The sequence below is a fragment of the Sphingobium sufflavum genome, assembly GCF_021403115.1.
In the GTDB taxonomy this organism is placed as follows: Bacteria; Pseudomonadota; Alphaproteobacteria; order Sphingomonadales; family Sphingomonadaceae; genus Sphingobium; species Sphingobium sufflavum.
Genome location: NZ_JAJSSH010000001.1, coordinates 501,401 through 557,276, shown reverse-complemented (window position 1 = coordinate 557,276; position 55,876 = coordinate 501,401). Strand labels below are relative to the sequence as shown.

The 55,876-nt window shown below is 67.3% G+C and carries 54 protein-coding genes and 1 riboswitch (2 of these 55 cut by a window edge); of the genes, 28 read left to right on the top strand and 26 right to left on the bottom strand.

From position 1 onward, the window contains the following. From LWE61_RS02790 to LWE61_RS02730, 13 genes are all read right to left on the bottom strand, one after another. Nucleotides 1–707 carry the 5' portion of an ABC transporter permease gene (locus LWE61_RS02790; protein WP_234148477.1) on the bottom strand. Its footprint begins 502 nt before the window's first position, so 707 of the gene's 1,209 nt are visible here — the first part of the coding sequence; its start codon is at nt 705–707; the stop codon falls past the left edge of the window. Beyond that, nucleotides 707–1,423, bottom strand: a complete 717-nt coding sequence (locus LWE61_RS02785) for an ABC transporter ATP-binding protein (protein WP_234148476.1) — start codon at nt 1,421–1,423, stop codon at nt 707–709. The genes LWE61_RS02790 and LWE61_RS02785 overlap by 1 nt, the downstream gene beginning before the upstream one ends. A 1-nt stretch (nt 1,424) precedes the next feature. Further along, the gene (locus tag LWE61_RS02780) at nt 1,425–2,822 is read right to left on the bottom strand and encodes an efflux RND transporter periplasmic adaptor subunit (RefSeq protein ID WP_234148475.1); all 1,398 of its coding nucleotides are present in this window, start codon (nt 2,820–2,822) and stop codon (nt 1,425–1,427) included. A gap of 1 nt (nt 2,823) precedes the next feature. Next, nucleotides 2,824–4,284, bottom strand: a complete 1,461-nt coding sequence (locus tag LWE61_RS02775; RefSeq protein WP_234148474.1) for an efflux transporter outer membrane subunit — start codon at nt 4,282–4,284, stop codon at nt 2,824–2,826. 369 nt (nt 4,285–4,653) lie between these two features. Further along, nucleotides 4,654–5,166 (bottom strand): bifunctional adenosylcobinamide kinase/adenosylcobinamide-phosphate guanylyltransferase, encoded by a 513-nt coding sequence (gene cobU, locus LWE61_RS02770; protein WP_234148473.1) that lies wholly within the window; start codon nt 5,164–5,166, stop codon nt 4,654–4,656. Next, complete coding sequence (locus tag LWE61_RS02765; RefSeq protein WP_234148472.1) at nt 5,163–6,632, bottom strand: cobyric acid synthase; 1,470 nt, start codon at nt 6,630–6,632, stop codon at nt 5,163–5,165. The genes cobU and LWE61_RS02765 overlap by 4 nt, the downstream gene beginning before the upstream one ends. After that, complete coding sequence (gene cbiB / locus LWE61_RS02760) at nt 6,620–7,549, bottom strand: adenosylcobinamide-phosphate synthase CbiB (protein ID WP_234148471.1); 930 nt, start codon at nt 7,547–7,549, stop codon at nt 6,620–6,622. Before cbiB ends, LWE61_RS02765 begins: the two co-directional genes overlap by 13 nt. Beyond that, nucleotides 7,542–8,522, bottom strand: a complete 981-nt coding sequence (locus LWE61_RS02755) for an aminotransferase class I/II-fold pyridoxal phosphate-dependent enzyme (protein WP_234148470.1) — start codon at nt 8,520–8,522, stop codon at nt 7,542–7,544. The genes cbiB and LWE61_RS02755 overlap by 8 nt, the downstream gene beginning before the upstream one ends. Next, on the bottom strand, nt 8,519–9,253 hold the full coding sequence (locus LWE61_RS02750) for an adenosylcobinamide-GDP ribazoletransferase (protein ID WP_234148469.1): 735 nt from the start codon (nt 9,251–9,253) through the stop codon (nt 8,519–8,521). The genes LWE61_RS02755 and LWE61_RS02750 overlap by 4 nt, the downstream gene beginning before the upstream one ends. Continuing rightward, the gene (locus tag LWE61_RS02745; RefSeq protein WP_234148468.1) at nt 9,250–9,819 is read right to left on the bottom strand and encodes a histidine phosphatase family protein; all 570 of its coding nucleotides are present in this window, start codon (nt 9,817–9,819) and stop codon (nt 9,250–9,252) included. Before LWE61_RS02745 ends, LWE61_RS02750 begins: the two co-directional genes overlap by 4 nt. Continuing rightward, nucleotides 9,819–10,838: a nicotinate-nucleotide--dimethylbenzimidazole phosphoribosyltransferase gene (gene cobT / locus LWE61_RS02740; protein ID WP_234148467.1), complete on the bottom strand. Its 1,020-nt coding sequence runs from the start codon at nt 10,836–10,838 to the stop codon at nt 9,819–9,821. Before cobT ends, LWE61_RS02745 begins: the two co-directional genes overlap by 1 nt. Before the next feature lie 115 nt (nt 10,839–10,953). Then, nucleotides 10,954–11,159, bottom strand: a riboswitch (cobalamin riboswitch). A 95-nt stretch (nt 11,160–11,254) separates the two neighbouring features. Beyond that, nucleotides 11,255–11,722, bottom strand: a complete 468-nt coding sequence (locus LWE61_RS02735; RefSeq protein ID WP_234148466.1) for a YbaN family protein — start codon at nt 11,720–11,722, stop codon at nt 11,255–11,257. A 222-nt stretch (nt 11,723–11,944) separates the two neighbouring features. Next, the gene (locus LWE61_RS02730) at nt 11,945–12,235 is read right to left on the bottom strand and encodes a hypothetical protein (protein WP_234148465.1); all 291 of its coding nucleotides are present in this window, start codon (nt 12,233–12,235) and stop codon (nt 11,945–11,947) included. 227 nt (nt 12,236–12,462) lie between these two features. On the opposite strand from LWE61_RS02730, the gene LWE61_RS02725 reads away from it, so the two are divergent. Together LWE61_RS02725 and LWE61_RS02720 are read left to right on the top strand one after the other, a co-directional pair. Further along, entirely contained in the window at nt 12,463–12,669 is a 207-nt protein-coding gene (locus tag LWE61_RS02725; protein WP_234148464.1) for a DUF5818 domain-containing protein, read from the top strand. Nucleotides 12,670–12,843: 174 nt separating this feature from the next. After that, nucleotides 12,844–14,400, top strand: coding sequence for an AMP-binding protein (locus tag LWE61_RS02720; protein ID WP_234148463.1), 1,557 nt, complete (start codon nt 12,844–12,846; stop codon nt 14,398–14,400). Between the two features lie 81 nt (nt 14,401–14,481). On the opposite strand, the gene LWE61_RS02715 is transcribed toward LWE61_RS02720, so the two are convergent. Both LWE61_RS02715 and LWE61_RS02710 read right to left on the bottom strand, forming a co-directional pair. Then, nucleotides 14,482–14,925 (bottom strand): DUF2501 domain-containing protein, encoded by a 444-nt coding sequence (locus LWE61_RS02715; protein WP_234148462.1) that lies wholly within the window; start codon nt 14,923–14,925, stop codon nt 14,482–14,484. A 107-nt stretch (nt 14,926–15,032) separates the two neighbouring features. After that, on the bottom strand, nt 15,033–16,142 hold the full coding sequence (locus LWE61_RS02710) for a helix-turn-helix transcriptional regulator (RefSeq protein WP_234148461.1): 1,110 nt from the start codon (nt 16,140–16,142) through the stop codon (nt 15,033–15,035). Nucleotides 16,143–16,248: 106 nt separating this feature from the next. On the opposite strand from LWE61_RS02710, the gene LWE61_RS02705 reads away from it, so the two are divergent. From LWE61_RS02705 to LWE61_RS02685, 5 genes are all read left to right on the top strand, one after another. Beyond that, nucleotides 16,249–17,400, top strand: coding sequence for an LLM class flavin-dependent oxidoreductase (locus tag LWE61_RS02705; protein WP_234148460.1), 1,152 nt, complete (start codon nt 16,249–16,251; stop codon nt 17,398–17,400). A 2-nt stretch (nt 17,401–17,402) separates the two neighbouring features. Further along, nucleotides 17,403–18,572: a sulfotransferase family protein gene (locus LWE61_RS02700; RefSeq protein WP_234148459.1), complete on the top strand. Its 1,170-nt coding sequence runs from the start codon at nt 17,403–17,405 to the stop codon at nt 18,570–18,572. Then, nucleotides 18,569–19,396, top strand: a complete 828-nt coding sequence (locus LWE61_RS02695) for a sugar phosphate isomerase/epimerase family protein (RefSeq protein WP_234148458.1) — start codon at nt 18,569–18,571, stop codon at nt 19,394–19,396. Before LWE61_RS02700 ends, LWE61_RS02695 begins: the two co-directional genes overlap by 4 nt. A 10-nt stretch (nt 19,397–19,406) precedes the next feature. Then, a complete protein-coding gene (locus tag LWE61_RS02690; RefSeq protein WP_234148457.1) occupies nt 19,407–20,630 on the top strand; it encodes a DUF1214 domain-containing protein in 1,224 nt (407 codons plus the stop codon). 95 nt (nt 20,631–20,725) lie between these two features. After that, nucleotides 20,726–21,646, top strand: a complete 921-nt coding sequence (locus LWE61_RS02685; protein ID WP_234148456.1) for a TIGR03619 family F420-dependent LLM class oxidoreductase — start codon at nt 20,726–20,728, stop codon at nt 21,644–21,646. A gap of 158 nt (nt 21,647–21,804) precedes the next feature. On the opposite strand, the gene LWE61_RS02680 is transcribed toward LWE61_RS02685, so the two are convergent. The 3 genes from LWE61_RS02680 to cofH all read right to left on the bottom strand — a co-directional run bounded on the left by LWE61_RS02680 (nt 21,805) and on the right by cofH (nt 26,200). Beyond that, entirely contained in the window at nt 21,805–22,944 is a 1,140-nt protein-coding gene (locus LWE61_RS02680) for a GGDEF domain-containing protein (protein ID WP_234148455.1), read from the bottom strand. Between the two features lie 140 nt (nt 22,945–23,084). Next, nucleotides 23,085–23,765, bottom strand: coding sequence for an NADPH-dependent F420 reductase (npdG, locus tag LWE61_RS02675; RefSeq protein WP_234148454.1), 681 nt, complete (start codon nt 23,763–23,765; stop codon nt 23,085–23,087). Next, on the bottom strand, nt 23,762–26,200 hold the full coding sequence (gene cofH / locus LWE61_RS02670; protein ID WP_234148453.1) for a 5-amino-6-(D-ribitylamino)uracil--L-tyrosine 4-hydroxyphenyl transferase CofH: 2,439 nt from the start codon (nt 26,198–26,200) through the stop codon (nt 23,762–23,764). The genes npdG and cofH overlap by 4 nt, the downstream gene beginning before the upstream one ends. Before the next feature lie 71 nt (nt 26,201–26,271). On the opposite strand from cofH, the gene cofE reads away from it, so the two are divergent. From cofE to LWE61_RS02645, 5 genes are all read left to right on the top strand, one after another. Then, a complete protein-coding gene (gene cofE, locus LWE61_RS02665; RefSeq protein WP_234148452.1) occupies nt 26,272–27,027 on the top strand; it encodes a coenzyme F420-0:L-glutamate ligase in 756 nt (251 codons plus the stop codon). Next, entirely contained in the window at nt 27,024–27,944 is a 921-nt protein-coding gene (cofD, locus tag LWE61_RS02660) for a 2-phospho-L-lactate transferase (protein WP_234148451.1), read from the top strand. The genes cofE and cofD overlap by 4 nt, the downstream gene beginning before the upstream one ends. Next, a complete protein-coding gene (gene cofC / locus LWE61_RS02655) occupies nt 27,944–28,540 on the top strand; it encodes a 2-phospho-L-lactate guanylyltransferase (protein WP_234148450.1) in 597 nt (198 codons plus the stop codon). The genes cofD and cofC overlap by 1 nt, the downstream gene beginning before the upstream one ends. Before the next feature lie 168 nt (nt 28,541–28,708). Continuing rightward, nucleotides 28,709–29,575, top strand: a complete 867-nt coding sequence (locus LWE61_RS02650; protein ID WP_234148449.1) for an SDR family NAD(P)-dependent oxidoreductase — start codon at nt 28,709–28,711, stop codon at nt 29,573–29,575. Between the two features lie 48 nt (nt 29,576–29,623). Further along, nucleotides 29,624–30,541 (top strand): TIGR03619 family F420-dependent LLM class oxidoreductase, encoded by a 918-nt coding sequence (locus LWE61_RS02645; protein ID WP_234148448.1) that lies wholly within the window; start codon nt 29,624–29,626, stop codon nt 30,539–30,541. Between the two features lie 84 nt (nt 30,542–30,625). On the opposite strand, the gene LWE61_RS02640 is transcribed toward LWE61_RS02645, so the two are convergent. The 3 genes from LWE61_RS02640 to LWE61_RS02630 form a co-directional block, all read right to left on the bottom strand. After that, on the bottom strand, nt 30,626–31,684 hold the full coding sequence (locus LWE61_RS02640) for a hypothetical protein (protein ID WP_234148447.1): 1,059 nt from the start codon (nt 31,682–31,684) through the stop codon (nt 30,626–30,628). Nucleotides 31,685–31,959: 275 nt separating this feature from the next. Further along, a complete protein-coding gene (locus LWE61_RS02635) occupies nt 31,960–32,349 on the bottom strand; it encodes a DUF2147 domain-containing protein (RefSeq protein ID WP_234148446.1) in 390 nt (129 codons plus the stop codon). 231 nt (nt 32,350–32,580) lie between these two features. After that, the gene (locus LWE61_RS02630; protein ID WP_234148445.1) at nt 32,581–33,210 is read right to left on the bottom strand and encodes a TetR/AcrR family transcriptional regulator; all 630 of its coding nucleotides are present in this window, start codon (nt 33,208–33,210) and stop codon (nt 32,581–32,583) included. 135 nt (nt 33,211–33,345) lie between these two features. On the opposite strand from LWE61_RS02630, the gene LWE61_RS02625 reads away from it, so the two are divergent. From LWE61_RS02625 to LWE61_RS02605, 5 genes are all read left to right on the top strand, one after another. After that, entirely contained in the window at nt 33,346–34,530 is a 1,185-nt protein-coding gene (locus LWE61_RS02625; RefSeq protein WP_234148444.1) for an acetyl-CoA C-acyltransferase, read from the top strand. A gap of 109 nt (nt 34,531–34,639) precedes the next feature. After that, on the top strand, nt 34,640–35,401 hold the full coding sequence (locus tag LWE61_RS02620; protein ID WP_234148443.1) for a 3-hydroxyacyl-CoA dehydrogenase: 762 nt from the start codon (nt 34,640–34,642) through the stop codon (nt 35,399–35,401). Between the two features lie 101 nt (nt 35,402–35,502). Further along, entirely contained in the window at nt 35,503–36,663 is a 1,161-nt protein-coding gene (locus tag LWE61_RS02615; protein WP_234148442.1) for an acetyl-CoA C-acetyltransferase, read from the top strand. Between the two features lie 23 nt (nt 36,664–36,686). Then, complete coding sequence (locus tag LWE61_RS02610; protein ID WP_234148441.1) at nt 36,687–37,466, top strand: enoyl-CoA hydratase; 780 nt, start codon at nt 36,687–36,689, stop codon at nt 37,464–37,466. A gap of 83 nt (nt 37,467–37,549) precedes the next feature. Next, on the top strand, nt 37,550–38,527 hold the full coding sequence (locus LWE61_RS02605; RefSeq protein WP_234148440.1) for an NAD(P)H-dependent flavin oxidoreductase: 978 nt from the start codon (nt 37,550–37,552) through the stop codon (nt 38,525–38,527). Between the two features lie 149 nt (nt 38,528–38,676). On the opposite strand, the gene LWE61_RS02600 is transcribed toward LWE61_RS02605, so the two are convergent. Then, complete coding sequence (locus tag LWE61_RS02600) at nt 38,677–39,471, bottom strand: SDR family NAD(P)-dependent oxidoreductase (protein WP_234148439.1); 795 nt, start codon at nt 39,469–39,471, stop codon at nt 38,677–38,679. A gap of 45 nt (nt 39,472–39,516) precedes the next feature. Further along, on the bottom strand, nt 39,517–40,269 hold the full coding sequence (locus LWE61_RS02595) for an SDR family oxidoreductase (protein ID WP_234148438.1): 753 nt from the start codon (nt 40,267–40,269) through the stop codon (nt 39,517–39,519). A gap of 375 nt (nt 40,270–40,644) precedes the next feature. Between LWE61_RS02595 and LWE61_RS02590 the strand changes: the two genes are divergently transcribed. After that, complete coding sequence (locus LWE61_RS02590; protein WP_234148437.1) at nt 40,645–42,189, top strand: TetR family transcriptional regulator; 1,545 nt, start codon at nt 40,645–40,647, stop codon at nt 42,187–42,189. A 104-nt stretch (nt 42,190–42,293) separates the two neighbouring features. After that, on the top strand, nt 42,294–43,499 hold the full coding sequence (locus LWE61_RS02585; protein ID WP_234148436.1) for a CaiB/BaiF CoA transferase family protein: 1,206 nt from the start codon (nt 42,294–42,296) through the stop codon (nt 43,497–43,499). A gap of 57 nt (nt 43,500–43,556) precedes the next feature. On the opposite strand, the gene LWE61_RS02580 is transcribed toward LWE61_RS02585, so the two are convergent. After that, on the bottom strand, nt 43,557–43,880 hold the full coding sequence (locus LWE61_RS02580; protein WP_234148435.1) for a DUF4286 family protein: 324 nt from the start codon (nt 43,878–43,880) through the stop codon (nt 43,557–43,559). 188 nt (nt 43,881–44,068) lie between these two features. Here LWE61_RS02580 and LWE61_RS02575 point away from each other — a divergent pair, with 188 nt between their 5' ends. The 4 genes from LWE61_RS02575 to LWE61_RS02560 all read left to right on the top strand — a co-directional run bounded on the left by LWE61_RS02575 (nt 44,069) and on the right by LWE61_RS02560 (nt 48,678). After that, nucleotides 44,069–44,938, top strand: a complete 870-nt coding sequence (locus LWE61_RS02575) for an IclR family transcriptional regulator (protein ID WP_234148434.1) — start codon at nt 44,069–44,071, stop codon at nt 44,936–44,938. A gap of 600 nt (nt 44,939–45,538) precedes the next feature. Beyond that, nucleotides 45,539–47,008, top strand: a complete 1,470-nt coding sequence (locus tag LWE61_RS02570) for an aldehyde dehydrogenase family protein (protein WP_234148433.1) — start codon at nt 45,539–45,541, stop codon at nt 47,006–47,008. 18 nt (nt 47,009–47,026) lie between these two features. Beyond that, a complete protein-coding gene (locus tag LWE61_RS02565; protein ID WP_234148432.1) occupies nt 47,027–47,842 on the top strand; it encodes an SDR family NAD(P)-dependent oxidoreductase in 816 nt (271 codons plus the stop codon). A gap of 5 nt (nt 47,843–47,847) precedes the next feature. Next, entirely contained in the window at nt 47,848–48,678 is an 831-nt protein-coding gene (locus tag LWE61_RS02560) for an SDR family NAD(P)-dependent oxidoreductase (protein ID WP_234148431.1), read from the top strand. A 446-nt stretch (nt 48,679–49,124) separates the two neighbouring features. Here LWE61_RS02560 and LWE61_RS02555 read toward each other — a convergent pair whose 3' ends face one another. After that, nucleotides 49,125–50,186 (bottom strand): aminoglycoside phosphotransferase family protein, encoded by a 1,062-nt coding sequence (locus LWE61_RS02555; protein WP_234148430.1) that lies wholly within the window; start codon nt 50,184–50,186, stop codon nt 49,125–49,127. A 247-nt stretch (nt 50,187–50,433) separates the two neighbouring features. Here LWE61_RS02555 and LWE61_RS02550 point away from each other — a divergent pair, with 247 nt between their 5' ends. From LWE61_RS02550 to LWE61_RS02535, 4 genes are all read left to right on the top strand, one after another. After that, nucleotides 50,434–50,589 (top strand): hypothetical protein, encoded by a 156-nt coding sequence (locus LWE61_RS02550; protein WP_234148429.1) that lies wholly within the window; start codon nt 50,434–50,436, stop codon nt 50,587–50,589. Beyond that, entirely contained in the window at nt 50,586–51,617 is a 1,032-nt protein-coding gene (locus LWE61_RS02545) for an NADP-dependent oxidoreductase (protein ID WP_234148428.1), read from the top strand. The genes LWE61_RS02550 and LWE61_RS02545 overlap by 4 nt, the downstream gene beginning before the upstream one ends. 5 nt (nt 51,618–51,622) lie before the next feature. Further along, nucleotides 51,623–52,420: a tyrosine-protein phosphatase gene (locus LWE61_RS02540; RefSeq protein WP_234148427.1), complete on the top strand. Its 798-nt coding sequence runs from the start codon at nt 51,623–51,625 to the stop codon at nt 52,418–52,420. A 344-nt stretch (nt 52,421–52,764) separates the two neighbouring features. After that, the gene (locus LWE61_RS02535; RefSeq protein WP_234148426.1) at nt 52,765–53,757 is read left to right on the top strand and encodes an AraC family transcriptional regulator; all 993 of its coding nucleotides are present in this window, start codon (nt 52,765–52,767) and stop codon (nt 53,755–53,757) included. A gap of 474 nt (nt 53,758–54,231) precedes the next feature. On the opposite strand, the gene LWE61_RS02530 is transcribed toward LWE61_RS02535, so the two are convergent. Then, a complete protein-coding gene (locus LWE61_RS02530; protein WP_234148425.1) occupies nt 54,232–55,065 on the bottom strand; it encodes a sugar phosphate isomerase/epimerase family protein in 834 nt (277 codons plus the stop codon). 502 nt (nt 55,066–55,567) lie between these two features. Between LWE61_RS02530 and LWE61_RS02525 the strand changes: the two genes are divergently transcribed. Next, nucleotides 55,568–55,876, top strand: the beginning of a protein-coding gene (locus LWE61_RS02525; protein WP_234148424.1) for a helix-turn-helix domain-containing protein. 666 nt of this gene lie beyond the right edge of the window; 309 of the gene's 975 nt are visible here — the first part of the coding sequence; it begins with the start codon at nt 55,568–55,570; its stop codon lies beyond the right edge, outside the window.

The window sequence follows — 55,876 nt, the reverse complement described above, 5'->3', positions numbered from 1 at the left end:
TGCACCTGCGACGTGGCATAGGCCTGATCCACGCCGACCAGCATCAGCCGTATGTCGGTGGAGCCGGTGAAGCGCCGCTGCACGGTCTTGATCGGCATGATGACCACATCGTCCTGATCGCCGCCGAACCCGGCCTGCCCGCGCGTGGACAGGGTGCCGATCACGTCGCAACTGACATTGCCGATGCGGAACCGCTTGCCCACCGCCTCGCCCCCGCGAAACAGGTTGGTCTGCACAGTGGAGCCGATGATGCACACCGCCTTGCCCGCCGCCTCCTCCATCGGGGTGAAGCCGCGGCCGGCGGTCAATGGCCAGGGCTGCACCTGGAAATAGGCGCTGGTGGTGCCGTTGATCGTGGTGGACCAGTTCGCGCCTTCATAGATGGCGGTGGCGGTCGATTGGGCCTGCGGGGCGACGGCGGTAACGCCGGCCACCTGCGTCCTGACCGCGCTCACATCCTGCGGCTCGAAATCGGGCGGGCGCGATCCGCCGCCGCCGCGACCAAAGCCCTGACCGGGACGGACTTGCAGGATATTGGTGCCCAGCGCGGAAATCTGCGTCTGCACGGCGGCGGTCGTCGCCTTGCCCAGCGTGACCATCGTCACCACCGCCGCAACGCCGATGACGATGCCGAGGATGGTGAGGAAGGACCGCAGCAGGTGCCGCCGGATGGAGCGTATCGCGAGGAGGAAGATGGTGCCGAACATCAGACCGGCGCTCCCGCGCGATGGCCGCTGTCGATCCGGTCGACCAGCCCGTCCTTGAAATGGACGATGGTGCGCGCGAAGGCCGCCATCTCCGGCTCATGCGTGACCATCAGGACGGTGATGCCAGCGTCGCGGTTCAGGCTGGTGAGCAATTCCATGATCTCCACCGACCGTTCACTGTCGAGGTTGCCGGTCGGCTCATCCGCCAGCAGCACGTCCGGGCTGGTGACGATGGCGCGGGCGATGGCCACGCGCTGTTGCTGTCCGCCGGACAGTTCGGCGGGGGTATGGTCCCACCAGTCCTTCAGGCCGACCTTGTCGAGCGCGGCCAGCGCCGCCTCCCGCCGGTCCGCCTTCGCATCGCCGCGATAGAGGAGCGGCAGTTCGACATTCTCCAGCGCGCTGGTGCGCGACAGGAGGTTGAACCCCTGGAACACGAAGCCGAGATATTTACGGCGCAGCAGCGCCCGCTGGTCGCGGTCCAGCGCTTCCACCGCATGGCCCCGGAACAGGAATGTCCCGTCCGATGGCACGTCAAGGCAGCCGAGGATGTTCATCGTCGTGGACTTGCCGGACCCCGACGGCCCCATAACGGCGACGAAATCACCCGCGCCAATGTCGAGGTCGACGCCCTTCAGCGCGTTGAAGGCGGTGGGGCCGGACCCATAAACCTTCGTCACGCCGCGCAGAGAGATGATGGGGCCGCCGTCCGCCATGTCAGTTGCCGCCGCTGCGCCGCTGGCCGCCGCCGCCACTCCCCGCGCCACTCCCCGCGCCGGGCTTGCCACCCGCGGTCCCGGCGGCGGCGAGCTGCCCGGTGATGACCTTCATCCCCGGCTTCAGATCGCCGGACACGACCTCCGTCTGCGATCCGTCGCTGTCGCCGGTCACAATCTTCACCGGCGCGGGCTTGCCGTCCTCGCCCAGCACATAAACGGTCTGCTGTGCGCCGCGCTCCATCGTCACGCTGCGCTTGCTGCCCCCGCCACGCCGGGGCGGGCCAAAGCTGAGCGCGCTGGTGATGCCGCCGCCCGCCGCCGCGCCCGCCCCGCTTTGCGGCGTGAAACGCAGCGCGGCATTGGGGACCAGCAGCACATTCTTCTTGTCCGATGTCACGATGTCCGCCGTCGCGGTCATGCCGGGGCGCAGGTCCAGCGCCTTGTTGTCCACCGACAGGTCGGCGGCGTAGGACACCACCTGCCCCGTGGTGGAACTGGTCGTGGTGGTGGAGGAGGAACTGCTCGCCGCCGAGACGGAGAGATTCGACCCCACGTCGACGCGGGTGATGCGCGCGGGGAAAGTCTTGCCGGGGAAGGCGTCCACGGTGAAGCTCGCCGCCTGCCCGTCCTTCACCGATCCCACGTCCGCCTCGTCGATGGCGACCTCCAGCTTCATGCGGGTCAGATCTTCGGCGATCACGAACAGGGTGGGCGTGTTGAACGACGCCGCGACCGTCTGGCCGGGGTCCACCTGCCGGGCCAGCACGACGCCGGACACGGGCGAGAGAATCTGGGCACGGGCGCGCTGCACCTTCGTCTGCGACAGGGCGGCCTGGCTGGCGGCGACGCTGGCCTGTGCGGAACGGAGCGTGGCGATGGCGCGCTGCGCATTGGCGCGGCCGGCCTGCAATTCGGTGCGCGACGGAACGCGGCCGTCGGAGAGGCGATAAACCTCCTCCAGCCGGGCGAGTTGCGCCTGCGCCTCCGCAACGGTGGCCTGCGCCTGGCCGACGCTGGCGCGGTTCGCGTTCACCTGCGCCTCATTCTGGCGGATCTGGCCGTCGAGCTGCTCCGTGTCGATCTGGGCCAACACCTGCCCCTTCTCCACCCGGTCGTTGACGTCCACCGAAACGGTGACGACGAGGCCGGAGATTTGCGAGCCGACCGTCACCTGATTGGTCGGGGCCAGCTTGCCCGTGGCGGAGACGGTGGTGACGAGATGGTCGCGCGTGACCTCCACCGTCGCAAAGCCCGGATCTTCGGGGCTGGCGAAGCAGCGGGCGAGGAGCGCGATCAGCACCAGCAGCACGACACCCATGCCGCCCCATTTGGCATAGCGGCGCCAGCCGGGCGTCTCCTTCACGCCGAGGAAGTCGTTGAGGTTTTCGTCTGCCATGTCAGTTCTGCCCGGATGGGAATGTGCGGGAGGGTGCGGTCAGGGGGCTGGCCAGAGGCTCGGCGGGCGTGGCGCTGGCATCCCAGCCGCCGCCCAATGCCCCATAGAGCGCGATCAGCGCCGTCGCCTTGTCACTGCGCGCCTGCACCAGTCCGTTGCGCGCGGAGACGAGCGAGGCCTCCTGCGTGTTCAGCGTGGTGAAGTCGGTCAGGCCGGTGCGATACTGACTGCGCGCGAGGATGGCGCTGTTGGTCGCCGCGTCGAAGGCGATCAGGAACTGCCGTTCGCGCGCCTGCGCCGTCTGGAAGGCGACCAGTGCATTCTCAATATCCTCCATCGCGGTCAGCACGGTGGACTTATACGCCGCGAACGCCGCGTCGCTGCCCGCGCGGGCCGAGCGGACCTGTGCGTTCAGCCGCCCGCCGTTGAAGATCGCCTGTGTCACGCCCGCGAACAGGCTGCCGGTGATGGTGTCGAAGATAGTGCCGATCCGCGTTGCGCCCGCGTCCAGACTGCCGCCGATCGACAGGGCAGGGAAAAGCTGGGCCTTGGCCACTCCGATCTGCGCCGTCGCGGCGGCCAGATTGCGTTCGGCGCTGCGCACGTCGGGCCGCTGGCGCAGGATATTCGCGGGGATGCCCGTCGCCACGCTGTCCGGCCCGGTCGGGATGGGGCGCACGGCGGCCAGCAATGGCTTGAGCGCGCCCGGCGCCTGCCCGGTCAGCACCGCGATGCGGCTGACGGCGGCATTATATAGCTGTTCGATCTGCGGGATGTTGGCGGCGGTCTGCGCCCGCGTGGCCCGCGCCTGCTCACTGTCGAGCGAGGAGACGAGACCCGCCTGCACCCGGAAACCCGCAATCTCCAGATTATCGTCCTGTATCGACAGGCTGTCGCGGGCATTGGTCAGTTGCGCCTGATAGGCGCGCGCCAGCACATAGTTGCGCGCGACTTCCCCCTGCACCGACAACAGGGTCGTGGCATAATCGAAACCGGCGCCCTCATATTGAGCGCGGCTGCTCTCCACGCCCCGGCGGATGCCGCCGAACAGGTCGACCTGATAGCTGGCGTCGAGACCGGCGGAGAAGCTGTCGCGGCCCGTGCCGCCGCCCTCGACCGGCTCCGTCCGTGTATAGCCGCCCGACCCGCCCAGCGTGGGGAGGAGCGAAGATCGGCTGACGACCAGCGCCTCGCGCGCCTGCCGCAGCCGGGCGATCGCCTGTGCGATGTCGAGGTTGGCGGTGGCCGCCTGCTCCACCAGTTGCCCCAGCACCGGGTCGTCGAACCGGCTCCACCAGCGGGTCAGATCCCCGGCGTCGGGTGCCGGGACGGGACCGGCGTTGACGGACCATTCGCCCGGCACCCCCAGTTCTCCCGCTGTCTTTGGACGATAATCGGGGCCGACGCTGCATGCGGACAGCAGCGCAGTACCGAGCAACAGGAGAGGGAGGCGGGACGTCATGCAGCGAACCATGTCCGCACCGGACCGCATAGGCCAGCCGCAAAGTGTCGCAACATGTAAAAATTGCGAAAAGGTCGGGTTGCGGGACGCGATCGTTCTTCACCCTGGACCCGATCGGCAATTATCCCTGAGGAACATGTACCCCCCTCCCGTTCGTCCTGAGCTTGTCGACCCGAAGGGCAGACGAAGCCCAACAACCGTCCTGATCCCTTCGCTGTGGCTTCCAGAGTGAAGGTCAGCCCTTCGACATTCAGGCGAGACGCACCTCGATTGACCAGGGCGAACCGTGTCTTCCATCCTACAGGCTCAAGCGCCCGCTCAAGGCCGGGGGGACGGATCGCAACCTACGCCTCACGGCCAGCCCCGCCCCTATTTCAACCGCAGCGGTAATCCTGCGGCGATGAACATCACCTCCTGCGCCACCGCCGCGACCCGCTGGTTCATGCGGCCCGCCACGTCGCGGAAGGCGCGCGCCAGTGCATTGTCGGGGACGATGCCCAGACCCACCTCATTGGCGACCAGGATGATATGCCCGTCGAAGCCGCGTACCGCGTCGCACAGCGCGTCGGTCGCCGCTGCCGCATCCCTCTCCGCCAGCATAAGGTTGGTCGCCCACAGGGTCAGGCAATCGACCAGCAGCACATGGCCGCCGTCCGACCGCGCCCGGATCGCCTCCGGCAGGTCCAGCGATGCCTCCACCGTGGACCAGATGCTGCCGCGATCCGCCCGGTGGTGCGCGATCCGCTCCTCCATCTCCGCATCCCACGCCTGCGCCGTGGCGATATAGACATGAGCGCCGACCTCCGCCTCCGCCCGCTCCTGTGCAAAGCGGCTCTTGCCGGAGCGGGCGCCGCCCAGGACGAACAGGCTGGATCGGTTCATGGGGCAGGGTCTTTCCGTTCACGGGCGATGGCGAGGAGGCCGTCGATGTCGAGATGCCGTTCCAGTTCCGCCGCAATCTCGTCCAGCGCGGCGTCGACATCCGCCGCATGATCGCGCCCGCCGCCCTCTACCCCGATGCGGGCGAGGAGCGCGGTGCGAAAGCCGGTGTCGTTCAATAGGCCATGGACATAACTGCCCATGACGATGCCGTCGGCGCTGATCGCCCCGTCCCGGCGGCCGTCATCGAAGGTGGCGAGCGGCCGATCCGTCCCCGGCCCGTCCGTCTCGCCCATATGCATTTCATAGCCGCTGAACCCGGCGTCCAGCGCCCGCCCGCGCACCTGCCGCAGCGCCTTGACCGGCGAGAGGCGCGTGTCGATGGCGAGCAGGCCCAGTCCGTCGATACGGGCGGGTGGTCCCTCCAGCCCCAGCGGGTCGGCGATGGTCCGGCCCAGCATCTGGTATCCCCCGCACAGGCCCAGTATCGCCCCGCCGCGCCGGTGATGCGCCAGAATATCCACGTCCCAGCCCTCGGCCCGCAGGGCCGTCATATCCGCAATCGTCGCCTTGGATCCCGGCAGCACGACCAGCGCCGCCTCCGCCGGGATGGGCGACCCCGGCGGCACCATGACCAGCGCCACCCCCGGCTCCAGCTTCAGCGGGTCGAGATCGTCGAAGTTGGAGATGCGCGGCAGGATCGGGCAGGCGACCAGCAGGCGGCCATCGGCGCGCGGCCCCGCCTTTTCCAGCGCCACCGCATCCTCGCTGGGCAGGCGGACGGTGGGGCGCAGCCAGGGCACGACGCCGAATCCGCGCCAGCCCGACCGGTCTTCGATCATGCGATAGCCATCCTCGAACAAGGCCGGATCGCCGCGAAACTTGTTGATGATGAAGCCATGGATCATCGCCGCATCCGCCGCGTCGATCACCGCGCGCGTGCCGACGATGGCCGCGATCACCCCGCCCCGGTCGATGTCGCCGATCAGCACGACCGGCACGTCGGCGGCGCAGGCAAAACCCATGTTGGCGATGTCGCCGGATCGCAGGTTGATCTCGGCGGGCGATCCCGCCCCCTCCACCACCACGATGTCGCACTGCGCCTCCAGCCGGCGGAAACTCTCCAGCACGTCCTGGATCAGCGCGCCGCGCCCCTCGCGATAATTGCCGGACCCCAGCGTGCCGCGCACCTTGCCATGGACGATCAACTGGGAGGTGCGGTCGGCCTGCGGCTTCAGCAGCACAGGGTTCATGTCGGTGTGCGGCGGCACCCGCGCGGCGACCGCCTGCAACGCCTGCGCCCGGCCGATCTCCCCGCCATCGCTGGTGACGGCGGCGTTGTTGGACATGTTCTGCGGCTTGAACGGGCGCACGGTCAGGCCCCGGTTGGCCAGCGCCCGGCACAGGCCCGCGACCAGCACCGACTTGCCGACGTCCGACCCGGTGCCCTGAAACATTATCGCAGCCATGCGGCAACCCCTGCGATGAACCAGAGGCCGAGGCAAGCCGCGACATAGATGGCCAGCGCCCGGCCGATGTCGGCCGCTGTCGCATCCTCCCGCCCGTCGCCGATCCACGGCTTGGGATGCAAAACGCCATCATAGGCGACCGGCCCGGCCAGCCGCACGCCCAGCGCGCCCGCCATCGCCGCCTCCGGCCAGCCCGCATTGGGGGAGGCATGATGGCCCGCATCGCGCCACATGGTCCGCCAGCCACCCCGCCCCGCGAGGCAGATCAGCGCCCCGGCAAGGCGGGCCGGGATGAGGTTGAGCAGGTCGTCCGTCCGCGCCGCCGCCCAGCCAAAGGCGCGCCACCGCTCCTCATAATGGCCGATCAGGCTGTCCGCCGTGTTGATCGCCTTATACGCCCACACGCCCGGCAGGCCGAGCAGCATCAGCCAGAAGGCGGGCGCGACGATCCCGTCGCAAAAGCTTTCCGCCAGACTCTCGATCGCCGCGCGCGCCACGCCCGCCTCGTCCAGCGCGGCGGTGTCGCGGCCCACGATCATGCCGACCGCCCGGCGCGCACCGGGCAGGTCGTCCGCCCGGACGACCTGCCACACATGGTCGAACAGGCTGCGCTGCGCCAGCGCGGGAAAGGCCAGCAGCGCGACCGCCAGCCAGCCCCAGCCGCCCAGCCAGTGCAGCAGCGCCGCCTGCACCAGCCACCCGCCGCCACCCGCCATCGCCAGCAGGATCAGAACGGTGACGACGCCCAGCGCCCGCCGCGCCCCCTCGCCATAAGTGGGTCGGTTCCACCGCGCCTCACACGCGCCGATGATGCGCGCAAAGCCGCCCACCGGATGCCCCACCCGCCGATAGAGCGCCCCCGGCCAGCCGACCGCCGCATCCAGCACCAGCGCGACCAGCGCCACCGGTTCAGCCATCGGCCAGTGCATGTTCCAGCCGCGCGAATTCCTCCGCACCGCCCGGCAGGCCCAGCCGCAGCCAGTGGGTTTGCTGCTCGAACGGGCGGGTCAGGATCGCGTGGCGGCCCAGCCGCTCGAACAGGGCGGCGGCGTCCGGCGTCTCGATCAGGCGGAACAGCGGGCACTCGCCCAGCGGCGCATGGCCCACCCGGCGCAGCAATATGTCGAGGGCCAGCGCCTTGGCATGGAGCCGCTCGCGCGCCTGTGCGATCCAGCGGCTGTCGCGATAGGCCGCCGTGCCGATGGCGATGGCCGCCGCTGACACCGGCCATGCGCCCAGCGCCTTGCGAAATCGCTCGATGACCGTGCGCGGCCCCAGCACGAAGCCCAGCCGCACCCCCGCCAACCCGAAGAATTTGCCGAAGGACCGGAAAATCAGCAGCGGCCTGTCATCGGCCACCAGCCCCGTCACGCTAACCGACGGATCGGGATCGGCAAACGCCTCGTCCACCACCAGCCAGTCCTGCGCCTCGCGCCGCGCCATGATCGCCTGCAACCGCTCACGCGGCAGGATGTCGCCATCGGGGTTATTGGGATTGGCGAGGATCACGGTGCCGCGATCCGTCCCCACCCATCCCGCGCGCGCCACCGGCGCCGACCCGCCGAACATCTCGCCATGGGTGCGATAGGAGGGGCCGAGGTGCCACGCCGGGCCGGGCAGGATCGTGCCGGCGAGGCGCAGGCCGACCTCCGATCCCGGCAGCGCGCAGACATGGGCTGCGTCGATGCCGAAATGCGCCGCCGCCGCCGCTTCCAGCGCGGCCAGTGCGGCCTGTCCGGGCAATCTCTGCCAATCCACCGCCAGATCGTCCGGCACGGGCCATGCGTCGGGGTTGATGCCGGTCGACATGTCGATCCACGTCCCGCCATCATCGCCAAAGCGTGCCCGTGCCGCCTCGATCCCGCCGCCATGCCATGTAAAGCGGCTCATGCCATGCCCCCTGTGTCCCATCCCGCCATAATCAGGGCGGCCAGCAGGAGGCCGGTTTCGATCAGTTCGATCCCCGCGCCATGCCCGTCGCCGGAAATACCACCGAGCGTCCGCGACAGCCAGACATTCCACAGGACGACCAGCGGGACGACGGCAAGGATCGCGGGCACGAACCCCGCCGCCGCCAGCAGAGCCAGCGCCCAGAGCAGGAGCGTGCCTTTGCCCACCGCATCGCGAAAGCGCGCGCCCAGCCCATCGTGCAGCGACGGCAGGCCGCGCGTCCACACCAGCGGCCCGATCCGCGCCGCAAAGGGGATCAGGACCAGAGGAATATAGACATGTCGTTCCGCCAGCCCGTGCAGCAGCACCAGCTTGGCGATCAGTTGCAGGGTGATCGCGACCACGCCGAAACTGCCAATATGGGGGTCGGCCAGCACGGCGAGCAGCCTCTCCCGCCCCTTGTGCACCGCGCCCGCCGCATCCATCACATCGCCCAGCCCGTCGAGGTGCAACGCCCCCGTCACCCACACCCATGCGCCCAGCGCCGCCAGCGCCGCGACCCACGGATCGACCAGCGCGCCCAGCCACAGCGCCCCCGCCACGATGCCGCCCACCACCAGCCCCACGGCGGGGAACCAGCGGATCGACGTGGCGAACTGCGCGTCCGACACCGGGAACCGGGGCGTCGGCAGGCGGGTCAGGAACTGGAGCGCGATCAGCAGGCCCTTCATGACCGCAGCCCCCTGATCTGCGCGGCCCCGCCCTCGCCCGGCCACACGCGCAGGGACAGCAGCGCCGCATAGGGCAGGTCGAACGCCCAGAGCTGGCGCTGTGCAAAGCCGCACAGATGCGCCAGCGCCGCCCGCATCGCCCCGCCATGGGTCACGACCAGCACCGTGCGCGCGGGCAGTTCGGCCACAGCCGCGCCGACGCGCTCGACCAGCGCCGACCATGGCTCGCCACCCGGCGGGGCATGGGCGTCGGGATCGTCGTAGAAACGACCGAGACTGTCGCGGTCGATACTCTCCGTCGCCAGCCCGTCCCACGCGCCGAAATCCAGTTCCCGCCAGCGCGGATCACAGGTCAGCGGCACCCCATGCGCCGCCGCCAGCATATGGGCCGGGGCTTCCGACCGGGCAAGGCCGCTATGCACCACGGCCTCCACCGCCAGCCCTTCGGCCCGCGCCATACAGGCGGCAAGGCCAGCCTCGCTGGGGACGCCATCGGTCCGCCCCATCAACAGGCCGGGCGTCACGAGCGCACCATGGCGCAACAGGTGGAGGTCGAATCCCGCCATCAGCCGCCGGACACGCCCGCTTCGGCAAAGGTCGCCATGCCGCCATGCGCGGCCAGCGCCGACCGCAGCACCATGGCCGCCACCGCCGCCCCGCTGCCCTCGCCCAGCCGCATGTCGAGGCGCAGCATCGGCTCCAGCCCCAGATGGCCCAGCAACCGCTCATGCCCCGGCTCAGCAGAGCAATGGCCCGCGATGCAATGGTCCGTAATAGCTGGTGCCTCCGCCGCCAGCGGCGCGATGGCGGCGCCGGTGATGAACCCGTCGAGCAGCACCGGCACCCGCAATTGCCGCGCGCGCAGCACCGCGCCGGCAATCGCCGCAATCTCCCGCCCGCCGACCCGGCGCAGCGCCTCGAACGCGCTAATCGCGGCGGGACCATGCCGGACGATCCCGCGCGTGACCACGTCCACCTTGCGCGTGATCCCGGCGGCATCGACGCCCGTGCCCGGCCCGACCCAGCCCGCGGCGTCCCCGCCAAAGCTGATCGCGGCCAGCGCGGCGGCGGCGGTCGTGTTGCCGATCCCCATCTCGCCCACGACCAGCAGGTCGAGGCCCGGCTCCACCGCCGCCGCGCCGCTGTTCAAGGCGGCAAGACAGTCCGCCTCGCTCATCGCGGGCTGCGCGGTAAAATCGGCGGTCGGCGTGTCGAGGTCGAGCGGCACCACGACCAGCTCCAGCCCGGCCACGCCCGCCAACTGGTTGATCGCCGCGCCCCCTGCGGCGAAATTCGCCACCATCTGCGCGGTCACGGCGGCGGGAAAGGCGCTGACGCCATGCGCGACCACACCATGATTGCCCGCAAAGATCGCCACCCGCCCCCGGTCGAGCGCGGGCCGCTCCCGCCCCTGCCATCCCGCCAGAAAGATCGCGATATCCTCCAACCGTCCCAGCGATCCGGGCGGCTTGGTTAACTGTCCCTGACGGGCGCGCGCCGCCTGCGTCGCCGCCGCATCGGGCGCGGACAGGCTGGCCAGCGCCGCACCGACGGCGGCGACAGACGGAAAGGCGGTGCCGCTCATGCGATCGGGTCGGCGGGGCAAAGGGGACGAACGGCAGGCATCGGGCAGCACCCCCTGAACGGGACTTGTCGCCACGCGGGTTGACCCCCGTCCACCCGGCACACCCTGTCCGCGCGAAAGACGACGGCGACGGGCAGGTCTCCTGGCTCACGGGTCGCCGCCGTTTCGCGCTGCCTTCTCAGGACTGTCGTCCCAATGGCTGGCCCTCGAAAGAACCGTGGCGCAATGGCTCGCCGCTTACAGTTGCAGGGGCAGCCGGGGTATCGCACCCCATTCCCTTTTGATCCCCGGCAAAGGGGAACCTGTCGCACGCCGGGCTGTAGTGGCCCCGCCCGGCAGCGTCAATGAAGGGCGGGAGACAATTGGGGCCGGAACTGGCGGGGTCAGAACCGGCGGCGACTATCGGAGACGGCGGCTCACTCGCCCCGCGCGTCGGCTGCCGCACGGGGCAGAGGCGTCGCCGCACCAGGCCGGGGCCGTGTGACGATATAGAGCGCGCACGCCGCCATCCCCGCCGCCACACCGATGGCCAGCAGCGGCCCCGGATGCGCGCGCCACGCAAAGATCGCAAAGCCCAGCGCAATGCCGGTGCAGGCCATGACCTTCGCACGCGGCCCGATCGCCCCCTCCGCCCGCCACGCCACCAGCGTCGGCCCGAACCGTTTATGGGTCAGCAGCCATGCCTCCAGCCGGGGCGACGACCGCGCAAAGCAGCCCGCCGCCAATATCAGGAAGATGGTGGTCGGCATCAGCGGCAGGATCGCGCCGATGATCCCCAGCCCGACACACACAAGGCCCAGCACCAGCCACGCCGTCCGCCCCAGATGGCCCAGCAGCCCGCCACGCCCCGGCACGGGGTGCGGGTCGTCAGGCGACGCAGGCATGGGGCATGGGAATCGGCATGATGAAGGCATCCCACCGCATTATTGCGAGTGATTTGCAGATAGGCGCTGGAGGGAGACGGGGCAAGGGGCGAGAAGAAGCGATGGAATTGGATCGAAGGCGGCACTCCCGTCCCCTTAGCCTATACTTTCGGGGCCGTGCTTCCAACGTCATTGCGAGTGTAGCGAAGCAATGACAAATTTGGGCGGTTAGCGGACTGTCAGCTATTGGCGTCGACGGGGCCATATATGGTTGAGGCGCATTGCTTGAGTAACCGCTCCGAAAGTCGCAAATGAGAGCAGCATGGCTCCCGACACAAATTGCCCCATATCGAGAAAACCGAGAATTAAAGAGGCGACAAGGCCGTAAGCGCCGACGGCAGAAAGGCGCCAATCTAGCCCTTTCACAAACAACCCATATTTTGTTACCCGTCTGTTCGATCCAAACCCTAATTCCTTGTTTGATTTCATTCCCGTACCAAACATCCAATGCACAATGAAAATCTGTGAAATCATAAAAATCGTGCCAGAATCTATGTAGAAAACTACACCATACATCCAAAAATTGACCAAATTTTGAATGTTCTGCCCTTTTATTCTCCATTAATACTATAAATTCGAATGCATTAGAACGATTAATGCTTAGATGACATTCAATGTCCACAATTAGTCGGTAGCAGACCTTCCCCAGCCTCATCCCGCCCCGGCTTCCCTTTCCCGCCCCGTCGTCCTACCCTCCCGCCATGTCCACCGGTCATCCCGTCACCGCCACCGGCCTGCTTGTGCGCGAGGGGGGCGGCTTTGCGTTGCAGCGGGACGGGGGAGGGCGGGTGCGCCTGGACCTGTTGCGCACGCCCGTCGATCATGTGGAGAAAAGGGTGCGGGTGACGGGGGTGCAGGTGGCGGACGATCTGGTCGAGGTCGAAACCATCCTCCCCATCGACCGTTGATCACAAGGGGCCGTCGCCCCGCCGCGTCGCTCCCGTCCGTTCAGCGCCGGTCCCTCCGGGGTCGTCAGGCTGACCGGCCGGATGCCCGCCGACAGGCCCCGGTTCATCTTCTGTGGCCGGTTGTAACGCCCGGACCATCCGCATACATCGCTCCGAAACTCTGGGGAGAGGCCCATGATCGACGACCAGTTGCACCGCCCGCTGTTCAATGCGGAAGTGCTCGCCAACGCCCTCAACAATGGTGGCGACCGGCCCCTGCTCCACCTCAAGGACGGACCGGTGCAGAGCGTCGACGAGGTGCGCGACGCGACCAGCCAGTTCGTGCAGGCGTTCGCCGCCATCGGCGTCGGGCGGGGGTCGCGGGTCGCGATGCTCTCCCCCAACCGGCCGGAATGTCTGCACGTCACCCATGCGATCCAGTTGCTGGCGGGCATCTATGTGCCGCTGCACCCGCTGAGCGGGCTGGCCGACCACCTTAACAGCATCACCGATGCGGAGGTCGGCATCCTGATCTTCGACGCGGAGAAATTCTCCGCCCGCGCGGCGGAGATTGCGGAGGCGGTGCCGGGCATCCACCTGCTGGCCTTCGGATCCAGCCCGCTGGCCGACGACCTGTTCCTGCTGGCCGCCGCCTGCCATCCGCAACGGCTGGTGCCCCCGGTGGTGGAGGGGCATGACATCACCCGGCTGGGCTATTCGGGTGGCACGACGGGCCAGCCCAAGGCGATCCCCTCGACCCAGCGCAGCGGCTTCGTCACCGGGCAGATCATGCAGGCGGAATGGGAGTGGCCCGCCCCGCCGCGCATCCTGACCTGCGCCCCGCTGACCCATGCGGGAGGCGCGATGTTCATGCCCGCCCTGCTGCGCGGCGGCACGCTGATGGTGCAGAATGGCTTTGATCCGGTGAAGGTCATGCAGACCATCGAGGAGGAGCGGATCAACTGCATGTTGATGGTCCCGACCATGATCTATGCGCTGCTCGACTGCCCCCGGCTGGGCGAGTATGACCTTTCCAGCCTTGAGACGATCTTCTATGGCGCGTCGGCCATCTCGCCCCCGCGCCTGAAGGAGGCGATCGAGCGCATCGGCCCGGTCTTCGCCCAATTCTATGGACAGGCGGAGGCGCCGATGTGCATCACCTATTTCCGCAAGGCCGACCATGACCCGGACAATCTCCAGCGGCTGGCCAGTTGCGGCAAGCCCAGCCCCTGGGTGCGCGTGGCACTGATGGATGCGACGATGAACCCCGTCCCCGATGGCGAGCCGGGCGAGATCTGCGTGCAAGGGCCGCTGGTCATGGATGGCTATCGCGACCCGGTGCTGAACGTGGAGGCGCTGTTCGGCGGCTGGCTGCACACCGGCGATGTGGCAGTGCGCGACCCGGACGGATTCCTGCGCATCGTCGACCGGACCAAGGACATGATCGTGTCCGGCGGCTTCAACATCTACCCGCGTGAGATCGAAGACATCATCGCGGAGCATCCCGCCGTCAGCCAGGTCGCGGTGATCGGCGTCCCCCATGACAAATGGGGCGAGGCGGTGAAGGCGATCATCGTGCTGAAACCCGGCGCGACCGTGAGCGAGGAGGATCTGTGCGCCCCCGTCGCGGCCCGCAAGGGCAGTTTCCAGGCGCCCAAGTCCATCGCCTTTGTCGACGGCATCCCGCAGACTCCGGTGGGCAAGCCGGACAAGAAGGCGTTGCGGGCCGCCCATGCGGCGGCGGCAGGGTAGGACGTGATGATTTTTCCTTGAATCGTCATTGCGAGCGGAGCGAAGCAATGACGAGGTTGGTCACTCCAACGTCTTCACGCCCTAAAGCAGGGTCTTCGCGTGCCGGAGAACGAGATCGCACACCTTCGTGGTGGCCTGCGCCTTGAGATTGCCCAAGGGCAGGCTGTTGCCCTCCATCTGGAGCAGGCCCTTCCGCCCGGCGACATAGCCCGGTTCCGCTTTCGCCCCGGTGCGGCCGGTCAACTGGCCGATCACGGACGCCGCGCCGGTGCCGCTGCCCAGAAACTTGTTCTTCAGGCAATAGCCCAACACGCCCGCCGCATTGGGCGCGGCCACCGAGACGACATTGGGCAGCAACAGGCCCAGCAGGCCACCCGTTTGTCCGCCGCCCAGCCCGCCGCCACCGAGTCCGCCAGAACCAAGTCCGCCACCGCCCAGATCGGGCAGTTGCAATTGTGCCGGCGCGGCGCTGCCGACGGCCAGCAGCAGGGGCGCGAACCAGAGCGGGGCAATCTTCACGGCCATTCTCCCATCGTTCCCACCTTTATGCCCTATCGCCGCCGGATGCAGAAGATGGCCGCTGACGCGGGGACAGGATTTTACAAGCCGGATGCGCGCCCCGGCCAACCCGGTCAGGCGATCGCGAGCACGCTGCGATGGATGAAGCGTATCAGGTCCGCCTGCCCGCGCGCGCCGGTCTTGGCATAGATGCGCTTGCTGTAGGTGCGGGCGGATTCGACGGTAACGCCGATTTCCCTCGCCGCGTCGGCGATGGACATGCCCCGGCTGAGCGCCAGCGCCAGCCGCGCCTCGCTGGGGATCAGGTCGAACAACTGGCAGAGCTGGTCGCAGCGGTCCGCCGACGACCAGTTGTCGGCATGGACATAGGCGACCAGCACCGGCGCGGGCCGCGTGGTGCCCGTGCGCGCGTTGGCGGAGACGAGCAGCATGTCCAGCCACGGTTCCCGGTTCAGCACGATGGCGCGCGGGCGGCCATGGGGATCGGCGGCCAGCGCCCGGATCGCGCCCGCAATATCGTCCGCCACGGTGCGGGACCGGGCCGTCAGCCGCCCGGTGCGGCTGCGCGTCAACAGGCCCGCGCTGGCCAGCATCCGCTCCGCCTGCGCGTCCGCATCCAGGATGATCCCCTCCGCGTCGAGGGTCAGCCAGCCGAAATTCATCCGCGCAATCGCTTCATGCGCCACCCGCGCCGCCGTCCGTTCCCGCTCGATGCTGACATAGCTGTGCAGCGCGGCGGTGAGGAAGGGCGCGATGGCGGCCAGCACCGCGTCATCCTCCGCCCGGAAGTCGCCGTCCCGCCGCGACGCGGTGATCCACGCGCTGACTCCGCCCGGCTCCTCCACGCGCAACGTCCGCAGCATGTTCATGCCCGACGGCTCCAGCAACTGCCGCCGGTACAGCTCATGCTGCGGGTCGCTGACGCTGAGCAGTTCGTCCAGCGCATAGACGCGGCCCGCCACCAGATCATGATAGGGCATGGGGTCGGCGCGATAGAAGCCGTCGCGATAGAGGGCGGCGATGATCGGCGGCGAATCCTGCCCGGAAAACAGATGGACCACCCGATATTGCGGCGACGTTTCCGGCAGGGGGCGAAACACCAGGCTGGTATAGTCCGCCCCGATCCGCGCGCGCAGCCGGTCGATGAAGCTGGACCAGAGCGGCTCCTCCACCATCCCCTCGATCAACGACTGGATCAGCGCCGCATCCTCGGCCTGCCACATATATCGCTCCTCTCCCGTATATCCCCATTTGGGAAATTCCGGTGGCCGCCTGATATGCCAGAACGGATGGCATAACAATGACGATGCGGGAGAGGATACCGCCACTATGCCCCCTATCCAAACGCCGCCTGTCCACATGGCGGTTCAGCCCGCCGCCTTCCTGCGCACCACCCTGCCGCTGGGCATCGACGGCATCGCGGACCTCGACACGGGACGCTATCACAGCATCTGGCTGCCCGATCATATGGTCAGCTTCTGGCCCGATTCCATCTGGACGCCGGAGTTCACCGACCTCGCTACCGCCTCGCCCAGCCCGCATCGCCACCTCGACGCGATGGCGGTCGCGGGGGCGGCGGCGGTGCTGACGAAGCGGGTGCCCATCGCGACCAGCGTCGTGGACACGGTGCGCCGCCATCCCGCGATGCTGGCGCAGAGCGCGCTGACCCTCGACCATCTGTCGAAGGGGCGATTCATCCTGGGGCTGGGGTCGGGCGAGATGGAGAATACCGTCCCCTATGGCTTCGACTTCTCCAAACCCGTGGGCCGATTCGAGGAGGCGTTGCAGGTCATCCGCCTGTTGTGGGAAAGCGACGGTCCCGTCGATTTCGAGGGGCAATATTATCGCCTCCACCACGCCCGGATGGACACGGAGCTGTATGATGGCAAGGCGCCGCCGATCTGGATCGGCGCGGGCGGGCCGCGGATGCTGGAGATAACCGGGCGTCATGCCGATGGCTGGTGGCCGGCGGGCGCATGGTCGCCGGAGGATTATGCCGCCAAGCTGGGCGTGGTGCGCGCCTCCGCCGACCGGGCCGGGCGCGACCCGATGGCCATCACCCCCGCCTTCATCCAGATCTGCCTGATCGGCGACGACGCCGAACTGGCGGAGATGCTGGCCGCGCCGCTGGTGAAGGCGATCATCCTGCAAATCAGCGCCGCCGAACTCGCCAAATTCGGCCATGCCCATCCGATGGGCGAGGCGTGGCGCGGCTTTGTCGACATCGACCCGCATGTCCTGACCCGCGACCGCTTCCTGGCCTTTTGCGGGCAGGTGACGGCGGAGATGATCCTGTCCATCATCCCCCATGGCACGCCCAACCGTATCGCCCGCATCGTCAAGGAATTCTGCGACGCGGGCCTGCGCGTGCCCAAGATCATGGACTATGGCGGCATGGCGGGCTTGAAATATGGCGCGGCCAGCGCCGCAAAGGTGCGCGCGGCGGAGGATGAACTGATGCGCCTGTGCGAGGGGGTGTAGGCATGAGCCTGCTCAACGCCACGGCGCTGCTCACCGCCGCCGAGACAGAAACCGGCCTGTCCGACTGGGGCGATCCCGGCTTTCCCTTCCGCTTCGCGCTGGCGGTGGACAGGATGCAGGCGGCGGGGATGGACGGAGCGGGCGAGCGGGCCGCCATCGCCAACGCCCATTGGCTGCTGACCGACAGGCTGCGTTTCGTCGACGACCATGCGCGCCATGGCCTGGGCGCGGAGGTGATCAAACGGCCCCTGTTCGTGTCCGGCGAGCCGCGATCCGGCACCACGCTGCTCCACGCGCTGCTGTCCGTCGACCCGGAGGCGCGGGCGCTGCGTTTCTGGGAGGTGATGCATCCCTCGCCGCCGCCCGGCCTCGCCCCCGGACCGGAAGGAGCGGACGATCCGCGCCGCGCGCAGGCGGACGCGGAATGGCGGGAGATCAACGCGCGCCTGCCGCAATGGCTGAAAAGCCATCCCTATAACGACATGCTGGGCGACGGCCTGCCGGAGGATGAGCGTAGCTGGGCGTTCGACTTTCGCGTGATGACGCCCACGGCCTGGTGGCGGGTGCCGATGGGTGTGGGCGTCACCGGCCTGCCCGCCGATCCCGCCGCCCAATATCGCATCCACCGGATGATGTTGCAGGCGATCCAGCATGGCCGCCCGGCGAAGAAATGGGTGTTGAAGGGCTTTCACGCGGGCCGCCTGCCGGCCTTTTTCGACGCCTATCCCGATGCGCGGCTGATCTACATCCACCGCGACCCGGTGCAGTCCATCGCGTCCCGCATCCAGATGATGGCCGACCTGACCGAGGGGCTGACCGGCAGCGTGGACATGGCGGTTCAGTCCGCGCTGCACACCCGTCTGGGGCGGGAGGGCTTCCACGCCATCATGGCCAATCCGATGATCGACGATCCGCGCATCCACCATGTCCGCTATCAGGATTTCGTGCGGGACCAGATCGGCGTGATCCGGGGCTTCTACGATTTCGCGGGCTATGATTTCACCCCGGCGGCGGAGGCGGCGATGCGCGACTATCTGGCCACCAACAGGGGCGACCGCCATGGCAAATTCGCCTATTCCACCGCCCTGATCGACGGCGACGTCGATGCGATCCATGAGGAGTTTTCCGCCTATCGCGCCCGTTTCGGCTTAGAGAGGGAGAGACGCGATTGAGCGAGGCCGTGACGATGCACCCCCGTCTGTCCATCCATCAGGTCGGGTTCGGGGCGCAGAGCCTCGACCAGTTCGCCGACGCCTGCGTCCGCATCGGCGCCCGGCAACTCACCCTCGTCAGCCCGCTGCTGCTGGCCGATGGGGCCGCGAGCATCCGCGCGACACTGGCGGAGCGGGGCCTGCGCGCGGTGAATGTCGCGCATGGCTTCTGCGCGACGCCGCTGTCGGACCCTGCGGGACGGTCGGCGGCGCGCGACACGCTGCTGCGCCTGATCGACGAGGCGGCGGCGCTGGGCGTCGGCACCGTCTATATGCTCACCGGCGGGCGCGGCACGCTGGGCTGGGAGGAGGCCGCAGACGCCTTTGCCGAGGCGGTCCGCCCCTGCGTCGAGCGTGGCCGGGCGGCGGGGGTCGCCATCGCCATCGAGAATGCGTCGGGCCTCTATGCCGACATCCATATCGCCCACAGCCTGTCCGACACGATCCGGCTGGCGGAGATTGCGGATGTCGCCCTCTGCATCGAAACCTATTTCGGCTGGCCGGAGGCGGGACTGGCCGAGCTGATCCGCCGCGCCATGCCGCGCTGCACCCTCGTCCAGCTCTCCGACTATGTGCCCGGCGACCGCAGCCTGCCGTCGCGCGCGGTGCCGGGCGACGGCGCCATCCCGCTGGCCACCCTGCTGCGCATCATCCATGATGCGGGCTATACCGGCCCGCTCGACCTCGAACTGCTCGGCCCCCGCATTGATGCGGAAGGGGCGGAGGCCGCCTACGCCCGCGCGGGCGCGGTGGTGACGGACATGCTCACCACCCTCCGATTGTAAGGAGCCAGACATGGCCTTTGGCGATTGCCCCGACGACCAGCCCCTGCGCGATGCGTGGGGCCAGTTCTGCGACCGGCTCCGCGCGGCGGGGGACAGGGCGTTCAAGGATCTGAACCCCGCCGACCCGATGCAGCGCGCCGATGCGTTCCGCTTCCTGACGCAAAATCTGGGGCAGGCGTTCGACCTGGCGCTGGAGACGAAGGATGTGCAGCACCCGCTGCTCCATGATTTCTGCAACCCGACGCGCAAGCTGGGCGGCGATTGCGGCGATTTCGTCTATCATCAGGCGTGGATCGACGGGGCGGGCGCCTATCGCCTCCATGGCCATCGCGGCACGGCGCGCTTCTTCAACGTCACGGTGCAGGGGCCGCGCCCGGAGCGGATGGCCAATGGCGCGCCGCCGCTGCACGACCCGTTCGGCGACGTGCCGGAGGCCAATATCTTCGGCCATCAGCTGGTGACGCAGGCGGACGGTCGTTTCGAACTGTTCATCGGCGGGCCGGAGCGCGGCCCCAACTGGCTGCCCACCACCCCCGGATCGCGCAAGCTGTTCCTGCGGCAGGGCTTCGACCGCTGGGACGAGGCCCCGGCGCGGATGAGCATCGAGCGGCTGGGAGAGGATGGCCCGAAGCCGCTGCCGACGCCGGAGCGGATGATCGCCGCGATGGAGTGGGCGGGGACGTTCGTTACCGGGCTGATGACCGACTGGCCGGACTGGTCCTTCGCCCATGGCGGCGTCGATGCCGCCAACCCCAACGCCTTTCCCGCCGCGATCACCAACGGGGCGGAGGACAGGAAGCGTGGGCGGGCCGCCACCAACATGGTGTGGCGCATCGCCCCGGACGAGGCGCTGATCGTGGAGTTCGCCGCGCATGATGGCCTGTGGATGTTCACCAACATGGGCGCCTTCATGAACAGCATGGACTATCTGACCCGCCCGGTCAGCTATACGCCCGGCCGGACGGCGGTGGACAGCGACGGGCGCATCCGGCTGATCCTGACCCATGACGACCCCGGCCATGCCAATTGGGTGGACACGCAGGGGTTTGGGCAGGGCAATCTGACCTACCGCCATATGCTGGAGGGTGCCCCCGCGCCGATCACGACCCGGCTGGTGCGGCGCGCCGCCCTTTCCGCCGCCCTGCCCGCCGATAGTGTAACGGTCACGCCCGCCGAGCGCGCCGCGCAGTTGCGCGCACGGCAGGACGGCATCCGGCAGCGTTACGGCCTTTGAGCGACCCTGCGTCCCGATCCCGCAGCGGAAATACTTGACGAGGTCAGTATTGCCCGGACATTGTCCGCGCAACGACCGACCGCGAGAGGATGCCCATGAAATTCACCTTCGGCCTGCCCCATATGCTGCGGCTCAAGGCATCGCTCCAGCCGTGGGAGTCGCAGGTCACCGGTCCCGACCAGTTGCGCATGGCCCGGCGTGCGGAGGCGATGGGCTATGACCAGGTCGCCGTGCCGGAGCATTTCATCATTCCGGAGGAGCATGTGCCCCTGTCCGGCCCGCATTATTTCCACGGCATCGCCGCCATGGGCGCGGTGGCGGGCGCGACGGAGACGATCCGGGTCAATAGCTGCATCATGATCCTGCCGCTGCAAAACCCCATCGTCACGGCCAAGGGTCTGTCCACCATCGACTGGATGAGCGGCGGGCGCACCACCGTCACCTTTGGCGTCGGCTGGCTGGAGGGGGAGTTCGACCTGCTCGGCGTACCGTTCCGGGAACGGGGCGCGATGGCCGACGAATATCTGGCCGCGATGGTCGAGCTATGGACCCAGGACAAGCCGGAGTTCGAAGGCAAATATGTGTCCTTCCGCGATGTCGCCTTCGAACCGAAACCGGTCCAGAAGCCGCACCTGCCCATCTGGATGGGCGGCGACGCCGATGCCGTGCTGAAACGCACCGCGAAATATGCGAATGGCTGGTGGCCGTTCCTGACCAAGCCCGACAAGATCGGCGAGCGGGTCGATTTCATCAAGTCCCAACCCGACTATAAGGCGGGCGACGATTTCGAGGTGATGTACGGCCTTGCCACCAGTCGCATCGGTGACGGCCATGTGGTGATCGACGATCCCAACGCCCGGTCGGACATGGGCGCGCAGGAGATCATCGACCGGCTCGGCCTGTTCCAGCAACAGGGCGTGACCATGACCGGCGTCCCCATCCCGCCGGTGTCGGGCATCGAGGCCTATATGGACCATGCCCAATGGGTGATGGAGGAGATCAAGCCCAAGCTGTGAAGGTGGCGTGAGTGGGTGGGGAGTGACGGGTGTCGGCCGTTTTTCGAAGCTGACCACTTCGTCACCCCGGATCAGGTCGCATCGGACCGGCTGCTCTACGGTTCTGGTTTGGCGCGTTTTCCGATTGAGCAGATGATTCCACCTGCTTGGAAAACGCTCTACGCCGCCACCCGGTCCCGCCCGCCCGTCTTGGCGGCATATAGTCGCCGGTCCGCACGGGCGATGCCGTCAGCCAGCGACGCATCCTGCGGCTCCACCTGAGCCATCCCCATGCTGATCGTCCAGCGCAGCGGTCCCGCCTGCCGGATCGCGGCGCGCACCGCCGCGGCAAAGCGATCCGCATCGGTCGCCGACGCACCGGACAGGATGACCAGAAACTCGTCCCCGCCCATGCGGACCACATGGACGCCGCCGGGCATGGCCGGGGCCTGCGCGGCGTCGCCCAGGATGCGCGAAAGCCGGACCAGCGCGGCATCGCCCGCCGCATGGCCGAAACGGTCGTTGACCGCCTTGAAATGGTCGATGTCGATCAGCGCGAGGCGGGTGCCGGGGACCAGCAACGCCCCGTCGCGCCCGGCCAGCCATGCGCGATTATACACCCCGGTCAGCGCGTCCCGCCACGCGCTGTCGCGCAACGCGGCAAAGGCCGCTTCCGCCGGCATGGCCAGCAGGCCGAGGTTGAGCAGCATCAGCAGCAACTGGTCGGACGCCAGCCCCAGCACCGCGACCGTGGTGGGCGTCGCCCAGCCCTGTACCTCGCCCAGCACGGCCAGCCCATAGCAGGGGATATAGCCCCACAGCGCCAGCCCCGCGACGCGGCAACCCTGGCTGGTTACCGCCCCCTGCCGCGACAGGCGGATCAGGTCGTGCCCGAACAGCGCCATGCCCAGCGCGAGGCCCAGCGGCGTCATCATCCGCCGGTCGAACGGCCCCGTGGCGACACCCAGCGCCTCCAGCCAGCCCGGCACCAGAAAGGCGAGCAGCGTCGCGGCGACCGGCAGCGCCATCCACCAGCGCCACAAGGGGCGACCGAGGAACAGCCGCGCGCCCATGACGACGGAGATGTTCGACCCCGCCAGCATCGCCAGAAACAGGGAGTCCCACAGGCCGGCAGACTGGTTTTCAATCAGTTCCAGCCCGGCCAGCGCCAGGCAATAGACGATCAGGCTGACCGCCCAATGGGCGTAATGGCGCTGGTCGCGCCGCCCGCGCCACAGCGCCAGAAAGATGATGGTGAAGGCCAGCGACGCGAGAACGCTGCACAGACGCAAGGTCGCAAGGTCGGCGGAAAAGGACATGGCGCGGGCGAGCGTAAATGCCGAACCTTAACAACGCCCTATCCGCGCGGACACGATGCGGCGAGGCGAGTGCCGCCGAATGCCCCGCAGAGAGAAACAGGGCGGGCGATCCTGCCGGACCGCCCGCGCCGACAGGTGATTCAGGCGTCCGTGCGCGGCGTGATGCCGGTGATGCGGATGCCGCTGTCGGGCACCTTGTACCGGCGGTTGAGCGCGATCAGGACGCTGGTCAGCGCCTCCGACACCACGCTGTTCGCCAGCACGCCCGCATTCCACGCGCCCAGCCCGATTTCCTTGGCAAGGCCGACCACATAGTCCGCCGCTTCCGCATCGTCGGCGCAGACGAGGACGTCGCAGTCGATCGTCTCGTCGAGATGGGTTAGGTGATGGGCGGAGATATTCTGGAAGGCGGAGACGACCTTCACGCCATCGCCCAGCAGTTTCTGGATCGCCTCGACCGCGGACCCGTTTTCGGGGAGTTGCACGCGGCTGACCTTGGGCGGGACCAGCGGCACGGTGACGTCGATCAATATCTTGCCGTGCAGCGATTCCGCGACCGATTCCACCGTCGCGCGCTGGGCCGAAAAGGGCACGGCGAGGACGACGATGTCGGCCTGTGCGGCGGCATCCTGATTGGTGGCGCCGCTGGCGTTGCCGGTGCCGATCTTTTTGTTGATGTCGGCGGCGGCGGCGGCGGCCCGCTCCGCATCGCGGCTGCCGATAACGACCGTATGCCCCGCATGCGCCCAGCGCAGCGCGAGGCCGCCACCTTCCTTGCCAGCGCCACCCAATACCGCGATCGTCTTGCGATCAGAACTCATGCTTCCAACTCCAATTTTTTCCGCACCTTCTTGGGCGGGGTCTGAATGACGGGTTCGAGCGGCGCGGCCTGCCGGGCGCGCATCATCTTTCGCTCGTCGGCGGGGCCGTAGAGCGTGGTGCGCGGGGCGGGCGTGCGGCCGATCTCGTGGATCAGCGTGTCCATCAGGTGGGGCGGAAACTCCTGCCCATGGCTGCTGCCCGCCGCCTTGCTGATGCTCTCGTTCATCAGCGTGCCGCCGATGTCATTGGCGCCGCCGGTCAGGCCGATGGCCGCGCCGCGCGGGCCGAGCTTGGTCCAGCTCACCTGAATATTGCGGATCAAGGGGTGCAGCACCAGCCGGGCGACCGCATGCATCAGCCGCGCCTCGCGGAAGGTCGGCCCCTTGCGGGTCAGCCCCTTGCGCGCGATCGGCGCCTCCATATGGACGAAGGACAGCGGCACGAATTCCGTGAAGCCGCCGGTGCGCGCCTGCAATGCTCGGATCGCGAGGAGGTGCGCGGCCCAATGCGTCACCTGTTCGACATGGCCGAACATGATGGTCGCGGTGGTGGCGAGGCCAATCTCATGCGCGGTGCCGATCACCTCCAGCCATTGCGCGGTGGTCAGCTTGCCGGGGCAGATCACCTCCCGCACATCGTCGTGAAGGATTTCCGCCGCCGTGCCGGGCAGGGAACCCAGCCCCTGCGCCTTCAGCATCGTCAGGAACTCGCGGATCGACACGCCCAGAGTCTCCGCCCCATGGCTGACTTCGAGGGGGGAGAAGGCATGAACATGCACACCCGGCTCCGCCTGCTTCACCGTGCGGAGGATGTCGAGATAGGTCTGGCCGGTGTAGCTGGGGTGGATGCCGCCCTGAAGGCAGACTTCCGACGCGCCGCGCGCCACCGCCTCGCGCACCCGGCGCGCGATCTCGCCATGGTCGAGGTCATAGGGCGTGCCGCGCAAATCCTCATGCGTCTTGCCCTTGGAAAAGGCGCAGAAGCCGCAGGTGAAGGCGCAGATATTCGTGTAATTGATGTTGCGGTTGACGACATAGCCGATGGGGTTGCCGTTGACGGTGGCCCGCAGGGCGTTGGCGGCGCTGCACACCCGCTCCACATCCATGCCGCGCGCGGAAAACAGCGTCTCGATCAGCGCCGCATCGGGGTCCACCCCGCGCGCAAGGGCATCAAGCGCGGCGGTCACGGCGGGGTCCGACGGCGCATCAGCCACCAGCACACGGGGCAGCGGCGGCAACGCCTGCCCGCCCGACACCCACGCATCCTCCCGGCCCCAGCCATGGGTGTCGCCCGACTGGCGGACGAGGGTCAGCATGGCGGGCGCCAGCCAGCGGTCGGACAGATGCGACGGGTAAACCGGCAGGCGGCGCACCAGATGGCGGCCGCCCGCCTCCGTCCCGGCCTCCAGCGCGGCGATTTCGGGCCATGGCGCTTCGGGGTTCACATGGTCGGGCGTGACGGGGGAGACGCCGCCCCAGTCGTTGATCCCCGCCTCCATCAGGCGCGGGAAGTCCGCGCTCGACAGGTTGGGCGGGGCCTGGATATTCATCTGCGCGCCCAGAATCAGCCGCGCCGCCGCGATCGTCCACAGCAGGTCGTCCATGTCCGGCTCGGCCGCGCCCTGCATGGGCGTGCGGTCCTTGGCGCGGAAATTCTGGACGATGACTTCCTGAATATGGCCATGCTCGGCGTTCAGGTCGCGCATCGCGAACAGGGCGTCCAGCCGTTCCTCCCGCGTCTCCCCGATGCCGATCAATATGCCGCTGGTGAAGGGGATCGCCAGTTCACCCGCCATGCGGATATTGGCGAGGCGCACCGCAGGAACCTTGTCCGGGGAGCGATAATGCGCCTGCCCCTTGTCCAGCAGCCGGTCGGACACGCTTTCCAGCATCAGGCCCATGGAGCCGGAGACGGCGCGCAGCGCGATCATCTCGTCCCGCGTCATGATCCCGGCGTTGACGTGCGGGATCAGGCCGGTTTCCTTCACCACCAGCGCGCACATGGCGGCGAGATAGGCGTTGGTGCTCGCATAACCCTGCGCATCCAGCCATGCGCGCGCGGCGGGATGGCGCAGTTCCGGCTTGTCGCCCAGCGTGAACAATGCCTCGGTGCAGCCATGGCTCGCCCCCTCCCGCGCGACGGCCAGGATTTCGTCGGGCGTCATATAGGGCGCTTCGCCCCGCTCCGCCGGACGGGAGAAGGTGCAATAATGGCAATAGTCGCGGCACAGCTTGGTGAGCGGGATGAACACCTTGGGCGACCAGCTCTGGACCAGCCCATGGCCCGCATCGCGCAGGGCGCGCGCCTCCGCCAGCAGCGCGTCGAGGGGCGCGTGCAGCAGATGGTCTTTCAGGACGGGGTCGGGCCTTGGCGCGGCCTGATGGGCGGTCGCGGCGGCAAGCCCGACGGGCGCACCGGCGGGGTCAAGATGCATGGATGTGTACAAACCCGTTTCACTCTCCCGACAATCGCCTAAAGACTCAGCACTTATCGGAGAGCAGTTCAATGATTCAAATAGAGGCCGTGCCCGGCATCGGGGAGGTCGCGCCGGGATGCGACCTGGGCGCGATACTGGCGGATGCGCTGGGTCCGATGCAGGTGCAGGCGGGCGATATACTGGTCGTCACGTCGAAAATCTGTTCCAAGGCGGAGGGGCGGCGGCTGTCCCTTGCCACCGTCGCGCCGGGCGCGCGGGCGGACGAAATCGCCGGGGCGATAGGCAAGGATGCGCGGCTGGTCGAACTGGCGCTGCGGGAATCGACCGACGTGGTGCGGACCGGGCGCAATGTGCTCATTACCCGCCACAGGCTGGGTCTGGTCATGGCCAATGCGGGCATCGACGCCTCCAACATCGGCACGGATGCAGAGGATATGGTGCTCCTCCTGCCCGAAGACCCGGATGCGTCGGCACAGGCGATCCGCGCCGCCATCGCACAGCGGCTGGACGTGGATGTGGGCGTCGTGCTTTCGGACAGTTTCGGGCGGCCCTGGCGGCATGGCGTGGTGAATGTCGCCATCGGCGCGGCGGGCCTGCCCGCGATCATCGACCGGCGGGGCGACACGGACCGCGACGGGCGGGTGTTGCAGGTGACGCAGATCGCCTATGGCGACCTCCTCGCCTCCGCTGCGGGCCTTGCCATGGGCGAGGGCGCGGAGGGGATTCCGGCGGTGCTGGTGCGCGGCGTGACGCTGGGCGCGGGAGAGGATGCCGCGCCCGCCACCCGGCTGGTGCGGCCGCTGAACGAGGATTTGTTTCGATGAAGGCAGTCGTATTGACCGGCGGCGTGGGCGGCGCGAAGTTCGTGCTGGGGCTGGAGCGATCCGGCCTTGCCGACACCGTCACCGCCATCGTCAACACGGGCGACGATTTCCGCCACCTCGGCCTCCATGTCTCGCCGGACATCGACACGCTTCTCTACGCCTTGTCCGGCAAGTCCAATGTGGCGCAGGGCTGGGGCCGGGAAGGGGAGACATGGAGTTTCCTGTCCGCCGTGCAGGAACTGGGCGGGCCGGACTGGTTCCGGCTGGGCGACGGCGATCTGGCGCTGCATGTCCTGCGGTCGGAACGGCTGGCGCGGGGCGAGACGCTGTCCGCCATCGTCGCGGATTTCGCGGCGGCATGGGGCATCCCCACCCGCATCCTGCCGATGAGCGAAGATCCGGTCCGCACCTTCGTCGACACGGACGAGGGCGAACTGGAGTTCCAGCGCTATTTCGTCGGGCGGCAATGCGCGCCAAAAGTATCCGCGATCCGGTTCGAGGGCGCGCAGGCGGCACGGGCCGCGCCGGGCGTGGTGGACGCGATCCTCTCCGCCGACGCCGTCTTCATTGCGCCGTCCAACCCCTATCTGTCGGTCGATCCGCTGCTGGCGGTGGCGGACATCGCCGCCGCGCTGGAGCAGACCCGCGCGCCCATCGTCGCCATCTCCCCCATCGTCGGCGGCACGGCGGTCAAGGGGCCGACCGCCAAGATCATGGCGGAACTGGACATCGCCCCCGACAATGACGCCATCGCCGACCATTATGCCGCCTTTGTCGACGCGCTGCTGGTCGACGCCAGCGACGCGGCCCCGGCGGCCATCCCCGCCCGCGCGACGCACACACTGATGAAGACGCTGGACGACAAGATCCATGTCGCGCGGGAAGCCATGGCGCTGGCGAAAAGCCTGATCCCCTGATGCAGTGGACCGCCATCGTCCCCTTCAACCATGGCCGCCCGTGCAAGACGCGGCTGGCCCCCCTGCTGTCGGAGGCGGAGCGCAACGCCCTCGCCCTCGCCATGGCGCGGCATGTGGTCGGGGTGCTGGCGGCGGTGCCGGGCATCACCGCGATCCGGCTCGTCGCACCGGTCGATCCCGCGCTGGCTCCGGCCCTGTGGGTTCGGGATGGTGGGCGCGGGCTGAACGGGGAACTGGCCGCCGCCCGCGCGGAGGTCGCACCCGGCGCGACCCTGTTTCTCCATGCCGACCTGCCGCTCCTGACCCCCGCCGACCTGCGAACGCTGCTCGATGCGGCGGAAGCGGCGGGGAGCGCGCTGGCGGCGGACATGGCGGGACGGGGCACCAACGCCATCGCGCTGGCCGATGCGCGGACCTTTGCCCCGGCGTTCGGCGCGGACAGCCTTGCCACGCACCGGCAGCGGCTGCCCGATGCGGCGCTGGTCGCGCGCGATGGCCTGTCCTGCGACGTGGACGACGCCGTCGGCCTGCACGCCGCGACCACGCACGGCTTTTCATGGCCTATTGCCATAGATCGGACCGCCACCCACGGCTAAGGACGCTTGCCCCGCGCACCCGCCCTGCGCCACCAGCGGACAGGCCATCGGTCCCGCCGCCGCATCGCCCCGCCGATATGCCGTGGCGACATGGATCGGGGGTGATTGACTCGCATCACGCATGGCATGATGGCAATGTGAATTGCTATTCATAATAGGGGACGGATCGTGGCAGCCAGCATCACCCAGCTCGATGGACAGGTCGCCATCGTCACCGGCGGCGGCGGCGGGATCGGCCGGGCCATCGCGCTGGCGCTGGCGCAAGCGGGCGCGGACATCGTGATCGCGGAGATTATCCCCGAACGCTGCGCCGAGGTGGAGGCCCGCGTGACCGAACTGGGCCGCCAGTGCCTGACCGTCCCCACCGACATGAGCAAGACCGATCAGGTCCGGGCGATGGTCGACGCGGCAAAGGCGCGGTTCGGCCGCATCGACATCCTCGTCAACAATGCGGGCGGGGTCAGCCGCAAGAATTTCCTGGAGCAGAGCGAGAACAGCTGGCGCCGGCATATCGACCTCAACCTCGTCTCCATGCTCGCCGCGACCTCCGCCGCCGTGCCGGTGATGATCGAGGGCGGCCGGGGCGGCAGCATCATCAACGTGTCCAGCATCGAGGGGTCGCGGGCCGCGCCCGGATACGCCGTCTATTCGGCGTGCAAGGCGGGCATGAACAACTACACCCGCACCATGGCGCTGGAACTGGCCGAACATGGCATCCGCGTGAATGTGATCGCGCCCGACTGGACCATGTCGCCGGGCACGCGCGGCAATGTCACCGGCCCGGTGGACGAGGCCAAATGGCTGCCCATCACGCCGGAAATGGCGGACGCCACCGCGCGCCGCATTCCCCTGCAACGGCCCGGCATCGACGTGGAGTGCGGCCATGCCGCGCTGTATCTGGCGTCCGCGATGAGCAGCTATGTCACCGGCATCGTGTTGCCGGTGGACGGCGGAAGCTGGGCCTCGTCCGGCTGGGTGCGCGACAAGAACAGCGGCAAATGGGTGCTGGTCGAGGTGCCGACCACCCCGGCCTGACCCGGCTGTCGCCAGAACAGATTATAGAGGATCGAAAGGAAAGCCCGCATGAAGATCAACTGTCCCCTGCCGTTCGACCATACCGACGCCCCCGCCGAATTCGGCACGATGGAGGCCGTGATCGCAATCGGCCAGGCGGTGGAGAAGGCGGGCTTCAACGCCGGCCTCGTCACCGATCATCCCGTGCCGACCGGGCGCTGGCTGGACGCGGGCGGCCATCATGCGCAGGCCCCGTTCGTGATGCTGTCGCTGCTGGCGGCGCATACGAAGACGCTGCGGCTCCAGACCGGCATCCTCGTCCTGCCCTATCGCAACCCCTTCATCGTCGCGCGCGACATCACCACGCTGGACAGCTTCTCCGGCGGGCGCGTGACCCTCTCCGTGGGCGCGGGCTATCTGAAGGGCGAATATCGCGCGCTGGGCGTGGATTTCGAAAAGCGCAACGAGTTGATGGACGAATATATCCAGGCGATCCGGCTGGCGACATCGGGCGAGGAATTCACGTTCGAGGGCGACGGATACCAGGCGTTCGGCAACCGCATCATCCCCGGTTCGCCCCAGACCCCGCACCTGCCCATCTATGTCGGCGGCAACGCCAAGCGGGCGATCCGCCGCGTGGTGGACATGGCCGACGGCTGGAACCCCTTCTTCACCATGGGCGGCGGCGTGAACAGCAACACGACCCGCACGGCGGAGATCACCAATGAAGACGATCTGAAGGCCGCCATCGACTATATGAAGGATTACGCCGCCAAGGTCGGGCGCGCGCAGTTGCCGGAGATCGTGCTGGGCGGGGTCAACAAGCCGGGCGAGGTGCTGACCAGCCAGGAGATCGTCGATCGCATCGGCACGTACCGCGAACTGGGCGTATCGACCGCAGGCGTCACCGTGAAGGGCGCGACCCGCGCCGAGTGGCTGGAGGATGTGGCCCGCATCGGCGAAGAGGTTATCGCCAAGGTGCAGTGAGGGAGGCGCGCCCCTCCCCATTCGCGGGAGGGGCAGCCTGCTCTCATCATCCCAGCCTGCGCCGGGATGACGAGATTCGGCCGATCAGCCGATCGCGGTCAGGCTCTCATGCGCCGACCGTTCGATCATGCCATAGGCGCTCTGGTCGCCCCATGTGTACACCGCCCCGCCCTGCTGCAGGTTCAGCCCGCCGATGTCCGGATTGCCGACGCGGAAAGTGGAGGGCGACGTCACCCCGCCGATCTCCGTGATGCCCAGGTCCGATTCCAGCGCCAGCGACACATCGTCCCCCTCGCTGACGATGCGGCGCAGCCACGGCACCCGCACCAGTTTCGCGGGGTAGAAGCGCCCGTCCTTATAGACATAGGCGTCATTATGCCCCTCGCTCCCGTCGTCACGCGGGGGATAGGCGAGGGAGCCGAAACCATCGCCGTTGGGGAACACCGCCGATTGCCATGTATGGCCGCGAAAGCCCGCCAGCGGGCGCACGCTCTGCCGCTTGATACGCGATCCGGTACCGGTGAAGTCATGGGTCTGCCCATCGACGGTGTAGGTGCCGCGCGCCCGGAACAATTGCTCCAGCCGCCAGCCGATGCCCATGTTCGCGGCCTCCACCTGCGCCTCCGGCGAGAGTTTCGCGACCGCTTCGGGCGACAGATCCTGCACCCAGGCGGGCACCACCATTTCCAGTTCCACATCGAGCCGCACATCGGTCCGGCGCGCGGGGTCCAGCGTCTTGGCAATCTGTTGCTCGCTCGTCCCGTCGATCACCGATCCGTCGAAGACCACGCGCCAGCGGCGGAACGGCTCCAGCATCTCGAAACGGATCGGCCCCGCGCCCAATATGGTCGGGCGGCCGTCGGCGGCGATGGGCGAATGGGCCGCGCCGATGCCCGCACCGTTCAGGATGCGCCCGCCGGGAAAGCTGAAATTGCCCTGCACCCGGCGATTGTCCCAACTGCTCGCCTCCGCCTCTATGCCCATGCGCGGAAAGGCAAAGCGGCCCCGGTCGTCATAGAGCCACAGGGACATGCTCTCGCGCATGTCCGGGTCGTCGGGCTGCGCGGCAAAGACCAGTTCCTTGTCCGGCGACAGGCCGCCCGAAAGGTCCGCTCCCAAAACATCGTCTGGCGTCAGTGGCATTGGCCTGTCCCTCATCGCGTTGCGGCCATCATGGTGGATGCCGCCGATGACCGGGATGCTAGGCGATGGATCGTCGCGGCGGCAACCGCGCGCGGATATGCGGGGGAGCCAAATCTATGGCCGGGGGCCATTATCCACCGGCGCGCGGCGCGGCATGGCCTCCCACCCCTTGTCCATGCCAACGCCTGGGCTTGACCGGGGCCGCTGCCGCCTCCGCATCCCGCCCCGGTCGCCGGTCCATGCCCGCCCGTCCGGCCAAACCCGATCCCGGTCCTTCAGCTCGTCGGCGTCCAGGTCGGCCCCTTGCAGATGAACATCAGGCACCCCTGCACCGACAGGCTGCCATTGGCGGTGCGCTGCACCTTGGCGTCATAGAGCTTGCCCGACGCCGGGTTCAGTATCTTGCCCTTCCACAGCGATCCCGCATCGACCAGCCCGGTGATGATCGCGACGCCCACCGTGGATTTCTCGCCCGGCTTGGGCTTCAGCACCTTGACCACCTTGCCGCACAGCGCCTTGCCGCACGGCGCGATGTCGATCACCGCCTCGCCATTCTCGGTCAACCACTTGCCCGTCACCGGCTGCGCCGCCTGCACCTGCGCCGCGCCCAGCAGCAGCGCCGCACCCGCGACCATCCGCACGCCCTGAAAATATCGTCCGGCCATCATCATTCCTCTGCACACTGCCGCCCCACGCCCATGCGGAACATCGTTCTCGTCATAGTCCGCCATGCTGTACCCGTAATGAATTGCGGACGTGCCGGACGGCAGGCCGCAACGGGGCCGGGACACGGGGCGTAGCGCGATCCTAAGCCAGAAGGGCCATGGCCCGCGACCGCAGAGGCGAGCCAATTGCCTCGCTCAGGCCCCAATCACATGCGGACGACGAACCAGCCCCTACCCCCGTGGCCGCAACCCTTCCACCAGGAAGCGCGCCAGTTCTTCCGCCACCTCCCGCGTGGACCGCGCGCCATCGTCCCTGTGCCAGCGGGCGGGCCAGTTGAGCGCACCGGCAATGGCGAATGTCGCAAAGCGCACATCCCCCACCTCGACCGATCCATCCTCCATCGCCTCCGTCACCAGAACGCGCAGTTGCGAATCGATCTTGCGCTTGTCGGCGCGAAACACGGGGCGGCTCTCGGCCGACAGAACCTCGTCCCCCGTGCGGATCACGCAGCGGCCGAAATCCGCCATGATGACCTCCGCATAGCCGACCAGATAGCGGCGCAGCCGGTCGAGACCCGTGCCGCCCGTCGAGCGGGCGGCATGAAACGCCTCCTGCAATTCCTGCAATCCGCGCGCCATGCAGCGCAGCAGCACCTGCTCCTTGTTGCCCAGATAATGATAGACCAGCGGCTTGGACACGCCAAGCTGTGCCGCCACATCGTCCAGCGACGTGGCGTGATAGCCGCGCTCGTTGAACATCTGCACGGCGGCGACCAATATGGCGTCGCGCTTGCGCTCGCGCAGTTCGGCACGGGCGTCATTATCGAGAAACGGAGAATCGTCATTCTGGGGGCGGGGCATGGCTTAATCTTGACAGGGTGCGGGCCATATGTCTACTCACCAGTAAATAGATTACGTACGGGTGATTCCCGCTAGCAAAATCGCTCCATCGCGCGCATGGCAACCGCCATTCGCCTGCCATATGAGGATATGTCCATGAGCACTGATCCGGTCGTCATCGCCAGCTATGCCCGCACCCCGATGGGCGGTTTTCAGGGCGCCCTCGCGGGTGCCACCTCGCCGGAACTGGGCGCGGTCGCGGTCAAGGCCGCTGTCGAGCGCGCGGGTGTGAACCCGGAACTGGTCGAGCGCGTGTACATGGGCTGCGTCCTGCCCGCCGGTCTGGGCCAGGCCCCGGCGCGTCAGGCCGCTCTGGGCGCGGGCCTGCCCCTCTCGGCAGAGGCCACCACGATCAACAAGATGTGCGGTTCGGGCATGCAGGCCGCGATCATGGCCTATGACGCGCTGGCCGCCGGTTCCATCGACGTCGCCATCGCGGGCGGTATGGAGAGCATGACCAACGCCCCCTACGCCCTGCCCAAGCATCGCGCCGGCGCCAAGATGGGCCATGACACCATCATCGACACCATGATGATGGACGGTCTCGAAGACGCCTATGATCGCGGCAAGGCGATGGGCGTGTTCGCGGAAGATGCGGTGCGCGACTATCAGTTCACGCGTCAGGATCAGGACGAATATGCGCTGCGCTCGCTGAGCCGCGCGAACGAGGCGATCGCTTCGGGCGCGTTCAAAAAGGAAATCACCCCCGTCACCGTCGCGGGCCGCAAGGGCGACACCATCGTCGACATCGACGAGCAGCCGGGCAAGGCGATGCCGGAGAAGATCCCGAACCTCAAGCCCGCCTTCGTCAAGGACGGCACCGTGACCGCCGCCAACGCCTCGTCCATCTCGGACGGCGCGGCCGCGCTGGTCATGACGCGCCAGTCGGTGGCGGAAAAGCTGGGCCTGCCGATCATCGCCCGCGTCGTCGCGACCGCCGGTCACGCGCATGAACCGTCCAAGTTCACCTCCGCGCCCGTCCCCGCGATCAACAAGCTGCTGGCGAAGGCCGGCTGGACCGTGGACGACGTCGACCTGTTCGAAGTGAACGAGGCGTTCGCGGTGGTCGCGATGATCGCGCAGAAGGAACTGGGCATCCCGACCGAGAAGCTGAACGTCAACGGCGGCGCGACGGCGCTGGGCCACCCCATCGGCGCATCGGGCGCGCGCATCATGGCGACGCTGCTCGGCGCGCTGGAAACCCGCGGGCTGAAGCGCGGCGTGGCCAGCCTGTGCATCGGCGGCGGCGAGGCGACGGCGGTCGCGGTCGAACTGGTCTGATCCGGCCGGGGCGTTCGCCGCTGTAGGAATCCAACAGGCTACCGGACGGCGGCGAAACACGCCGTTCGGTTGGTCATCTTGTAAGATGTGAATAAGGACGAGGACCAAAATGGACATCAAGGGTGTAGCCGCCATCGTGACCGGCGGTGCGTCGGGTCTGGGCAACGCGACCGCAAAGATGCTGGCGGCGCAGGGCGCGAAGGTCGCAATCTTCGACCTCAATGAAGAAGCGGGTCAGAAGGCCGCAGCCGAGATCGGCGGCCTCTTCGTGTCGGTCAACGTCGCGGACGACGAGAGCGTGACCGCTGGCCTCGACAAGGCGGAAGCCGCGCACGGCACCGCCCGCATCCTCGTCAACTGCGCGGGCATCGCCCCCGCCGTGAAGACGGTCGGCAAGGAGAACAAGCCGCACCCGCTCGACACATTCGCCAAGACCGTGACCGTCAACCTGATCGGCACGTTCAACGTCATCTCCAAATTCTCAGCCCGCGCCGCCGCAGCTGAGGAGATCGACGGAGAGAAGGGCGTGATCGTCAACACCGCGTCGGTCGCCGCCTATGACGGCCAGATCGGCCAGGCGGCCTATGCCGCGTCGAAGGGTGGCGTGGTCGGCATGACCCTCCCCATCGCGCGCGACCTCGCGAGCCTGAAGATCCGCGTGATGACCATCGCGCCCGGCATCTTCCTGACCCCGATGCTGGAGGCATTCCCGCAGACGGTGCAGGACGCCCTCGGCGCGCAGGTTCCGCACCCCAGCCGCCTCGGCAAGCCTGCCGAATACGCGCAGTTGGTGGAAAGCATCGTGCGCAACCCGATGCTCAATGGCGAGGTCATACGCCTCGACGGCGCCATCCGCATGGCGCCGCGCTAAGAGGATGATAGACATGCCGTCATCCCGGAGCCGATCCGAGATGACGGTCTGCCCCATTGGGGCGTGGGCAACGAACCGTCGGCCTGTGAAAGGATGAGAGTATGAGCGTCGCCTATATCGTCGATGTCGTCCGTACTGCCGGTGGCCGCCGCAAGGGCGCGCTGGCCGGGGTTCATCCCGCCGATCTCGGCGCCACCGTCCTCAATGCCCTCCTCGACCGTACCGGCGTCGACCCGGCGGCGGTGGAGGATGTGATCGCAGGCTGCGTGACGCAGGCGGGCGAGCAAGCGTTCGCGCTGGGCCGTAACCTCGTCCTTGCCTCCCGCCTGCCCGACACCGTGCCCGCCGTCACCATCGACCGTCAGTGCGGCAGTTCGCAACAGGCCCTGCAATTCGCCGCGCAGGCTGTGATGTCCGGCACGCAGGACATGATTATCGCCTGCGGCGTGGAGAGCATGACGCGGGTTCCGATGGGGTCGAACGTCCTGCTGCATCAGCAGGCCGGGATCGGCATCGGGCCATGGCCGGACTCCATCCAGAACCGTTATGGCGTCAAGGAATTCAGCCAGTTCGTCGGCGCGCAGATGATTGCCGACAAATATGGCCTCAGCCGGGAGGCGATGGACGCCTATGCGCTCCAGAGCCACCAGCGCGCCGCTGCCGCCACACAGACCGGGCAGTTCGCTAGGGAAATCATTCCGATAGTGACGGAAAATGGCCCCTTCGCGGTAGACGAAGGCATCCGCTATGATGCCTCAATGGAGGGTATGGCAGGCGTCAAGACATTGGCCGAGGGCGGCACCATCACCGCCGCCAACGCCAGCCAGATCACCGATGGCGCATCGGGTGCGCTGATCGTCAACGAACGGGCTTTGAAGGCGCACAACCTCACCCCGCTGGCGCGCATCCACAATCTCACCGTCACGGCGGGCGACCCGGTCATCATGCTGGAAGAGCCGATCCGCGCCACCGCCCGCGCGCTCGACCGCGCCGGGCTGAAACTCTCCGACATTGACCTGTTCGAGGTGAACGAGGCCTTTGCCGCCATCCCGATGGCCTGGCTGCAGGCGACGGGTGCCGACCCGGACAAGACCAATGTCAACGGCGGTGCCATCGCACTGGGCCATCCGCTGGGCGCTTCTGGTACAAAGCTGATGGCCACCATGGTCCATGCGCTCAAGGCGCGCGGCGGCAAATGGGGCCTCCAGACCATGTGCGAGGGCGGCGGCATCGCCAACGTCACCATTATCGAAATGCTGTAAATTCGGACAACCGAGGGGATTTTATGAGCTACGAGACCATCCTTGTTGAGAAGCGGGCAGATGCGGTGACTCTGGTCACGCTCAACCGTCCGCAGGCGCTCAACGCCCTGAACAGCCAGGTTCTGAAAGACCTGACCGCCGCCTTTGCCGACTATGACGCCGACAAGAGCCAGCGGTGCCTGGTCATCACCGGCAGCGAAAAGGCATTCGCTGCAGGCGCCGACATCAAGGAGATGGTCGAGAAGGAACCCGCCGACTTCTATCTGGAAGAGTTCTTCTCCGAATGGCAGACGCGCGTCTGCGCCGTCCGCAAGCCGTGGATCGCCGCTGTGGCAGGCTTTGCGCTGGGCGGCGGCTGCGAGGTCGCGATGATGGCGGACTTCATCATTGCCGCCGACACGGCCAAGTTCGGCCAGCCGGAAATCAAGCTGGGCGTCGCGCCCGGCATGGGCGGTACGCAGCGCCTGCTACGCGCGGTGGGCAAGGCAAAGGCGATGGACCTGTGCCTGACCGGTCGCATGATGGGTGCCGAGGAAGCGGAAAAGTCCGGCCTCGTCAGCCGCGTCGTCCCTGCCGACACATTGCTGGACGAGGCGCTGAAGGCTGCCGCGACCATTGCGTCGATGGGCCAGATGGCTGCCATGGTGAACAAGGAAATGATCAACATGGCGTTCGAGACGACGCTGACGCAGGGCCTCTACAGCGAGCGCCGCCTGTTCCAGATTCTGGTCGGTACCGAGGACAAGAAGGAAGGCATGGCCGCCTTCGTCGAGAAGCGCCCGGCGGTGTGGCAGCATCGCTGAACCAAGGAATAGCTCAGCCCGTCTCCGCATGATCGGGACGGGCGGGGCGGATGCCCCAGGGGCAGGGTCGGGAAGGAATAGCAATGGCAATCAAGACGCGGATTACGGAACTTCTGGGGATCGAACATCCCATCGTGCAGGGTGGCATGATGTGGGTCGGCCGTGCTGAACTGGCAGCGGCCGTATCCAATGCGGGCGGCCTCGGCATCCTCACCGCGCTCACACAGCCGACGCCGGACGACCTGCGCCGCGAAATCGAGCGGTGCCGCACGATGACGGACAAGCCGTTCGGCGTGAACCTCACCATCCTGCCGTCCGTCAATCCCCCGCCCTATGCCGAATATCGCAAGGCGATCATCGACAGCGGCATCACGATCGTGGAGACAGCCGGGTACAAGCCGCAGGAACATGTCGATGACTTCAAGAGCCATGGCATCACCGTCCTGCACAAATGCACCGCCGTCCGCCACGCCGTCTCTTCCGTGAAGATGGGCGTCGACGTCATCTCCATCGACGGCTTCGAGTGCGCTGGCCATCCGGGCGAGGATGACATCCCCGGCCTGATCCTGATCCCGGCAGCGGCCGACCAGATCAAGATTCCCATGCTCGCGTCCGGCGGTATCGGCGATGCGCGCGGCCTGGTCGCCGCGCTGGCGCTGGGCGCGGAGGGCATCAACATGGGCACCCGCTTTTGCGCAACGCAGGAGGCCCCGATCCATGACAATATCAAGCAGTTCATCGTGGCGAACGACGAACGGTCGACCAACCTGATCTTCCGCAAGTTCCACAATACCGGTCGCGTGAGCAAGAACAGCGTATCCGACACGGTGGTCGAGATCAGCAATCGCCCCGATGCGGTCTTCACCGACATCCAACCCTATGTGTCGGGCGCCAAGGGCCGTGTCGCACTGGAAACCGGCGATGTGGATGCTGGCCTCGTCTGGGCGGGGCAGATTCAGGGCCTGATCCACGACATCCCGACCTGCGCCGACCTCCTCAAGCGGATCATCGATGAGGCGGAGGAGATCATCAACGGTCGCCTAAAACGCTTCGTCTCCTGAACCTGCGACAATTGAGAAGAAAATAGGAGGCGCGGTCGCAAGGCCGCGCCTTCTTCATTGGGAAAAGAGTCGGTCGACGCAGGACTCCGCTTAAAAAAGGCGTGGAAGGCGCCACATCCTTCCACGTCCTCTGCAACAACCTGCGTCCATCAGGCCTTGGGTGCGCCAGTATTTTCCGCACCCATGCTGGAATAGCCGATGCAATAACCGCCATCAACCGGCAGGATATGGCCGGTGATATAGGAGGCATCGTCGCTTGCCAGGAAAAGTGCGGCCTGTGCGATCTCGCTGGCATAGCCCCACCGATCCATGGGGATGCCGGGCAGGCGGAAAACGCCCTCTGGCGGGGTTGGACTATCCTTCGACATGGGGACGAGACCCGTCCAGATCGTGCCCGGCGCGATGGCGTTGATACGGATATTGTGTGGCGCATAGTCCAGCGCGGCGGTCTTGGTCAGTTGGTTCACGCCCGCCTTGGCCGCGCCATATATGCTGTGCCCCTTCCAGCCGACCACGCCGGATGCCGATGTGGTATTGACGATGGCGCCACCGCCCGTCTTCATCATCGAGATCACGCCATATTTTATGCCGAAGAAGGTGCCGCGCAGGTTCGTTTCATGCACCCGATCCCAGCTTTCGGTCGTCTGTTCGTGCAGCGGCGCCATGCCCCCGCCAAAACCCGCATTGTTGCAGAGAATGTCGATCCGGCCGAAACGCGCCTCGGCTGTAGCGATCATCGTCTGGATATCCGCCTCTTTCGACACATCGACGCGCAGCGCCACCGCCGCATCGCCCAGCGACGCGGCGACCGTCTCCTCATTGCCGCTAATGTCGGTCAACAGCAGCTTCGCTCCCTCGCGGGCGAACAGTTCCGCCATCGCCTTACCCATGCCGGACCCCGCGCCGGTGATGACGGCGACCTTATTCTCCAGCCTTCCGGCCATAGTCTCTCTCCCGATGATGATGTCGAAACGGCGTTGCTCGCTCGATCAGGCCGTAGTGTCGTTGGTCGGTCGAACGGTGACTTCCGAAATATGGGCGCGGCGCGGCAGAGCGCACATCAGTACGATGGTGTCGCCAATGTCGCTGGGCTGCACCACGCCCTCCTTCGACACATGATTTTGCAGATAGGATTTGAAATTGGGGTCGGAGACGCTCTCCGCCACTTCGGATTCCGTCGCGCCCGGCATCAGGATGCTGACCCGCACGCCAAAGCCGCCGACTTCCTGCCGCATGCTGTCGGTCATCGCGTTGGCGGCGTGCTTGCTGGCGGAATAGCCGTTGACGATGCCGCCGGTCTTGCGGCCCGCGAGCGAGGTGATGTTGATGATGTCGCCGGTTCCTCGCCCCTTCATATGCCCAATCGCGGCTTTGCAGGTGTAGAGGGTACCGAACAGGTTGATGTCCATCGTGCGGCGATATTCGGCGGTGTTGGCGTTTTCGATGCCGCCGACCTGCATGATTCCCGCCGAATTGACGAGAATGTCGAGTTGACCGAACTGGGCGATGGTCTGTTCCACCGTCACGGTTGCAACGGCTTCGTCCACCATGTCGCCGGGCAGCGCGAGCGCTTTGCCGCCTGCTGCCTCAATCTTCGCGACCAGTTGCTCCAGCCTATCAGCACGCCGCGCAGACACGGCGACCGTCGCGCCCGCCTCCGCCAGCGACAGCGCGATACCCTCACCAATGCCCGAAGACGCACCCGTCACCAATGCGACTTTGCCGCTTAATAATCCTGCCATATCGTCGATCTCCCGTGAAACCCGTACTCAGATGGTGGGTTGGCACGAAGGGGGTAGGACAGGGCAACAACCTGATGGTCTGCACCGGCTATCCTCTCCCTCATGCACGGCCCGGCCATGCCTATTACACAACAGGTTTGTTCATAACCGAGAGACTGTCAATTCTCTCCCATAAACAGAAGGTGGATAAAGCCGCCCCATCCTCCATTGAAACACCATAGAATCTGAATTTATTTCATTGATATAGAATGATATTGATCAAAAATATTGCGATGGATTTTGTCAGCCAGCTTCTGCCCAATATCAAATGAGCGAATATTTACGAACCGCACACGCGAGAATTTTTTATACCATAAATCCATGGTACAATAGATCATGCCTCATCCTGCCCCCCGAACCGTATCCACCCCCATCCGCCATGCCATCCAGCAGAGCGATGAGAGCATCCGCGCATTAGCGGCCCGTCATGGACTGAACCCCAAGACGGTGGCAAAATGGCGCGCACGGTCCGACACCAAGGATGCCCGGCGCGGCCCCTCCAGTGGCCGTCTTCTTACCCCGGCAGAAGAAGCGTCCATTCTCGCCATTCGTCGCTATCTACCCCTCTCGCTGGATGACAGCATCGCGACGCTGGGCCACCGCTGGCCCCGACTGAGCCGCTCGGCCCTGCATCGCCTGCTGAAACGGCACGGTCTCTCGCGTACGCCTCGGCCAGAACTGTTCGACCTGCCGGAGGCAGCACGGCATCCCGGCTGTTTCCACATCGACATCATTCCAGTCATGACCGCAGGCGCCCGCCAGTATCTCTTCCTTGCTATCGAACAGAACTGCGGACTGATCTTCGGCCTGCTGTACCCCGATGCGACCCAGGCGATAGCGCGCGACTTCCTGTCGGCGCTGGCGGACGGATCACCCGCCCCGGTGCGGCTGGTCCTGACCAGCGACCGTTTCCAGTTCACAACACCGGGCAACACTGTATCGGGCGTGGTGGATGTGCGGGAAGCACTGGAGAAGGGAACACTCACCCGCGCGCATCCTTTCGAATATGCCTGCGCCACGCGGGGGATCGACCATCATCTCGTGCCCGATCATTATCCCTGGGGCTCAGATCAGGCCGAAAAAGTTGCCGCCGCTACCAGTGGGATCGAGCAGATGGCCGCCGCCGATTTCCAAGTCGCGCAGCAGGCGCTGCATGTCGAACTGGGCCGCCACAATGACTGCCCGCTTCCGTCGCTGGGACATCTCAGTCCTGGCGATTGGCTGGCAGCAGCGGCAGAACGAGCACGTACCATGGAGTTGTGGGATATTGAGGATATGAGAACCAGACCCGCTCGCTCCCGCCGCGACTCGACACGTGAAGCGATATTGGAGGCCGCGCACAATCTCCTCGCTCGTGATGGACCGGAGGGATTAAGCCTGTCGGAAGTCGCCCGTCTCGCCGGGGTCAACCGCGGTACCGCCTATCAACATTTCCGCACACGCGACCGGCTGATCTTCGCCACGGGCCGTTGGATGGCGGAGAAACTGCACCATGCGGCCTTTGCGGGGCGGCCGCCCTCAGCGGCGGCGCTGGGGGACAGGGGGATGGCCAGCCTCGCGGGGCGGCTGGTTGGCTTCGCGATGGAGCGGCCGGAACTGTGCCGGGCATGGATGTTACAACTTCTATCCACGCCCGACCCGTCACAGGATCTGTTCTGGCGTGATTATCGGACTGCGATAGCGGCGCTGGGCACGGACGGGCAAAAGGCAGGAATGGAACGGCCCATGGATCCTGAAGTAGCCGCCGTCGCCATGCTGGCCGGCGCCTTCCTCTGGCCGACCTGGGCGCAAAGCCGCGCCACACCGCCCGGCACCCCGGATCCCGCCAGCGCCACACGCTTCGCTGTCGAATGGCTTCGCATCGCCCGGACGCGGAAATAGGCCGACCTTAACGGTCCGCACGGTCATGGTTTCTGGACGCCCTGCCATTGACCCTCCCCCGGCCCATCCGCAGGATCAGGCCCACATTCAGGAGAGGCAGGATCATGACGGCCAAGGGTATTTTCGACGGCGTGCGTATCGTCGAACTGGCGCAATATGTGTTCGTTCCGGGAGGCAGCGTGCTGCTGGCCGATCAGGGCGCGGAGGTCATCCATGTCGAACCGCCCATGACCGGCGACCCCTATCGCACGCTGAAAGTCGGCGACGGGCGGGAGATCGGCTCCGTCAACCTGGCTATGGAGCAGAATAACCGCAACAAGAAGAGCATCGCCCTCGACCTCAAGACGGAGGACGGGCGGGAGGCGCTGCTCAAGCTGATCGAGACGGCGGACGTGTTCCTGTCGAGCATCCGTCCGCAGGCGCTGAGGAAACTGCGGCTCGACGTGGACGACCTGCGCGCACGCAATCCCAAGATCATTTATGCGCGCGGCAATGGTCTCGGCTTTCGGGGGGAGGAAGCGCATAAGCCGGGGTTCGACGCCTCCGCCTTCTGGGCGCGAGGCGGGGCCTGCTACGCCTTCACCCGGCCGGGACAACAGCCGACATCACCGCGCCCCGCCTTTGGCGACCATTCAGGCGGCATGGCCGTCGCCTTCGGCATCGCTTCCGCGCTGTTCAAACGGGCGATGACCGGGGAGCCGTCGGTGGTGGAAACCTCGCTCCTCTCCACCGCCGTGTGGATGCTGTCGAGCGACATCACCTATTCGCAAATGCCCCATTACAGCCTGCATGGTGCGGTGACGCGGGTCGCGCTGAAATATGCCTATACCACCCGCGACGGGCGTATCATCCAGTTCATGCTGCTCGACCCCCGGCCGCACTGGGGCCCGCTGTGCCGCTTGCTGGGGCTGGAGCATCTGGTCGACGATCCGCGCTTTGCGGGGGAGGAGGAGCGGATCGCCAACAGCGACCAGTTGATCCCGATCATCCAGGACAGGATCGGCGCGGAGGAATTCGCCCATTGGAAGCCGTTGCTCGACGGGTTCGACGGGTCGTGGGAAGTGATCCAGACCATCGACGACCTCAGCACCGATCCGCAGGTGATCGCCAATGAGATGATCTTTTCCATGGACGTTGGCGGCGTGCCGGTGCGGATGGTGTCCGGCCCGACCGCGTTCGATGGCGCAGCCCGCCCGGCGGAGGCACGGCCTGCCCCGGCGCTGGGCGCGCATAGCGAGGCGCTGCTGACCGAGATCGGCTATTCGGCCGACGCCATTGCGGATCTGCGGGCGCGGGGGATCGCGCAATAGGGATGGAGGAGGATGCGCATCAGCCGCCGCCCTCCACCAGCCATCGGGCGAGCCGGGTCAGGCGTCGCCGGAAATCTGGATCGCCATGAGGTTGCCCGACTTCTCCCGGTCCAGTGCGGGGTGGAAGTCCATCAGTTCCTTCTGCATACGCTGCGACACAGAGGCGAGGTCATCCGTCTCAATCTCATAGGCGGTGACATAGGGCCAGAGTTCACCCTCGGCCACCTTGCCGCGCATCACCTTGTAGCGCCGCGCCGACTTCACTTCCGGGATTGCCTTGAAGCCAGGGATGTGGACCTCGTCATACCAGCGGTTCAGCGCCTCCTCGTCGCCCTCTCCATCGGTCGGGCCGTTCAGCGCCAGTAGCAGATATTTCGCCATTCGATCCTCGCTCCCGTTTCAACATGACCAACCAAAAGGCTGTTTTCAGCGCCCTGATAAGCGCCTTATTATACGGAACGATATTTCACCATAGCGAATATTGGCGAGACAGGCGGGAGACGATCCCCCGTTGACGCTGCGTCCTCCCGGTCCTAAACAGCAATAATTCGAAATAGTGAAAAGCTGCCATGTCCCGTTCTTCCCCCGGTGTCCGGCGCGTCGTCGCCATCCTGAACTTCTTCGCCGATCATCCGGGGCAGACCTTCACGCTGACCGACCTGGTCCGCGCGCTGAAGCTGAGCCGTGCGACATGCCATGGCCTGCTGGCCGGGCTGGTCGATGCCGGTTATCTCTATCGCACCAGCGACAAAAGCTATCTGCTCGGCCCCGCGCTGGTCGCCATCGGTGAGGGCGCGAAGGCGCATTTTTCCCCCCTGCAAGCCGCGCAGCCGGAAATGCGGGTGCTGGCCGACGCGTTCGACCTGACCTGTTCCGCCACCTTCCGCGAGCGGACCGACGTGGTCATCCGCGAACGGGCCACCGCCGTATCCCACCTGGGCAATTCCGTGCCGCGCGGCACCCGCCTGCCGCTGGCGCCGCAGTTCGCCAGCCTGTTCTTTCCCTGGGCGCCGCAGGCGGAGGTGGACGCATGGCTGGAGGAAGTCGAACCCGCCCCCAGCCCCGAACAGATCGACGCGATGCGGCAAGGCATCGCCTTCATCCGCGAGAATGGCTTCCTGTTCAGCATCCGCAACCCCAGCGTCGAGGGCGAAAGCGGATCGTCGGACTGGTTGCAGGATTCCCGGTACGAGAACACACCGGTCCTGCCGCAATTCGCTCTGAACCCCGATGCGGATTATCGGCTGGTCTTCGTGCAGACGCCGGTGCTGGACGCGCGCCGCCAGGTCGCGTTCGTCATCGGCCTGCAAGGCTATTCCCGCCTGTACAAGGGCAGCGAAGTGCAGACCATCGGCCAACGGCTGTGCGAGGCGCGCGACCGGATTTCCGCCTTCATCACCCACGCACCAACGGCGCGCGAGCAGGCTGGGGGGAAATAGGTGGCGGGGTGGCGCTCTCTCGCCGGTTATGGCGGCGCGGCCCCGGACTGGGTGGGCGATGGTCCCGCTTGGGCATGTAGGAGAGAAACGCCGTTCGTCCTGTTCAAGCGAGGCGCGTGACTCGCTGGAGTGTCGAAGGACACTCCTTTCCCTTCACGGTGGTTTCAACAGAGAAGAGCAGCCCTTGGGATTCGCCCGCCCTTCGGGTCGACAAGTTGAGGGCGAACGGGTGGAGGTTACATGGACCTCCGGGATACTTGCCCACCCGATCCGCCGTCCCGCTTTTTGAGCCAGTGCGCTGGTTTGAAAAACAAGCGGGATCGCGGATCAGGTCCGGGATGACGGGTGGAGGCATAGATAGTTTCCCCGAAGGCGTGGCGATGGCTGCAAGCCCCCACCACCACCCCTCCCCTCCCCACCCGGCGCCCGATGCTCCCCGCCCCACCCCATGCCCCGCACCGGACCGTTCGCACGTTGCGCCAGCGTCCGTGCCCGCGCGTTCGCACACCCTGCCGCCACCCCCGGATCGCTTTTCCGCGATTGACGGCCCAAGCCGGAATGAGTACGAATGAACGAACAATAATTCCACATTATGAATTAATGGAGGGTGTTCTGGACTACGCCGGCTATATCGATGGTGCCTTCGTCAAGGGCGCCGGGGCCATCCTGACCGTCGAGAACCCGTCCGACGAGAGCATCGTCGCCAGCTTTCCCGGCCTGTCGGCGGAGCAGACGCAGGACGCGATCCGCGTGGCCCGCGCCGCCTTCGATTCCGGCGCGTGGAGCGACCTGTCGATGGCGGAGCGCGCGGTCTATCTGCGCCGCTACACGCAGGCGCTGGCCAGCCGCGCCGACCGGTTGATCGAATATGCGGTGGCGGAAGGGGGCTGCCCGCGCAGTTCCTCCGTCATGTACGCACAGGCGGCCACCCCGCTGCGGCAGGCGGAGGAGATCATCGACCTGTTCCTGTCCCTGCCGGAATTTGAGGACAACCACCTGCCCCTGTCGGAGCGGATCGGCCCGATGGGCGGCACGGTCCAGAGCATCCGCCGCTATACGCCGATCGGCGTCGTCACCGGCATCGCGGCCAATAACGTCCCCTTCTACACCGCGATGTGGAAGGTCATCCCCGCGCTGCTGGCGGGCAATACGGTCATCCTGCGGCCCAACCCGCTGACCCCGCTGTCCGCCATTATTTTTGCGGAGGCGGCGGAGGAGGCTGGGCTGCCCAAGGGCGTGTTCAACCTGGTGATCGAGGCCGGGCTGGAGGGGGCGACGCTGCTGACCACCGATCCCGCCATCGACCTGGTCGCCTTTACCGGATCGAGCGCGGTCGGGGCGGCGGTGATGGCGCAGGCCGCGCCGACGATGAAGCGGCTCCAGCTCGAACTGGGCGGCCATAGCGCGCAGATATTCCTGCCGGATTCGGTGGACAAGGCGGTGGCGCAGGCGCGCATCATCTGCGTCTCCCACGCCGGGCAGGGCTGTGCGCTGGGCAAGCGTATCTTTGTACCGGAGGATCAGAAGGCGGCTCTGCTGGAGAAGATCGCCGCCGACATCGCGACCATCCGCATCGGCGTGGCCGACGATCCGCAGACCCAGCTTGGCCCCGTCATCAGCGCAGGGCAGCGCGCGGCGTGCGAGCGCCATGTGCAGCGCGCGGTCGATGCGGGCGCGCGGGTCGTCATCGGCGGCAAGCGGCCGGACGGCATCGACAAGGGCTATTTCTTCGAACCGACCATCCTCGACCTGCCGGACAACAGCAATCCGGGCGGTCAGGACGAGATATTCGGGCCGATCGCGGCGATCATCGGCTATCGCGACCTGGACCATGCGGTGCAGATGGCCAATGACTCCCGCTATGGCCTGTCCGGCTATGTGCATGGCGTGGACAAGAAGGCGGCGCTGGCCGTCGGCCTGCGGATCAAGAGCGGCACCGTGCATGTCAACGCCGTGCTGTCCAGCAGCCATGCATCCTTTGGCGGGCAGCGGCTGAGCGGGCTGGGCCGGGAGCGGGGCGCGGACGGCCTGCGCACTTATCAGCAGCTCAGCTGCCTCACCATCGGCTGATCGGGAAGGGTTTTGGGGATGGACGGACTTCTGAGCGGCAAGATTGCCATCATCACCGGCGCGGGGTCCGGGCTGGGCCGCGCGGCGTCGCTGATCTTTGCGCGGCACGGCGCCTTTGTCGCGGCGGTGGACATTGGCGAGGCCGGCGTGGTGGAAACGGTGCGGCTGGTCGAGGCGGAGGGCCACCGGGCCAGCGCCCACCTGTGCAACGTCGCGGACGAAGCGGCGGTGGATGCGCTGGTCGCCGACGTGGTGCGGGCGCAAGGGCGGCTGGACATCCTCTATAACAATGCCGCCGTCACGGTCGCGCCCGACCCGGTGAAGGGGATGCTGGGGCTGGTCGATACGCCGACCCGCGAGCTGGACCGGTTGCAGGCGGTCAACATCGGCGGCGTCCTGAACGGCTGCCGCGCGGCGATCCGCCAGTTCAGCGCGCAGGGCCGGGACGAGAGGGGATCGGGCGGGGTCATCGTCAACACCGCCTCCATCGCAGGGCTGATCGGCTATGGCGGCGTCATCTATGGCGCGACCAAGGGCGCGGTGGTCAGCCTGACCCGCACGCTGGCGATCGAGGTCGCGCCGCTGGGCATCCGCATCAATTCGGTCTGCCCCGGCGGCATGTTGACCCATTATGCGGGGATGGACCCGGACGGCCCGAACGCCGACCGCATCCGCGAGGGGATGAAACGCAACAACCCGCTGGGCAATGACGGCAACCCGGACGACACGGCCAATGTCGCCCTGTTCCTCGCCTCCGACCTGTCCGCCAATGTCACCGGCACGAACATCCCGGTGGACGGCGGTTTGTCGGCGGGCGTCTCAACCCGGCGCTGACGGCGGTGGAGCCTGCCGCGCCCGAAGCGCCGGTGATGCTGGTGACGGGCGGCAGCGGCTCCATCGGACGCGTCATCGCGGCGCAGGCGCTGGCGGCGGGATGGCGTGTGGCTCTGCACGGGCGCAGCGATGCGTCGGCGGAGCGGGCGGTTGCGGGACTGGCTGGCGCGGGACTGGCGGGGGCTGGAGTGACGCGCGCAGGGCTGGCAGCCGCACGGCTCACAGCGGCGGAGGACGCCGTGCGCGGCTTTGGGGCGGACATGACCGATCCCGCCGCGATTGCCCGGCTGGTGGCGGATGTGGCGCGCTGGGCCGGGCGGATCGACGCGGTGGTGGATTGCGCCACCACCGGGCCGAAGGGCGCAAGGATCACCGGCCTGTTCGCGGAGACGGAACCGGAGGGCTATGGGGCCTTCCTCGCCCTCTCCATCGGCGCTGTGCAACATCTGGCCCATGCGGCGCTGCCCTGGCTGCGGCGGCAGGGGGGCAGCTTCATCGCCTTCGCCTCCGACGCGGGCCGGTTCGCGGGGGCGCGGCAAAGCCTGATCGGCGCGTCGCGGGCGGGCATCATCGGCTTTGTCCGCAACCTGGCGGTGGAGGTGGCGCGCGACGGGGTGCGGGTCCATTGCGTCTCCCCCGGCTTCGTGGCGGACACCGACAGCGCCCGACGGCTGGCCGCGCATAATGGCGACCGGGTGGTGAAGGCTGCGAAAAAGGCGGGCCTCGGCCTCCCCACGCCGGAGGATATTGCGCCGCTGGTGCTGTTCCTGTGCGGCGACGGCGCGCGGCGCATCACCGGGCAGGTCATCAGCGTGAATGGCGGGATGAACGCCTGATCCGGGCTGCGACAGCGGGCGAAGACAGGCGGCGGACCATGCAAGCGGGCCATGCGTAAGCGGGTCATGGGCAAGCGGGCCATGGGTGCGCGGTGATGGGTGCGCGGGCCATGGGTGCGCGATAGGCGAGCGGGCCATGGCTTCCCCACGGCCCTGACCTTCGCCTGAACGTCTGGAGCGGGTTCCGACCCGATGGTATCGGCCCAGCTACTCCCGTCTTTTGATGGGCCGACTTTTGCGAGGCCGCGGAAGATCCCATCCGCTTCGAACACGCTCTGGGGCCGATCGACATTCGGCCCAGACGGCCCCAAAGGGTTGAACCGGGGCGCGTGACCCGGCTCCCTTTCCGATCTTCCCATACCCCGTACCGTGCGTATGCGCCCCGCAGCGAAACCCGTGCCTCGCTTCAGGACGCCATCAGCGCCGACACGGTATCGTCTGGGCGCCTACAGGCCCAGCACGGTGTAGCTGTCGTGGCGGGTCACGCCCGCGCCCAACCGCTCCATGAAGATGGCGATGATCGCCGGATCGACGCGCGTGGTGATGGCCCAGTGATAGAAGCCATAGATTTGCGCGGCGCGATAATCCTCCCACGCCGCGTCCCGGTCGGGAGCCTCGCCGCCATGTTCGCGCACCGACGCCAGATAGGAATCGAGCAGGTCGCGCTCATGCCGTTCGGCCATCTCCACTGGCAGGACGGCGCACAGATGATAGGCGACATCCATCGCCCAATGGCCCCGCTGCACCAGTTGCCAGTCAGTGAAGCCCGGCGCGCCGTCGATCAGGAACAGATTGCCCGCGTGGCAATCGCCATGGAGCAGGGTGCGCGGCCGGGCGGCGTTGCGCGCCGACAGCGCCTTCATCCCCGCATGGAGCAGCGCGCCGCTGCGGGTGCGGTCGGGCAGGCCGGCGTTGCGCGGATGGTCGAGCAGTTCCTGCTGCTTCTCCGGCGCGAAATGCGGCTTGTTCGCGATCACGTCGATGCGGGTCGGCAGCCAGTCGGTGCGGGCCGCGATGTCCGGGCGGCTGTGGAGCCGGGCAAGCTGGTCGAGGCTCTGCTGGGCAAGCTCCACGGTGAAGGGTTCGAGCGCGGAACAGAATCGCGCCCCGGCGGCGATCATATCCTCCATGATGAGGATGCCCTGCCCCTTCTCCTCATCCAGGATGACGGCGGGGACATGGGGCAGGCGCATGGTCGTGTGGGGGGCGATGTCGGTGTAGAACCGACCCTCGCGGATCGTCGTCTGCCCGCCGCCCAGACCCGGCTCGCCCAGAAACGCCTTGAGGCAATAGTCGTGGAGGGTGGCGTCGCCCCGGAAGCGGACGCGGATGCGGACCTTGGACGCCATCGTCCTGATGACCTCCGCCAGCTCCACCGATTCGACCGGCGCGCCACCCGACAGGGGGGTGAGCGCGGCGGTCAGCCAGTCAGGATGGATCGCCTCCTCCAGCGTGGCCGGAACGTCCGGTGTCCGGGGCAATATGGCCTGCGATCCCTGCTCTGGCATATGACTCTCCTGTCCCTGTCTTGACGATTGCTGCGCCCAAAAGGCCCTTTTGCAGCGCCGCATTGGTTCATAATATCGAATTGATATTCGCTTTTATGACATCATGACAAGAGCAGTGCAAGCCGGTGCGCGGGGAAAGCCAGTGGGGCCGCATCCTTCCGCGCTTGACGAGGAGGCCCTCGCCTCATAAATTCCTATTATCGAACCAATCGTCCACATACTGAAATATTGTGACAGGAGCAGGGACATGGCCAGCACGCTGACGGCGGACGATCGACGCTATGCCCGCAGGGTCACTACCGCGACGGAGGCGCTGGAAGAGGCGGGCCATGGCGTCGGCAACCTCAGCCCCCGCGACCTGCCCCATCTTCCCGTCCGTCTTCGACCAAAGGCCCCGGCATGAAACAGATCATATTGCGCGCCCATCCGCAGGGCCGTCCCCGTGCGGACGATTTCGCCGTGGAGGAGGTGCCGACGCCCGTGCCCGGTCCGGGCGAGATATTGGTGCGGACATTATGGCTGTCGCTGGACCCGCTGATCCGCTTTGCGCTGGACGAGACCGTGCTGACCGGCGCGGCGCGCGTGGCGCTGGGCGAGCCTGTCTATGGCGGCACGGTCAGCCGGGTCGTGGAGTCGCACCACGCCGATTATGCGGTCGGCGATCTGGTCGAAGTCCGGTCCGGCTGGCGCGAATATGCGGTGGTTGACCCGGCGCAGCAGAGGATGGGGTTCCGCCGCATCGACCCGGCGGCGTTCGCATCGCCCAACGCCCCCCTGTCCGCCGCGCTGGGCATCATCGGCATGCCGGGCCAGACGGCGCATAGCGCGGTGGAGATCGGCCGGGTGGCGGCGGGCGAGACGGTGGTGATTTCCGCCGCCGCCGGCGCGGTCGGCACCATCGCCGGGCAGATCGCGAAGATGCGCGGCGCGCGCGTCGTCGGCATCGCGGGCGGCCCGGCGAAGTGCCGGGCGGTGGAGGCCATCGGCTATGACGCCTGCGTCGATTACAAGGCCCCGGATTTCGAGGCGCAACTGGCCGCCGCCGTGCCGGACAAGGTGGACGTCTATATCGACAATGTCGGCGGCGACGTGACGATGAAAGTCCTGCCCCATCTGAAGATGAAGGCGCGGATGCCGGTGGTCGGCTTCATCTCCTATTATGGCGATGGCATGGAGGCGCCGGGACCGGACAGGATGCCCGGCTTCCTGCGCTTCGTCATGTCCCGCTCGCTGGAGGTGCGCGGTTTCGCCGGGCAGATGACGGGCGGGCAGAAAGCGCTGGACGACCTTGCCCAATGGGTGGCGGACGGTAAGATCCGCAGCATCGAGACAGTGGTGGACGGGCTGGACAATGCCGGGACCGCCTTTGCCGACAAGTTCGGCCGCAATGACCAGATCGGCAAGCTGGTGGTGCGCGTGGGCAAGGAGTGACCCCGGTGACGGATGTACGGGACGACAGGACGGACTGGCCCCGCGAGCGCATGCTGCCATTGGAGGGCGGGCGCAATTTCCGCGACCTGGGCGGCTATCCGACGATGGACGGGCGCAGCGTGAAATGGGGCGTCATCTTTCGGTCGGGCAGTCTGGCCCGGCTGACGCAGGGTGACTGGGACCATCTGTGCGCGCGGGGCGTGCAGGCGCTGTGCGATTTCCGCACGACCCATGAACGGGAACTGGAACCCTTTGCCTGGGCGGACCGGGACGGGCTGCAGTATTGGGCGCGCGATTATGAGACGAGCTTTGCGGAGCTGCGCCGCACGATGCACTCCGGCCTCGCCACCGGGGAGGCCGCGCGGGAGGCGATGATGACGGGATACCGCCGCCTGCCCTACGATCAGGCGGAAGGATACAGGCAGGTGTTCGCCCATCTGAAGGCGGGCGAAGTGCCGCTGCTGTTCAACTGCTCAGCGGGCAAGGACCGGGCGGGGACCGCCGCCGCGCTGGTGCTGAGCGCGCTGGGCGTGCCGCGCGCCGTGGTGATGGAGGATTTCGCGCTGACCAACGAGGTCGCCCAGTTGCACCGCATGCTGAAGGGCGGGACGGAGCGCGCCGGGTCGCTGGGCAGCCAGCCGCCGGAGGTTGCCGCCGCCATCCTGCACGCCGACCCCGCCTATATCTCCGCTGCGCTGGCCGCGATCGAAACGGCGCATGGATCGGTCGAGGGCTATCTGCATGAGGTGCTGGAGGTGAGCGATGCGGACCTGCGCGCCATGCGGGATGCCTTGCTGGAGTGAGGGAGGCCGGGTGCGGGACGACGGCGGAGGTGGAACGGACATGCTCCAGCGTCCAGCCTGCCGGTCATCGCGGTGCGGCGCAAAACCCTTGCCAGACGGCATGATGTGCAGGATAGCCTGCCCCATTGTCCGGCCGCGCGGCATTTTCATGCCCGTTCGTCCAGAGCGTCGATCCCCGGTTGCACGGCGACGGCGGGTCGAGGCACGATCCCGTTCGGTGTTGCGGGATCGCGAGGCATGGGACTGAATGGCATCGCCGGGTCGGGACAGGATGCGGACCGGCACGATGGCGCAAAGCCCGACCGGCCGCCCCCGGCCATGGGAATCGGGCAGAGGAGATGAGCATGGACTGGTCGCTGTCGGAGTTTCTCAGCCTGCTCGAACTGCGCGGGCAGACATGGTGCATCGTGGAACTGTGCGGGTCGGCGGGGTTCAGCATCCCGCCGCACGACGGCGTATCCTTCTACGCCATCATGCAGGGTTCGGCGCGAATCGCGGGGATCAGCGGCGGCCCGGTGGAACTCGTCCCCGGCGAGATCAAGATGGTGCTGTCGGGGGAGGCCCATGCCCTGCGCGCCCGGCCCGACAGCCCGACCCAGTCGCTGGATTTCCTGCGCGAGGAACAGAATGTCGATACGCCGCCGGTCTTTCGGCTGGGCCAGGGTGCGGTCGTGGCGCGCATCCTGTGCGGCCGGTTGCGGGTGACATGGCCCGCCGGGCTGCGCCGCATGTCGATGCCGCCGATCATCGACATGGCGGCCGGCCCGACGGCGCAGGGCGCCACCGCCATGCGGGTCGAGACATTGCACATCTTTGCCAGCGGCAGCGGGGCGGCGGCGCTGCTGACCCGCTATGCCGCGATGACGCTGGCGCTGGCGCTGCGCAACCACCCGCAATGCCCGCTGCTGTTCCGCCTGTCCGCGTCCAGCGACCCCATCGCCCATTCGCTGCAACTGGTCGCGGCGGACCCGGCGGCCGACTGGTCCGTGGCCAGCCTGGCGCAGAAGGTGGGGATGAGCCGATCCAACTTCGCCGCCCGTTTCGCGCTGGAGGTGGGGCGCACGCCGATGGAGGTGATTACCGAACGGCGGATGCTGTTCGCGGCGGAACTGCTGGAGACGGGCGAACTGAAGATCGTGGAGGTCAGCGCGCGCGCCGGATACCGGTCGGAAGCCGCGTTCAGCCGCCGCTTCACCCGCTATTTCGGCCTCTCGCCCAGTCAGGTGCGCCGCAAGTCGCAGCGCCCGGACAGGATGGCGGACGGTCCGTCCCTGTGGCAGCCTGGCGAGGCGGTGCGGGAACCGCCCCGGCGCGAGGGGGTCATGACGGCGGATTGACCCGCCTGCGGCTCGCTACGCTCGCAAGGACGATTCACGGACAATCATCACGCTCCAGCCTGTGTCGAAATACAGCCTGACGGCCTGCACATGGTGGAAGCGAGGCAAATGACCCGGCTCAGGGGTCACGGAAAACCAGCATTGCCCGCACGTCCTCTTCGGAATGGCGATACCGCCGGGAGGGCTGGACCCCATCCTCCGCCCGTCACCCCCTGCCTTGAGCCGGGTTCCACCTGTGGGATCACCGACGGCTGGAGCCTGTCACGCGGCACCGGCGCACCCGGCCCGCCATTCCCCATGCGTCTTCGGGCAGGCGCAGGGACCGGGCGATCCCGCCGGATGCGGACAGGCTCCCGGACCAGCGGCGCGCCCCGGATCGGGTCGGCTCGGTTGAGCCTGTGGGATGCACCGTAGGGGAAGGCATGTCCTTGAGGGATCATCGCCCATCCGATCCGGGACAGCGGGAACCTCTCCCTAGCCTGCCGTCGCCCCATTCTCGCTCAGCGCCAGCATCGCGCGGGTGGCGGCGAGGCAGGGGGCGAACTGGTCGTCGAAGCTGTCGCCCGCCAGCGTGCGCGTCTTCATCGGTATCTCCAGCCCGATGGTCCGCCCGCGCGGCAGGGCGTCGACCAGCGATTGCAGGGGTAGCTCGCCCGCACCGGGGCACAGCCGCTCGAAACTCGCCTCATAGCCATAGCCCTCTGCCGCGACCGCCACGGGCACGTCGCACAGCTGGATATGGGCGATGATCGCGGGGTCGAGCGCGGCCACGTCGGCGGCGGACGCGCCGGAGCGGAACAAGTGCATCGCATCGATCACCAGCCCGAAATCCGGGCGACCGACATGCTCCACCGCCGCCAGCGCCGTGGGCAGGTCGCCGATGCCGAGGCCGGGCACGAATTCGATCTGCGCGCCCAGCCCGCGCGCCGTGGCCAGCTCCGCAAACTGCGCCAGCCGGTCGAAGGCCAGCGCCCGGTCCCCCTCGAAACTGACGATGGTGCAGCGGGGCGCGCCGACTTCGGCCAGCAGGTCGAGGTCAGCCGCGCTGGCCGCGACATCGCCGCCGGGCAGGAGAAAGAACCCCTCCCCCACCGCGATATGCAGACCATGATCGGCCACCGCCGCCCGCACATCGCGGATCAGGCCGGGATTGTCGCGCAGCGTCCAGGCGGGAAACAGGTCAGGCACGGACACGACGGGACCGGGCGCGATGCCGATGTCGGTGTAGCCCAGCCGCGCGGCCAGCGCGATATAGTCCAGCGGCGGCAGGCCCAGCACGCTGATGAAATCCAGTCCGATCCGGTTCATGTCCCTCTCCCGCTGCCGCGCCCCCGGTGCCGGTCCGATCCGGCGGATTCGCCCGTGATGCGCGTGTCGTCGGCGGGCACTATACAGATGCGGGACACCTTGCATACGGTTACGCATGGCGGGGCAGGCGCGGCTGGGCGTTCAGGGCCGGACGTTCAGGGTCGGCGGGATGGGAGGCCCGATGGAGAGGCCAATGCCGCATCGACCCTATGGTCGCTCGCCCATTGCCTGCGCCTCCGCCGTCGTTGCGTGAGGGCGACGCGGGAATCGGACCGGCCGAGCAAGGCGATAAGGCAGGCTGCAACGCCGAAATCGCACCCAGCCGCGCCCTAAAACCTCCGAACTGGATGAAATATCTCCCTAATTCGCGTGGGCTTAGGTCCGAAATGGACCAACAGACATTTTAATTAACATCCGATTTGGGTATGTCCGAACAAAGTAGGTACAGGGGTGACATATGGCCGTCGGGCCGAATTTTTCGACTGGAAACGAGGACTGCCCCATGGGGGGAAACTGGGTATCGGACAGCCGGCCCAGCCTCCTGATCGTCGCGCCCCATGTGGACCAGCGGGAGAGCGCGGCCATGGCGTCGGGCGCGGGGTTTCGCGTCATCGCCACCATCGCGCTGGACGAACTGGCGCAGCGGCTGGCGCAGACGGTGGGCGTCGATGCGCTGCTGGTCGACCTGCGCGGGCTGGAACGGGACGACGCGCGGCTGACCGGCCTGCTGACCACCCTGCTCGCCTGGCCCGCCTGGTCCGATGCGCGGCCGTTGATGCTGGTCGACCTGCATGCGGCGGAAACGGTGGCG

Coding starts and splice junctions, on each gene's coding strand:
- LWE61_RS02685 (WP_234148456.1), top strand. CDS start 20,726: ATGAAATTCACCTTCGGCCTGCCCCATATGCTGCGGCTCAAGGCATCG.
- LWE61_RS02635 (WP_234148446.1), bottom strand. CDS start 32,349: ATGGCCGGACGATATTTTCAGGGCGTGCGGATGGTCGCGGGTGCGGCG.
- LWE61_RS02750 (WP_234148469.1), bottom strand. CDS start 9,253: ATGAAGGGCCTGCTGATCGCGCTCCAGTTCCTGACCCGCCTGCCGACG.
- LWE61_RS02630 (WP_234148445.1), bottom strand. CDS start 33,210: ATGCCCCGCCCCCAGAATGACGATTCTCCGTTTCTCGATAATGACGCC.
- LWE61_RS02615 (WP_234148442.1), top strand. CDS start 35,503: ATGAGCGTCGCCTATATCGTCGATGTCGTCCGTACTGCCGGTGGCCGC.
- LWE61_RS02610 (WP_234148441.1), top strand. CDS start 36,687: ATGAGCTACGAGACCATCCTTGTTGAGAAGCGGGCAGATGCGGTGACT.
- cobU (WP_234148473.1), bottom strand. CDS start 5,166: ATGAACCGATCCAGCCTGTTCGTCCTGGGCGGCGCCCGCTCCGGCAAG.
- LWE61_RS02785 (WP_234148476.1), bottom strand. CDS start 1,423: ATGGCGGACGGCGGCCCCATCATCTCTCTGCGCGGCGTGACGAAGGTT.
- cofD (WP_234148451.1), top strand. CDS start 27,024: ATGAAGGCAGTCGTATTGACCGGCGGCGTGGGCGGCGCGAAGTTCGTG.
- LWE61_RS02680 (WP_234148455.1), bottom strand. CDS start 22,944: ATGTCCTTTTCCGCCGACCTTGCGACCTTGCGTCTGTGCAGCGTTCTC.
- LWE61_RS02580 (WP_234148435.1), bottom strand. CDS start 43,880: ATGGCGAAATATCTGCTACTGGCGCTGAACGGCCCGACCGATGGAGAG.
- LWE61_RS02645 (WP_234148448.1), top strand. CDS start 29,624: ATGAAGATCAACTGTCCCCTGCCGTTCGACCATACCGACGCCCCCGCC.
- LWE61_RS02700 (WP_234148459.1), top strand. CDS start 17,403: ATGAGCCTGCTCAACGCCACGGCGCTGCTCACCGCCGCCGAGACAGAA.
- LWE61_RS02755 (WP_234148470.1), bottom strand. CDS start 8,522: ATGAGCCGCTTTACATGGCATGGCGGCGGGATCGAGGCGGCACGGGCA.
- cofE (WP_234148452.1), top strand. CDS start 26,272: ATGATTCAAATAGAGGCCGTGCCCGGCATCGGGGAGGTCGCGCCGGGA.
- LWE61_RS02765 (WP_234148472.1), bottom strand. CDS start 6,632: ATGGCTGCGATAATGTTTCAGGGCACCGGGTCGGACGTCGGCAAGTCG.
- cofH (WP_234148453.1), bottom strand. CDS start 26,200: ATGCATCTTGACCCCGCCGGTGCGCCCGTCGGGCTTGCCGCCGCGACC.
- LWE61_RS02595 (WP_234148438.1), bottom strand. CDS start 40,269: ATGGCAGGATTATTAAGCGGCAAAGTCGCATTGGTGACGGGTGCGTCT.
- LWE61_RS02585 (WP_234148436.1), top strand. CDS start 42,294: ATGACGGCCAAGGGTATTTTCGACGGCGTGCGTATCGTCGAACTGGCG.
- LWE61_RS02720 (WP_234148463.1), top strand. CDS start 12,844: ATGATCGACGACCAGTTGCACCGCCCGCTGTTCAATGCGGAAGTGCTC.
- LWE61_RS02625 (WP_234148444.1), top strand. CDS start 33,346: ATGAGCACTGATCCGGTCGTCATCGCCAGCTATGCCCGCACCCCGATG.
- LWE61_RS02555 (WP_234148430.1), bottom strand. CDS start 50,186: ATGCCAGAGCAGGGATCGCAGGCCATATTGCCCCGGACACCGGACGTT.
- LWE61_RS02570 (WP_234148433.1), top strand. CDS start 45,539: ATGGAGGGTGTTCTGGACTACGCCGGCTATATCGATGGTGCCTTCGTC.
- LWE61_RS02725 (WP_234148464.1), top strand. CDS start 12,463: ATGTCCACCGGTCATCCCGTCACCGCCACCGGCCTGCTTGTGCGCGAG.
- LWE61_RS02535 (WP_234148426.1), top strand. CDS start 52,765: ATGGACTGGTCGCTGTCGGAGTTTCTCAGCCTGCTCGAACTGCGCGGG.
- LWE61_RS02590 (WP_234148437.1), top strand. CDS start 40,645: ATGCCTCATCCTGCCCCCCGAACCGTATCCACCCCCATCCGCCATGCC.
- LWE61_RS02605 (WP_234148440.1), top strand. CDS start 37,550: ATGGCAATCAAGACGCGGATTACGGAACTTCTGGGGATCGAACATCCC.
- cbiB (WP_234148471.1), bottom strand. CDS start 7,549: ATGGCTGAACCGGTGGCGCTGGTCGCGCTGGTGCTGGATGCGGCGGTC.
- cobT (WP_234148467.1), bottom strand. CDS start 10,838: ATGAGCGGCACCGCCTTTCCGTCTGTCGCCGCCGTCGGTGCGGCGCTG.
- LWE61_RS02745 (WP_234148468.1), bottom strand. CDS start 9,819: ATGGCGGGATTCGACCTCCACCTGTTGCGCCATGGTGCGCTCGTGACG.
- LWE61_RS02715 (WP_234148462.1), bottom strand. CDS start 14,925: ATGGCCGTGAAGATTGCCCCGCTCTGGTTCGCGCCCCTGCTGCTGGCC.
- LWE61_RS02575 (WP_234148434.1), top strand. CDS start 44,069: ATGTCCCGTTCTTCCCCCGGTGTCCGGCGCGTCGTCGCCATCCTGAAC.
- LWE61_RS02565 (WP_234148432.1), top strand. CDS start 47,027: ATGGACGGACTTCTGAGCGGCAAGATTGCCATCATCACCGGCGCGGGG.
- LWE61_RS02690 (WP_234148457.1), top strand. CDS start 19,407: ATGGCCTTTGGCGATTGCCCCGACGACCAGCCCCTGCGCGATGCGTGG.
- LWE61_RS02705 (WP_234148460.1), top strand. CDS start 16,249: ATGCCCCCTATCCAAACGCCGCCTGTCCACATGGCGGTTCAGCCCGCC.
- LWE61_RS02735 (WP_234148466.1), bottom strand. CDS start 11,722: ATGCCTGCGTCGCCTGACGACCCGCACCCCGTGCCGGGGCGTGGCGGG.
- LWE61_RS02710 (WP_234148461.1), bottom strand. CDS start 16,142: ATGTGGCAGGCCGAGGATGCGGCGCTGATCCAGTCGTTGATCGAGGGG.
- LWE61_RS02775 (WP_234148474.1), bottom strand. CDS start 4,284: ATGACGTCCCGCCTCCCTCTCCTGTTGCTCGGTACTGCGCTGCTGTCC.
- LWE61_RS02530 (WP_234148425.1), bottom strand. CDS start 55,065: ATGAACCGGATCGGACTGGATTTCATCAGCGTGCTGGGCCTGCCGCCG.
- LWE61_RS02550 (WP_234148429.1), top strand. CDS start 50,434: ATGGCCAGCACGCTGACGGCGGACGATCGACGCTATGCCCGCAGGGTC.
- LWE61_RS02730 (WP_234148465.1), bottom strand. CDS start 12,235: ATGATTTCACAGATTTTCATTGTGCATTGGATGTTTGGTACGGGAATG.
- LWE61_RS02545 (WP_234148428.1), top strand. CDS start 50,586: ATGAAACAGATCATATTGCGCGCCCATCCGCAGGGCCGTCCCCGTGCG.
- LWE61_RS02600 (WP_234148439.1), bottom strand. CDS start 39,471: ATGGCCGGAAGGCTGGAGAATAAGGTCGCCGTCATCACCGGCGCGGGG.
- cofC (WP_234148450.1), top strand. CDS start 27,944: ATGCAGTGGACCGCCATCGTCCCCTTCAACCATGGCCGCCCGTGCAAG.
- npdG (WP_234148454.1), bottom strand. CDS start 23,765: ATGAGTTCTGATCGCAAGACGATCGCGGTATTGGGTGGCGCTGGCAAG.
- LWE61_RS02620 (WP_234148443.1), top strand. CDS start 34,640: ATGGACATCAAGGGTGTAGCCGCCATCGTGACCGGCGGTGCGTCGGGT.
- LWE61_RS02780 (WP_234148475.1), bottom strand. CDS start 2,822: ATGGCAGACGAAAACCTCAACGACTTCCTCGGCGTGAAGGAGACGCCC.
- LWE61_RS02640 (WP_234148447.1), bottom strand. CDS start 31,684: ATGCCACTGACGCCAGACGATGTTTTGGGAGCGGACCTTTCGGGCGGC.